At 29.3% G+C, this 55,908-nt stretch carries 74 protein-coding genes and 2 tRNA genes (2 of these 76 only partly in view); 47 read left to right on the top strand and 29 right to left on the bottom strand.

Annotation, left to right across the window (positions count from 1 at the left end; genetic code table 11):
• Positions 1-1,304, top strand: the 3' portion of a protein-coding gene (locus HA140_RS04895; protein WP_209040017.1) for a methionine--tRNA ligase. 241 nt of this gene lie to the left of the window's left edge; 1,304 of the gene's 1,545 nt are visible here — the last part of the coding sequence; its start codon lies off the left edge, out of view; it ends in the stop codon at positions 1,302-1,304.
• Positions 1,288-1,911: an LPS export ABC transporter periplasmic protein LptC gene (gene lptC / locus HA140_RS04900; protein WP_245156200.1), complete on the top strand. Its 624-nt coding sequence runs from the start codon at positions 1,288-1,290 to the stop codon at positions 1,909-1,911. Before HA140_RS04895 ends, lptC begins: the two co-directional genes overlap by 17 nt.
• On the opposite strand, the gene HA140_RS04905 is transcribed toward lptC, so the two are convergent.
• Complete coding sequence (locus tag HA140_RS04905; protein WP_209040018.1) at positions 1,908-2,534, bottom strand: cofactor assembly of complex C subunit B; 627 nt, start codon at positions 2,532-2,534, stop codon at positions 1,908-1,910. The genes lptC and HA140_RS04905 overlap by 4 nt on opposite strands.
• Positions 2,535-2,645: 111 nt before the next feature.
• Between HA140_RS04905 and HA140_RS04910 the strand changes: the two genes are divergently transcribed.
• The 6 genes from HA140_RS04910 to HA140_RS04935 all read left to right on the top strand — a co-directional run bounded on the left by HA140_RS04910 (position 2,646) and on the right by HA140_RS04935 (position 4,735).
• Positions 2,646-2,957, top strand: a complete 312-nt coding sequence (locus tag HA140_RS04910; RefSeq protein WP_209040019.1) for a fusion glycoprotein F0 — start codon at positions 2,646-2,648, stop codon at positions 2,955-2,957.
• 10 nt (positions 2,958-2,967) lie between these two features.
• Positions 2,968-3,528, top strand: a complete 561-nt coding sequence (locus HA140_RS04915) for a bifunctional adenosylcobinamide kinase/adenosylcobinamide-phosphate guanylyltransferase (RefSeq protein WP_209040020.1) — start codon at positions 2,968-2,970, stop codon at positions 3,526-3,528.
• A 2-nt stretch (positions 3,529-3,530) separates the two neighbouring features.
• The gene (locus HA140_RS04920) at positions 3,531-4,013 is read left to right on the top strand and encodes a tRNA (cytidine(34)-2'-O)-methyltransferase (protein WP_209040021.1); all 483 of its coding nucleotides are present in this window, start codon (positions 3,531-3,533) and stop codon (positions 4,011-4,013) included.
• A 29-nt stretch (positions 4,014-4,042) separates the two neighbouring features.
• Positions 4,043-4,116 (top strand) — tRNA-Met (locus HA140_RS04925).
• A gap of 68 nt (positions 4,117-4,184) precedes the next feature.
• A complete protein-coding gene (gene clpS / locus HA140_RS04930) occupies positions 4,185-4,472 on the top strand; it encodes an ATP-dependent Clp protease adapter ClpS (RefSeq protein ID WP_209040022.1) in 288 nt (95 codons plus the stop codon).
• Between the two features lie 11 nt (positions 4,473-4,483).
• A complete protein-coding gene (locus HA140_RS04935; protein WP_209040023.1) occupies positions 4,484-4,735 on the top strand; it encodes a DUF1651 domain-containing protein in 252 nt (83 codons plus the stop codon).
• Here HA140_RS04935 and HA140_RS09420 read toward each other — a convergent pair.
• Entirely contained in the window at positions 4,732-4,863 is a 132-nt protein-coding gene (locus HA140_RS09420) for a hypothetical protein (RefSeq protein ID WP_257008952.1), read from the bottom strand. The two genes, HA140_RS04935 and HA140_RS09420, sit on opposite strands and share 4 nt — an antisense overlap.
• Before the next feature lie 223 nt (positions 4,864-5,086).
• On the opposite strand from HA140_RS09420, the gene HA140_RS04940 reads away from it, so the two are divergent.
• On the top strand, positions 5,087-5,236 hold the full coding sequence (locus tag HA140_RS04940) for a hypothetical protein (RefSeq protein ID WP_209040024.1): 150 nt from the start codon (positions 5,087-5,089) through the stop codon (positions 5,234-5,236).
• A 23-nt stretch (positions 5,237-5,259) separates the two neighbouring features.
• Here the strand turns inward: HA140_RS04940 and HA140_RS04945 are convergent, their stop codons facing one another.
• From HA140_RS04945 to HA140_RS04955, 3 genes are all read right to left on the bottom strand, one after another.
• Positions 5,260-5,649 (bottom strand): hypothetical protein, encoded by a 390-nt coding sequence (locus HA140_RS04945; protein ID WP_209040025.1) that lies wholly within the window; start codon positions 5,647-5,649, stop codon positions 5,260-5,262.
• Positions 5,646-5,798: a hypothetical protein gene (locus tag HA140_RS04950; protein WP_209040026.1), complete on the bottom strand. Its 153-nt coding sequence runs from the start codon at positions 5,796-5,798 to the stop codon at positions 5,646-5,648. Before HA140_RS04950 ends, HA140_RS04945 begins: the two co-directional genes overlap by 4 nt.
• 268 nt (positions 5,799-6,066) lie before the next feature.
• The gene (locus tag HA140_RS04955; RefSeq protein WP_209040027.1) at positions 6,067-6,432 is read right to left on the bottom strand and encodes a hypothetical protein; all 366 of its coding nucleotides are present in this window, start codon (positions 6,430-6,432) and stop codon (positions 6,067-6,069) included.
• A 76-nt stretch (positions 6,433-6,508) separates the two neighbouring features.
• On the opposite strand from HA140_RS04955, the gene HA140_RS04960 reads away from it, so the two are divergent.
• Positions 6,509-6,661: a hypothetical protein gene (locus tag HA140_RS04960; RefSeq protein ID WP_209040028.1), complete on the top strand. Its 153-nt coding sequence runs from the start codon at positions 6,509-6,511 to the stop codon at positions 6,659-6,661.
• Here HA140_RS04960 and HA140_RS04965 read toward each other — a convergent pair.
• Together HA140_RS04965 and HA140_RS04970 are read right to left on the bottom strand one after the other, a co-directional pair.
• Positions 6,658-6,837, bottom strand: coding sequence for a hypothetical protein (locus tag HA140_RS04965; protein WP_209040029.1), 180 nt, complete (start codon positions 6,835-6,837; stop codon positions 6,658-6,660). The genes HA140_RS04960 and HA140_RS04965 overlap by 4 nt on opposite strands.
• 445 nt (positions 6,838-7,282) lie before the next feature.
• A complete protein-coding gene (locus HA140_RS04970) occupies positions 7,283-7,459 on the bottom strand; it encodes a hypothetical protein (RefSeq protein WP_209040030.1) in 177 nt (58 codons plus the stop codon).
• Positions 7,460-7,655: 196 nt separating this feature from the next.
• On the opposite strand from HA140_RS04970, the gene HA140_RS04975 reads away from it, so the two are divergent.
• Entirely contained in the window at positions 7,656-7,826 is a 171-nt protein-coding gene (locus tag HA140_RS04975) for a hypothetical protein (RefSeq protein WP_209040031.1), read from the top strand.
• 63 nt (positions 7,827-7,889) lie between these two features.
• On the top strand, positions 7,890-8,111 hold the full coding sequence (locus HA140_RS04980; protein WP_209040032.1) for a hypothetical protein: 222 nt from the start codon (positions 7,890-7,892) through the stop codon (positions 8,109-8,111).
• A gap of 1 nt (position 8,112) precedes the next feature.
• Here HA140_RS04980 and HA140_RS04985 read toward each other — a convergent pair whose 3' ends face one another.
• Positions 8,113-8,274, bottom strand: coding sequence for a hypothetical protein (locus tag HA140_RS04985; RefSeq protein ID WP_209040033.1), 162 nt, complete (start codon positions 8,272-8,274; stop codon positions 8,113-8,115).
• A 303-nt stretch (positions 8,275-8,577) separates the two neighbouring features.
• Here HA140_RS04985 and HA140_RS04990 point away from each other — a divergent pair, with 303 nt between their 5' ends.
• Positions 8,578-9,162 (top strand): peroxiredoxin, encoded by a 585-nt coding sequence (locus tag HA140_RS04990; RefSeq protein WP_025881525.1) that lies wholly within the window; start codon positions 8,578-8,580, stop codon positions 9,160-9,162.
• Positions 9,163-9,962: 800 nt separating this feature from the next.
• On the opposite strand, the gene ftsH is transcribed toward HA140_RS04990, so the two are convergent.
• Positions 9,963-11,717 carry an ATP-dependent zinc metalloprotease FtsH gene (gene ftsH, locus HA140_RS04995; protein ID WP_209040034.1) on the bottom strand — a complete coding sequence of 585 codons (1,755 nt, stop codon included), beginning with the start codon at positions 11,715-11,717 and terminating at the stop codon, positions 9,963-9,965.
• 131 nt (positions 11,718-11,848) lie between these two features.
• Here ftsH and rpmF point away from each other — a divergent pair, with 131 nt between their 5' ends.
• The gene (gene rpmF, locus HA140_RS05000) at positions 11,849-12,019 is read left to right on the top strand and encodes a 50S ribosomal protein L32 (protein ID WP_002805281.1); all 171 of its coding nucleotides are present in this window, start codon (positions 11,849-11,851) and stop codon (positions 12,017-12,019) included.
• A gap of 3 nt (positions 12,020-12,022) precedes the next feature.
• Here rpmF and HA140_RS05005 read toward each other — a convergent pair whose 3' ends face one another.
• Entirely contained in the window at positions 12,023-12,349 is a 327-nt protein-coding gene (locus HA140_RS05005; RefSeq protein ID WP_209040035.1) for a DUF565 domain-containing protein, read from the bottom strand.
• Positions 12,336-13,097, bottom strand: a complete 762-nt coding sequence (locus tag HA140_RS05010; RefSeq protein ID WP_209040036.1) for an HAD-IA family hydrolase — start codon at positions 13,095-13,097, stop codon at positions 12,336-12,338. Before HA140_RS05010 ends, HA140_RS05005 begins: the two co-directional genes overlap by 14 nt.
• 175 nt (positions 13,098-13,272) lie before the next feature.
• On the opposite strand from HA140_RS05010, the gene HA140_RS05020 reads away from it, so the two are divergent.
• From HA140_RS05020 to fmt, 10 genes are all read left to right on the top strand, one after another.
• Complete coding sequence (locus HA140_RS05020; protein ID WP_209040037.1) at positions 13,273-13,620, top strand: YkgJ family cysteine cluster protein; 348 nt, start codon at positions 13,273-13,275, stop codon at positions 13,618-13,620.
• Positions 13,617-13,943, top strand: coding sequence for a TMEM165/GDT1 family protein (locus tag HA140_RS05025; RefSeq protein ID WP_209040038.1), 327 nt, complete (start codon positions 13,617-13,619; stop codon positions 13,941-13,943). The genes HA140_RS05020 and HA140_RS05025 overlap by 4 nt, the downstream gene beginning before the upstream one ends.
• On the top strand, positions 13,944-14,255 hold the full coding sequence (locus HA140_RS05030; RefSeq protein WP_209040039.1) for a TMEM165/GDT1 family protein: 312 nt from the start codon (positions 13,944-13,946) through the stop codon (positions 14,253-14,255).
• A gap of 72 nt (positions 14,256-14,327) precedes the next feature.
• Positions 14,328-16,550 carry an RNB domain-containing ribonuclease gene (locus HA140_RS05035; RefSeq protein WP_209040040.1) on the top strand — a complete coding sequence of 741 codons (2,223 nt, stop codon included), beginning with the start codon at positions 14,328-14,330 and terminating at the stop codon, positions 16,548-16,550.
• 65 nt (positions 16,551-16,615) lie between these two features.
• A complete protein-coding gene (locus HA140_RS05040) occupies positions 16,616-17,059 on the top strand; it encodes a hypothetical protein (protein ID WP_209040041.1) in 444 nt (147 codons plus the stop codon).
• A 72-nt stretch (positions 17,060-17,131) separates the two neighbouring features.
• Positions 17,132-17,710 (top strand): DUF2996 domain-containing protein, encoded by a 579-nt coding sequence (locus tag HA140_RS05045; RefSeq protein WP_209040042.1) that lies wholly within the window; start codon positions 17,132-17,134, stop codon positions 17,708-17,710.
• Between the two features lie 80 nt (positions 17,711-17,790).
• Entirely contained in the window at positions 17,791-18,963 is a 1,173-nt protein-coding gene (acsF, locus tag HA140_RS05050) for a magnesium-protoporphyrin IX monomethyl ester (oxidative) cyclase (RefSeq protein ID WP_209040043.1), read from the top strand.
• A gap of 31 nt (positions 18,964-18,994) precedes the next feature.
• Positions 18,995-20,419 (top strand): TldD/PmbA family protein, encoded by a 1,425-nt coding sequence (locus HA140_RS05055; protein ID WP_209040044.1) that lies wholly within the window; start codon positions 18,995-18,997, stop codon positions 20,417-20,419.
• 3 nt (positions 20,420-20,422) lie between these two features.
• Entirely contained in the window at positions 20,423-21,775 is a 1,353-nt protein-coding gene (locus HA140_RS05060) for a TldD/PmbA family protein (protein WP_209040045.1), read from the top strand.
• The gene (fmt, locus tag HA140_RS05065) at positions 21,772-22,758 is read left to right on the top strand and encodes a methionyl-tRNA formyltransferase (protein ID WP_209040046.1); all 987 of its coding nucleotides are present in this window, start codon (positions 21,772-21,774) and stop codon (positions 22,756-22,758) included. Before HA140_RS05060 ends, fmt begins: the two co-directional genes overlap by 4 nt.
• Here the strand turns inward: fmt and HA140_RS05070 are convergent.
• Positions 22,755-23,465, bottom strand: coding sequence for a TerC family protein (locus HA140_RS05070; RefSeq protein ID WP_209040047.1), 711 nt, complete (start codon positions 23,463-23,465; stop codon positions 22,755-22,757). The two genes, fmt and HA140_RS05070, sit on opposite strands and share 4 nt — an antisense overlap.
• A gap of 74 nt (positions 23,466-23,539) precedes the next feature.
• Here HA140_RS05070 and mfd point away from each other — a divergent pair, with 74 nt between their 5' ends.
• Positions 23,540-27,046: a transcription-repair coupling factor gene (gene mfd, locus HA140_RS05075; RefSeq protein WP_209040048.1), complete on the top strand. Its 3,507-nt coding sequence runs from the start codon at positions 23,540-23,542 to the stop codon at positions 27,044-27,046.
• Between the two features lie 79 nt (positions 27,047-27,125).
• Positions 27,126-27,287: a hypothetical protein gene (locus HA140_RS05080; RefSeq protein ID WP_209040049.1), complete on the top strand. Its 162-nt coding sequence runs from the start codon at positions 27,126-27,128 to the stop codon at positions 27,285-27,287.
• A gap of 2 nt (positions 27,288-27,289) precedes the next feature.
• On the opposite strand, the gene HA140_RS05085 is transcribed toward HA140_RS05080, so the two are convergent.
• From HA140_RS05085 to dapB, 7 genes are all read right to left on the bottom strand, one after another.
• Entirely contained in the window at positions 27,290-27,658 is a 369-nt protein-coding gene (locus tag HA140_RS05085; protein WP_209040050.1) for a nucleoside-diphosphate kinase, read from the bottom strand.
• Between the two features lie 91 nt (positions 27,659-27,749).
• Positions 27,750-28,340, bottom strand: coding sequence for a DUF4335 domain-containing protein (locus HA140_RS05090; protein WP_209040051.1), 591 nt, complete (start codon positions 28,338-28,340; stop codon positions 27,750-27,752).
• Position 28,341: 1 nt separating this feature from the next.
• Positions 28,342-28,866 (bottom strand): DUF3038 domain-containing protein, encoded by a 525-nt coding sequence (locus HA140_RS05095; RefSeq protein ID WP_308788992.1) that lies wholly within the window; start codon positions 28,864-28,866, stop codon positions 28,342-28,344.
• A gap of 42 nt (positions 28,867-28,908) precedes the next feature.
• Positions 28,909-29,103, bottom strand: a complete 195-nt coding sequence (locus tag HA140_RS05100) for a DUF2949 domain-containing protein (protein WP_209040052.1) — start codon at positions 29,101-29,103, stop codon at positions 28,909-28,911.
• 5 nt (positions 29,104-29,108) lie between these two features.
• Positions 29,109-30,263, bottom strand: a complete 1,155-nt coding sequence (locus HA140_RS05105) for an FAD-dependent monooxygenase (RefSeq protein WP_209040053.1) — start codon at positions 30,261-30,263, stop codon at positions 29,109-29,111.
• Positions 30,264-30,281: 18 nt separating this feature from the next.
• On the bottom strand, positions 30,282-30,923 hold the full coding sequence (locus HA140_RS05110) for a hypothetical protein (protein WP_209040054.1): 642 nt from the start codon (positions 30,921-30,923) through the stop codon (positions 30,282-30,284).
• 1 nt (position 30,924) lies between these two features.
• The gene (dapB, locus tag HA140_RS05115; protein ID WP_209040055.1) at positions 30,925-31,773 is read right to left on the bottom strand and encodes a 4-hydroxy-tetrahydrodipicolinate reductase; all 849 of its coding nucleotides are present in this window, start codon (positions 31,771-31,773) and stop codon (positions 30,925-30,927) included.
• Positions 31,774-31,875: 102 nt separating this feature from the next.
• Between dapB and HA140_RS05120 the strand changes: the two genes are divergently transcribed.
• The gene (locus HA140_RS05120; protein WP_209040056.1) at positions 31,876-35,886 is read left to right on the top strand and encodes a magnesium chelatase subunit H; all 4,011 of its coding nucleotides are present in this window, start codon (positions 31,876-31,878) and stop codon (positions 35,884-35,886) included.
• An 8-nt stretch (positions 35,887-35,894) separates the two neighbouring features.
• Here HA140_RS05120 and folP read toward each other — a convergent pair whose 3' ends face one another.
• From folP to HA140_RS05135, 3 genes are read right to left on the bottom strand one after another with little or no spacing between them, the layout of a single operon-like run.
• On the bottom strand, positions 35,895-36,740 hold the full coding sequence (gene folP / locus HA140_RS05125; protein WP_209040057.1) for a dihydropteroate synthase: 846 nt from the start codon (positions 36,738-36,740) through the stop codon (positions 35,895-35,897).
• Positions 36,724-37,449 carry a triose-phosphate isomerase gene (gene tpiA, locus HA140_RS05130; RefSeq protein WP_209040058.1) on the bottom strand — a complete coding sequence of 242 codons (726 nt, stop codon included), beginning with the start codon at positions 37,447-37,449 and terminating at the stop codon, positions 36,724-36,726. Before tpiA ends, folP begins: the two co-directional genes overlap by 17 nt.
• Positions 37,450-37,501: 52 nt before the next feature.
• Positions 37,502-37,678 carry an RNA-binding S4 domain-containing protein gene (locus HA140_RS05135; protein WP_025952817.1) on the bottom strand — a complete coding sequence of 59 codons (177 nt, stop codon included), beginning with the start codon at positions 37,676-37,678 and terminating at the stop codon, positions 37,502-37,504.
• Between the two features lie 118 nt (positions 37,679-37,796).
• On the opposite strand from HA140_RS05135, the gene HA140_RS05140 reads away from it, so the two are divergent.
• Both HA140_RS05140 and HA140_RS05145 read left to right on the top strand, forming a co-directional pair.
• Positions 37,797-39,443 (top strand): ABC transporter ATP-binding protein, encoded by a 1,647-nt coding sequence (locus HA140_RS05140; protein WP_245156228.1) that lies wholly within the window; start codon positions 37,797-37,799, stop codon positions 39,441-39,443.
• Positions 39,444-39,473: 30 nt separating this feature from the next.
• Positions 39,474-39,692, top strand: a complete 219-nt coding sequence (locus tag HA140_RS05145; RefSeq protein WP_209040060.1) for a DUF6447 family protein — start codon at positions 39,474-39,476, stop codon at positions 39,690-39,692.
• A gap of 4 nt (positions 39,693-39,696) precedes the next feature.
• Here the strand turns inward: HA140_RS05145 and carB are convergent, their stop codons facing one another.
• Positions 39,697-42,993 (bottom strand): carbamoyl-phosphate synthase large subunit, encoded by a 3,297-nt coding sequence (gene carB / locus HA140_RS05150; protein WP_209040061.1) that lies wholly within the window; start codon positions 42,991-42,993, stop codon positions 39,697-39,699.
• Positions 42,994-43,102: 109 nt separating this feature from the next.
• Here carB and HA140_RS05155 point away from each other — a divergent pair, with 109 nt between their 5' ends.
• From HA140_RS05155 to HA140_RS05195, 9 genes are all read left to right on the top strand, one after another.
• The gene (locus tag HA140_RS05155) at positions 43,103-43,741 is read left to right on the top strand and encodes a DUF3318 domain-containing protein (RefSeq protein ID WP_209040062.1); all 639 of its coding nucleotides are present in this window, start codon (positions 43,103-43,105) and stop codon (positions 43,739-43,741) included.
• Positions 43,731-44,075, top strand: a complete 345-nt coding sequence (gene rsfS, locus HA140_RS05160) for a ribosome silencing factor (RefSeq protein ID WP_209040063.1) — start codon at positions 43,731-43,733, stop codon at positions 44,073-44,075. Before HA140_RS05155 ends, rsfS begins: the two co-directional genes overlap by 11 nt.
• Before the next feature lie 10 nt (positions 44,076-44,085).
• Positions 44,086-44,580: a CGLD27 family protein gene (locus tag HA140_RS05165; RefSeq protein ID WP_209040064.1), complete on the top strand. Its 495-nt coding sequence runs from the start codon at positions 44,086-44,088 to the stop codon at positions 44,578-44,580.
• On the top strand, positions 44,581-45,546 hold the full coding sequence (locus HA140_RS05170) for an asparaginase (RefSeq protein ID WP_209040065.1): 966 nt from the start codon (positions 44,581-44,583) through the stop codon (positions 45,544-45,546).
• Positions 45,547-45,591: 45 nt separating this feature from the next.
• A tRNA-Met gene (locus tag HA140_RS05175) sits at positions 45,592-45,668 on the top strand.
• 586 nt (positions 45,669-46,254) lie between these two features.
• Positions 46,255-46,644: a cytochrome b6-f complex subunit PetP gene (gene petP, locus HA140_RS05180; protein WP_209040066.1), complete on the top strand. Its 390-nt coding sequence runs from the start codon at positions 46,255-46,257 to the stop codon at positions 46,642-46,644.
• A 76-nt stretch (positions 46,645-46,720) separates the two neighbouring features.
• Positions 46,721-47,716, top strand: a complete 996-nt coding sequence (locus HA140_RS05185) for an ABC transporter ATP-binding protein (protein WP_209040067.1) — start codon at positions 46,721-46,723, stop codon at positions 47,714-47,716.
• Positions 47,706-48,500 (top strand): ABC transporter permease, encoded by a 795-nt coding sequence (locus HA140_RS05190; protein WP_209040068.1) that lies wholly within the window; start codon positions 47,706-47,708, stop codon positions 48,498-48,500. Before HA140_RS05185 ends, HA140_RS05190 begins: the two co-directional genes overlap by 11 nt.
• Positions 48,497-49,291 carry an ABC transporter permease gene (locus HA140_RS05195; protein WP_209040069.1) on the top strand — a complete coding sequence of 265 codons (795 nt, stop codon included), beginning with the start codon at positions 48,497-48,499 and terminating at the stop codon, positions 49,289-49,291. The genes HA140_RS05190 and HA140_RS05195 overlap by 4 nt, the downstream gene beginning before the upstream one ends.
• 3 nt (positions 49,292-49,294) lie before the next feature.
• Here HA140_RS05195 and HA140_RS05200 read toward each other — a convergent pair whose 3' ends face one another.
• Positions 49,295-49,561: a hypothetical protein gene (locus HA140_RS05200; protein WP_209040070.1), complete on the bottom strand. Its 267-nt coding sequence runs from the start codon at positions 49,559-49,561 to the stop codon at positions 49,295-49,297.
• On the bottom strand, positions 49,561-49,788 hold the full coding sequence (locus HA140_RS05205; protein WP_209040071.1) for a hypothetical protein: 228 nt from the start codon (positions 49,786-49,788) through the stop codon (positions 49,561-49,563). The genes HA140_RS05200 and HA140_RS05205 overlap by 1 nt, the downstream gene beginning before the upstream one ends.
• Positions 49,789-50,279: 491 nt before the next feature.
• Here HA140_RS05205 and HA140_RS05210 point away from each other — a divergent pair, with 491 nt between their 5' ends.
• Positions 50,280-50,621: an HNH endonuclease gene (locus HA140_RS05210; RefSeq protein WP_209040072.1), complete on the top strand. Its 342-nt coding sequence runs from the start codon at positions 50,280-50,282 to the stop codon at positions 50,619-50,621.
• A gap of 85 nt (positions 50,622-50,706) precedes the next feature.
• Here the strand turns inward: HA140_RS05210 and HA140_RS05215 are convergent, their stop codons facing one another.
• Positions 50,707-50,898 carry a hypothetical protein gene (locus HA140_RS05215; protein ID WP_209040073.1) on the bottom strand — a complete coding sequence of 64 codons (192 nt, stop codon included), beginning with the start codon at positions 50,896-50,898 and terminating at the stop codon, positions 50,707-50,709.
• Positions 50,899-50,908: 10 nt separating this feature from the next.
• A complete protein-coding gene (locus HA140_RS05220) occupies positions 50,909-51,310 on the bottom strand; it encodes a hypothetical protein (RefSeq protein WP_209040074.1) in 402 nt (133 codons plus the stop codon).
• Between the two features lie 164 nt (positions 51,311-51,474).
• On the opposite strand from HA140_RS05220, the gene HA140_RS05225 reads away from it, so the two are divergent.
• The 7 genes from HA140_RS05225 (at position 51,475) to rpsU (ending at position 54,057) form a co-directional block, all read left to right on the top strand.
• Positions 51,475-51,696 carry a hypothetical protein gene (locus HA140_RS05225; protein ID WP_209040075.1) on the top strand — a complete coding sequence of 74 codons (222 nt, stop codon included), beginning with the start codon at positions 51,475-51,477 and terminating at the stop codon, positions 51,694-51,696.
• A 36-nt stretch (positions 51,697-51,732) separates the two neighbouring features.
• Complete coding sequence (locus tag HA140_RS05230; protein ID WP_209040076.1) at positions 51,733-51,957, top strand: hypothetical protein; 225 nt, start codon at positions 51,733-51,735, stop codon at positions 51,955-51,957.
• Between the two features lie 221 nt (positions 51,958-52,178).
• Positions 52,179-52,682, top strand: a complete 504-nt coding sequence (locus HA140_RS05235) for a josephin (protein WP_209040077.1) — start codon at positions 52,179-52,181, stop codon at positions 52,680-52,682.
• 75 nt (positions 52,683-52,757) lie between these two features.
• Positions 52,758-52,943 (top strand): hypothetical protein, encoded by a 186-nt coding sequence (locus tag HA140_RS05240; protein WP_209040078.1) that lies wholly within the window; start codon positions 52,758-52,760, stop codon positions 52,941-52,943.
• Position 52,944: 1 nt separating this feature from the next.
• Positions 52,945-53,340 carry a phosphoribosyltransferase gene (locus tag HA140_RS05245; RefSeq protein WP_209040079.1) on the top strand — a complete coding sequence of 132 codons (396 nt, stop codon included), beginning with the start codon at positions 52,945-52,947 and terminating at the stop codon, positions 53,338-53,340.
• Positions 53,337-53,795, top strand: coding sequence for a nucleoside 2-deoxyribosyltransferase (locus tag HA140_RS05250; RefSeq protein ID WP_209040080.1), 459 nt, complete (start codon positions 53,337-53,339; stop codon positions 53,793-53,795). The genes HA140_RS05245 and HA140_RS05250 overlap by 4 nt, the downstream gene beginning before the upstream one ends.
• Before the next feature lie 85 nt (positions 53,796-53,880).
• Positions 53,881-54,057: a 30S ribosomal protein S21 gene (rpsU, locus tag HA140_RS05255; protein ID WP_002806486.1), complete on the top strand. Its 177-nt coding sequence runs from the start codon at positions 53,881-53,883 to the stop codon at positions 54,055-54,057.
• Positions 54,058-54,134: 77 nt separating this feature from the next.
• Here rpsU and HA140_RS05260 read toward each other — a convergent pair whose 3' ends face one another.
• Entirely contained in the window at positions 54,135-54,467 is a 333-nt protein-coding gene (locus HA140_RS05260; RefSeq protein WP_209040081.1) for a helix-hairpin-helix domain-containing protein, read from the bottom strand.
• A gap of 274 nt (positions 54,468-54,741) precedes the next feature.
• Between HA140_RS05260 and HA140_RS05265 the strand changes: the two genes are divergently transcribed.
• On the top strand, positions 54,742-55,338 hold the full coding sequence (locus tag HA140_RS05265; RefSeq protein ID WP_209040082.1) for a uridine kinase family protein: 597 nt from the start codon (positions 54,742-54,744) through the stop codon (positions 55,336-55,338).
• Here the strand turns inward: HA140_RS05265 and HA140_RS05270 are convergent.
• Positions 55,327-55,908, bottom strand: the final stretch of a protein-coding gene (locus tag HA140_RS05270; protein WP_209040083.1) for an NAD(P)-binding protein. It continues 585 nt past the right edge of the window; 582 of the gene's 1,167 nt are visible here — the last part of the coding sequence; its start codon lies beyond the right edge, outside the window — the gene reads right to left on this strand; its stop codon occupies positions 55,327-55,329. The two genes, HA140_RS05265 and HA140_RS05270, sit on opposite strands and share 12 nt — an antisense overlap.

The raw sequence follows: 55,908 nt of genomic DNA on the forward strand, positions 1-55,908 counted from the left end.
AAAATTGGAATATATCATTTGATAAATTTATAAGAACAAGCTCAAAAAATCATGAATTTGTTGTTAATGAATTTTATGAAAGAGTAAAAGCATCAGATGATATCTATATGGGAGTTCAAAAAGGTTGGTATTGTGTCGGTTGTGAAGAATTTAAAGATAATCCAGAAAACTCATCAACATACAAGTGTCCAATACATCAAAAAAATCTAGAATGGAAAAATGAAGAGAATCTCTTTTTTAGGCTTTCAAAATATCAAAAAGAAATTGAGAAAATAATCAACGAACCTTCTTTTATAGAGCCAATAGAAAGAAAGAATGAAATTATAAATTTTGTATCTAGAGGTCTAAAGGATTTTTCAATTTCAAGAACAAATGTCTCATGGGGTATTCCTGTCCCAGGTCACGATAAACATACCTTTTATGTATGGTTTGATGCATTGCTTGGATATGTAAGTGCCATTAATTCTGATGCAGCAGAATATTCTTTGGAAAAATCAATTAATGAAGGATGGCCAGCTGATGTTCATTTAATTGGTAAAGATATACTGAGATTCCATGCTGTATATTGGCCAGCAATGCTTATTTCTGCAAATATGAAAGTTCCTAAAAAAGTTTTTGGGCATGGGTTTCTGACAAGAGAAGGGCAAAAAATGGGTAAAAGCTTGGGAAATGTCCTCGACCCTGATTTATTACTTTCAAAATATGGAAATGATCCTGTAAGGTGGTACCTCATCAAAGACATATCTCTAGGAAATGATGGAGATTTTCAAGATAAAAGATTTGTTGATATCATCAATAATGACTTAGCTAATACAATTGGAAATTTATTAAATAGAACATCGTCTATGTCTAGAAAGTGGTTTGATAATAAAGTGCCTAATATTGAAAAAATTTTAAGTGAAAATAAATTAGAGAATTATGCCAAAATTGCTGTTGAAAATTATATTTATAACTTTGATATTTACAAATTAGATTTAGCAGCTAATGAAGTGCTTGGCCTAGCAATTAATACAAATTTGTATTTAAACGATAATCAGCCATGGCTACTAATAAAAGAGAAAGACAATTTACCTCTAGTTAAAGAAATTATTTATAACGTTTTAGAAAGTACTCGAATAATAGGTTTATTATTACTACCTTTATTGCCAGAATTATCTACAAAAATTAATGAACAACTTGGTTCTATATACAGAGAAGAAATTCCTTGGAAACAACAATTAAGTTGGGGATTATTAGTTAGTAACTCAAGTCTTCCTAAACCCACTCCTATTATAAATAAACTGGAGTATGAGCAACATTTATAGATTAATAATTTTCGTTCAATTATTTATGTTTGGTTGCGCCCCAAATGTAATTGATGAAAATAAAGTAATACAAAAAATAAACAGTTTAGATATGAATATTTTCTCTAAAAAAGGAGTTAAATTATATTCTATTGCCAGCCCAAATTCTAGTTATGACAAAATTGAATTAAAGTTAAAATTAAAAAAACCTACCATAAATATTTTTAATGGAGAAGTAACGAAATACATTATTAGTTCAGAAGAATCTATATTATCAGACAATAATAAAATCCTTAAATTGATTGGGAATGTTAAATTAAAGACTCTTAGAAAAGATGAAGATACCTTATATGCTGATAATTTTGTTTGGAATATAGATGAGACTAACTATCTATTAGAAGGTAATATAAAATTTGAAAATCAAAATATAATCTTAAATTCAGGAAAAGCGATATTGGGTTCAGACAACATAATTGAATTTTTTAATCCAGTAAAATATATAATTAAAGATGCAAATAACAATAATAAATATGAAATAAATTCAGAAAATGCTTTTTATAATCTTAATACTGATTCAGTAAGTTTTGAAGCAAAAGATAAAAGAGTTAAATCGATAATTTATTTTTAAATTTTATTTTTTGAAAAAATATTATTAATTTTTTTCGACCAGTTATTTATCCATTTTTCATCCGACTTAGTAAAACATTTAGCACTCCAGCCTCCAATTAATATAAAAGCCTTATTATTTATTGGTACAACTAAGATAGACGGAATTTCGGCACAAAAATTAAAAAATTCATCTCTTCCAGGATAAAATTTAGTGTTTGCTAATGATATTAATTTCATATCTTTTATAGATCTCAGACAAGTTTCTCCTGGTTTAAAATCATTACTTGAAGTGATCCCCCTTCTCAATATATTTACGCCATCATTATGGATTAATATTGCTGCTGCTGCTGTAGAAGTTAATATCGCTTCAGAACCCCATGCAAGTTCATCAATAACTTCATCCGGCATGTTTCTATCGAAGAGAAACTTATTTTCTCCTTTTAAAACAGCCTTCTCACCAGCTATGGGTTGAAATTGTTTAAATAAAAAACCTATCAAAATAATAATTAACGAAGCTATTGCGGCTAACACTTGTGCTCGTTCAAGCTCAGGAGTGATTGTTTCTATTGAAATGAAATTTGCTATCTGAAAAATAAAGAGTATTACACCGACTGATATTAATGATTTCCCATTGAATCCCATATTTTAAATATGTTATTTCTAATTAAATTATGCAAATATTATATTGTTTAGTACATTTAAAATAACTCAAACATATGGTTTTTAATATATAATTAACCAAAACCTTAGAAAATGAACCAAAACATCAATAAATATATACTTTCCCTTATCTTTACTGGCTTTATTTTTATTCTTCTCCCTTCGACTGCTTACGCAAATGAATTTAATAGCATAAATAAATATTTTGGCGTTACTCAACAGAAGACTGTTATAAATTACGAAAAAAGTCAACCCTCATCTATCGACAACCCTGTAGTAGACCCAAATTTTAATACTATGAGATCAAAAGATACTGAGAGTTCAACTGCTACTTATATAGTTATAGGTTTGTTAATTGCTGCAACAATTATCCCTTTAGCAACATGGTGGTATTTCTCTAAATAATAGAGAATTTATGAATCCCAAGGATTTAAGTATTAGTGAATATTCATCTTATATAGTTTTTATTACAGGGGGTACAAAGAGTGGCAAAAGTGAATTCGCGGAGCATCTTGCAAAGGAGGTAAAAAATTTATCATATGTTGCCTTATCTGAAAACAATTTGGATGATAAAGAATGGCAAGATAAAATTAATTTGCATCGAAAAAGAAGGCCAAAAGACTGGAAATTAATAGAAACGACAGATATATTAAATACATTAAGGAAAGAAGAAGGTCCATTATTAATAGATTCTATTGGCGGATTCGTTATGAAAAGTATTGGCAAGGAACAAAATGAATGGTCAACAAAAATGAATTCACTTATAAGTCTCTTAATGAAAAGAAAAAGCATTACAATTATTGTTGGAGAACAAGTAGGTTGGAGTTTGGTCTCTGAATATAAAATTGGTAATACATATATTGAAAGGATCGGCGAACTTCAAAAGAGAATAACCAAAATATCAAAAGATAATTGGCTGGCTATAAACGGCAGAGCAATCAAAATAGATGAAATAAGTATTGAAATACCTACTTAAAATTGGAAGTCGCTCTTTTTGAACCTAGAATCCCACAAAATACTGGTAATATTGCCAGATCATGTGCTGCATTTAATATACCTTTAAATCTTATAGAGCCCCTGGGTTTTAAGCTAGAAGATAAATATTTAAAAAGAGCAGGATTAGACTATTGGCCTCTAGTTACTGTTAATAAATATAAGAATTTTGAAAAATTTTTAACGTCAAAATCAACAAAAAGAATAATTTCTTTTAGTAAAAAAAATGGATTATATTTGAGGGATTTTAAATTTAAGCAAGATGATATTTTACTATTTGGGAGAGAAGATGCAGGATTACCGGATTCCATTATTGATAAAAGCGACTTTTTAATATCAATATTTATGCCAAATATACAGACTGGAAACAATGATCAAAAAGGTGTTAGAAGTCTAAACCTTTCTGTAGCATGCGGAATTGGTATATATGAGGCACACAAACAAATAAATTTTCAAAATGGTAATTAAGTACAACCAATGCCTTACAATATTCCCATGTCTCGGTAGCTCAGCTGGTTAGAGCGGCGGATTCATAGCCCGCAGGTCGCGTGTTCAAGTCACGCTCGAGACATTTTCAATACTTTTCAATTGAAGAACATAGATGAAATTTTAAATTAAATTAAAGTACTAATGACAGTTATGTTTAATTCACTCGGCACAGTCTTAGATCCAAAAAAATCTAATACAAAATATCCAGAAGCAAGAGTTATAGTTCTTGATGACAATTTCAATACTTTTCAGCATGTCGCAAATTGTCTTCTAACAATAATCCCAAGCATGAGTGAACAAAGGGCATGGGATCTAGCCATCAAAGTTGACAAGACAGGATCTGCAGAAGTATGGAGAGGTAATCTTGAACAGGCAGAGCTATATCATGAGCAACTATTCAGCAAAGGATTAACTATGGCTCCAGTTGAGAAAACATAAAATAAGTAAGATTGACAGAAAATTTTTGGCTTATAAATTCGAATCGTTCAAGGGTTAAAAAGTTTTCAAAGAATAATCAAAATAAAGATAAATTTTTTGAATATATGTTTATTGACTCTGGAAGAATTCTTGGTGTTTTAGGAAAAGAACCACCTCTTATGACAACAAGAGAAGAACTTAAAGTTGATAAAGCTAGAGATGAATGGAGAAAGTTAATCTCTCAAGGTTGGAGGAGAACAAAACCAGTTTGGGAAGACTATTAGTATCCAATATTGTTACTAGGATTAGTTATATAAATTATGAGATTTAGGACATAGTTAGCGGGTAAATTTAATGGCTTCAAAAGTAGCAAAGCCATTCCTTGAGTCACATTAAATTCTTTATTTTTCATAAAAAATAAAAGTCTCATTTTAATTATAAAAAGACTGTCAAATACGAACTAAAAATACTGAAAAAAGATATATAAGCATTTATAGATTAAGGATTTTCAAGATATCTAATATCTAAAACTTAATTTATAAAATTATTGATATAGGGTTACTTATTATTTTATTAAACAAAAAATCCACGTTATAATTAAATAATTCCCATTATTAATTACTTATAAATACCCAATGATGTATCTCATCACAAGCAAAAGATCAAGAGCTTTATTTGGTATTGGAATAATTGCTATAAGTATTGGATTAATATCAAAAAAAGTAATTAACTATCCAACTGGAGGTTGTATGAAAGGTACTCAAGAAATAACCTTTAATATCTAGCCATTAATTATCTTACATTTTCCTTAATTCCTAAATCCAGTCAACTTTGATAACTCTTTTAGTGAAAGTACACCTAAAATTAGTTCTCCATTTATTTCCCATGTGGGAAACCCTTTAATATTTTTATCAATGCATAATTGAGTTTGACTGTTTATGGCATCTCTTGCACATTCAACTACATTAAGTTCTCTATAAGCTTGCTTGCCAAATAATTCACTTTGATTAAGGCAATTAGGACACCAATATGCTGAATATTTAACTACACCATTATCTTTAAGATATTTTGCCAACTCGATTGATTCACTAGTGCTTTCTGAGGTGACTATAAGTTCTCTCTGATTATTTAAGTGGGAGCTATCTACAACACTTGGTAAAGTAAGCCAAACTAATAGTGGGATTAATAGACGTTTCATTTATTTACTACTTTTCCTCCATATTTTCTACTTATCTTATCAAGCAAAATTCGTATATCTTTATTTTTAAGTTTCTCTATTTGCTGAAGATTTTCAAGAAGATCACATATTTGATACTGTGTAACTTCATATAATTCACTTAGTGCCATTTGTATATTTAGAGTTTTATATTTCAATTTTAAATCGAAAGTAAATTTACACACTTATTGTATTTATATTTTTTTATTGCTATTTTTTTAGAGCGGGCTAAGGTTCATATCTCCACGAGGATTTAGTCCGCTGGATTTTTAAAGATTCAATTTATTTTGGATCCCTCTTTAAAAGTTGATTAGAAATATTCAAAAATATTTATCTTTGCTTAATTTCTAAATTCCATTGAAAAGAATTCTCATATAAACATTAATAGTGTGACACTATTTATTCAATAATGTTATTATTTCGCTTCATAACTTTCTTAAAATACTTAAACTCAATAAATTCATGCATCATTTTGATATCTTCAGATAATACTTCTTTATTTACTAAATATTCGTCCACATTAAGTGGAGATTTATTATTTTTAGAAAATGTTTCGTGATCAAAAGAATAGTTTATAATATCCCTTTTACCATCTTGATTTTGACTATAAGATTCATTTAATACACCTCGAGACCTTAACGCTTCCTCAACTAATAAACCTGTAACTTTTGACTGACTAAACTCATTAGCTGTACACAATTTTTCAATAATTTCATGAACTTCTTCACTTGGTAAAAAACCAATTCTTTTCCTCGGAGAGGGCATACTTAAAATAAATTAGTGTCACACTTGCACATTACAAGTGTTGCACTATATTTGATTTAAGTCAACTAATTTTGTTATGCATATTTTAATATTTCCTGCCGGATTTATTCTTTGGTATTTAGCTTACGAAGCTAAACCTATCATTAATGATGAAGTAAAACTTCATTGGGAAGAGAAAAATACAAATAAGAGAAATAAACTCTTAAATATAATCAACGAAAGCTTTTAAAATTTACTATCAATAGATTTTGACCATTCCTTGTGCTTATAATCTAGATCTGAGATTAACCGTTTTTGATAAGTAAGTTTGAGTTGATTTTCGTTAAGTGATTTTTTTGTGATAATCATCTCTTTAGAGAAAAAATCAGGAGTGTTAGAACTACTAATTTTTTTTTTGACTTCCATATAAATAATTTATCTATTTTTTTTATATGACTCAAAAGGTAATAGTCTTAATATTTTTATATTCTTTTTATATTTCCTTAATATATATTTTTAGCACGTTTGTTAAAAATATTAGTTTATCAAATAAAAAAGGCTATATTTAAACAAAATATATGTTTTATTATGAACCTTAAGGAGAGAGGGATTACTGTTGGAGACTTACTAATCATGCTAATAATAATAATCACTTCTACAATACTTATTAAAACAATTAACAAGGATAAGAAAACATCATTTAATTATAGTAATCAAGAGCAAGTTTCATATAAGAAAAACTATTTTCAAAAATTTATTTAAATAGCTTTTTTAAATTTTTATTAGAAAATTTTAATTAATTCATTAAAATATTATTTATCTTTTATGTGAAATTTAAAGAATTCAGAATAATAATGAGTTTATGGTTTTTTTAAATATTTTGATGAAATGATTTATAACTTTCCCATTTCATATTATCCTTTAAATCATTGAAATCATTTGATATTGAGACTAAATTTACCATTTGAAGAATTTGAGTTTTATTAAGCCTATTAATAGCAATAAGTTTATTAAGCATTGCTAAAACAGTTTTATCATTAATATTCATTGTTTGTATAAAAACTATAATTTGTCATTTCCTATAATTTATCTTATTATTTTAAAATTTACTTTTAAAAAATTAAAATTTATTTATTGATAAATATAAAAAACATTCAAAAAATCATCAAAAATAAAACTCTTACTGATAAGTAAAAATTTTTAGCTCACTTTCTTATAAATTCGTTTATTGTAAAAAGAAAAAAATGAAAAAAAACTTTAAGAAAGATTACCTTAATAGAGATGAAGTTAATGAAATGATTGAATCAGCTTTAAGGAGACACAATAGAAGATCTACAATAATATCAAGTGTACTTGGCTGGATTCTAATAGGAGGTTATTCCTTTGGACTTTTTCAAGCAGTACAAAATGTCTAATTAATCTTTTTTTTAGCTCAGAACTTGCTAGATGATAAATTAATATAAGACTAAGTATTCATCATGAGGGAATATATTAAGGCAAATCTTACAGTGATAAGAAAATTTATAAAAAAACGAAAAAAGTACACATCAAAATTAAATAATGCTTCGATAATGGAAGAATTCAAGGAATGGAGCAAAGATCCATTACCTGAGTCAGAATCAATTTGGACTTTACCTGACTTGACTAGAAATGAAAGACTAAAAAATTTTTGTCGCTCAATTAAAAAGGAAATAAGATAAGTTATTTACTACCTAGTTGTATATGATTTACTTTTAAGTAAAAATATCCTGCAAATCCCACTAAATTTAATATGACAACGAAAATCCAGGCTCCAATTGGCTGGTTGGAATCAAATTTTTTTATTTTAACTTTATCCTTTAGTCTTTCAATATATTTAGCCATAATTAAAATATTAAAAAGATTATTCTTAATTATAGGGATTTAAATTGTAAGGGAATCTTAAATAAAATAAAATTTCTTTTAATTAGAATTTTTATTGTCAAGTCTTTTTATGGGATATTTAATTAACTCCTTTTTGAGATTTTTTAAAAGTCTATTATGATTCAGAATTGTAAATTTTCTAGTAAAGGAATAATGCCATTTCATTGAATTAAAAAAAAACTTGCTAATTCATTATTAATAAAATTATAATATTTAATACGGTCATTCAGACCATACATAATTTAAATAAGGACAAATTTTTTCATGAGCTTAAGAGTTGGCCAAGAAGCACCAGACTTTAGTGCTACAGCAGTATATGATCAAGAGTTTAAGGAGATTACACTTTCAGGTCTAAGAGGTAAATGGGTTGTTCTATTTTTTTACCCACTAGATTTTACTTTTGTATGTCCTACTGAAATCACTGCATTTAGTGATAGATACCAAGATTTCTCAGCACTTAATACGGAAATACTTGGGGTATCAGTTGATAGCAAACACTGTCATTTAGCTTGGATACAAACCCCAAGAAATGAAGGTGGAATAGGTGATATTAACTATCCGTTAGTTTCTGACTTAAAAAGAGAAATCTGCCAAGCGTACAATGTCCTTAATGATGATGGAGAGGCCGATAGAGGTTTATTTCTTATCAATCCTGAAGGAGTAGTTATGCATACGACTGTTAACAAGGCTCCTGTAGGTAGAAATGTTGATGAAACACTAAGGATTCTTCAAGGTTATCAATACGTTGCAGCGAACCCAGATGAAGTATGTCCAGCAAACTGGACCCCCGGAGAGAAAACAATGTTAGAGGATCCCAAAGGTAGCAAGGAATATTTTTCTGCGCTATAGAAGGTTTAAAAATTTTAAGTAAGTATTGAGTAGTAAATAATTATAAAAAAATAAAAAATAAACATATTCAAAAAGGGGATGATATCCCTTTTTTGAGGTTTGGGTACGATCCAATCACTTAAATTAGTTTTATATGATATGAAGGACCACGTATAAAAAGAAATTTCTATGGAGACTAAGATAAAAAGATTAATTAAATTTAAGTCATTTAAACCAAAATATCTATAAATATGAAACTGATCATCAACACTAATATTATTTATTTGAAGATGCCAAAGATAGAGAGAAATCAAAATAAAATTTACCAATATTATTTTCTTTAACAGAAACCTAGATTTCTTAAAAATTAATAAAATAGAAATTAAAAATATGAAAAAACTTAACTGTGGAATATCCTGTTTTGGTATATTAATTCCATCAAGAAATAAATTAAATATAAGATCAAAATTTATATATATATAATCAGCTATAAAGTAAGAAAGAAATATTAAATTTATTGCTACTAAGAATAATAATCTTTTTCCTAAAATTATTTTTTCACTATGAATTTTATCCTTATTAAAATTATAGTATGTATAGTTTTTTAAAGAGTTTAAACACACTATAGATGGACATATTGCTCCACTCAAATAGTAAAGTATCGAATAAAAGGAAATATCATTAATATTGAATGAATACAAATTAAACCATTGTTTTTGTACAAATGGAAGAATAAGTAAAAATAAAAATGTAACTAATAACTTCGTTGTATTATTTTTAATTATCAAGAAAATATTTTTTTTTAATTTAAAACAAATAAATCAAACTTTCAACAATTTAGAAGTTGTTAATTTAAAAACTTTTTTATCTATAGTTTCTTGAATTAGAAGTATATCAACTAATTTATCTAATAAGACTCTATTTTTTTTCAATATTTTTATTGAATTATTTAATGAAATTTTTGAAATATTTATGATTTCATTATCTATTCTAGAACTAGTATTTTCTGCTATGAGAGGCTTTCTTCTAAATAATCCATCTCCTAAATACATTTCATTATTATCAGATTCCATTGAAATTGGACCAATAATTGAGAATCCATATTTTGTTACCATTTCCCTTACGATATTTGTCGCATAAGAGATATCATTTAATGAGCATTGTGTAATTTCACTTTCACCAAAAACTATCGTTTCTGCCGCTCTTCCAGCTAAAGCAATTTCAATTTTTGAAAATAAAAATTTTTTTGAAATCAAGCCACTAGAAATTACATCTTCGTCAGGGCATATTTTTGTATATCCCCCTAAAGATCCAGATCTAGGTAAGATCGTAATTTTATCAACTGATTCGATTCCATTTCTCACAGCAGATACAATAGCTCTACCTACCTCGTTATAAGCAATAATTTTTTTCATATTTGGAGAAGTTATTAATGAACTTCTCAGGCCGATGGTAATTTTATCAAGAGCATTTTCTATATGAAGATCACTGATCAATTTAGATTCATCTCTTGCACAGTGAATAGCACTCTCATTCATCAAATTTGCAAGATCTGCTCCCGAAAATCCAACTGTCCTAGAAGCCCAATATCCTAAGTCAACTTCGCCTGAAAGTGGTTTGGAAAGTGAGTGAACTGAAAGAATTTTTTTTCTTCCATCTAAATCTGGAAGCATTACTTCAATTTTTCTATCAAATCTACCTGGTCTTAATAATGCTGCATCTAAAATATCTGGTCTATTTGTTGCTGCCAAAACAATAATCCCAGAATTATCAGCAAAACCATCTAATTCAGTTAAAAGCTGATTAAGGGTTTGTTCTCTTTCATCATTTCCTCCTCCGATCCCAGAACCTCTTTGCCTTCCTATAGAATCAATTTCATCAATGAAAATTATACAGGGAGATTTTTCCTTAGCCTTAGAAAAAAGATCGCGAACTCGGCTTGCACCAACACCAACAAAAAGTTCAACAAACTCTGATGCCGATATTGAGAGAAAAGGCACTCCTGATTCACCAGCAATTGCTTTAGCCAATAAAGTTTTACCTGTTCCTGGTGGGCCAATTAAAAGAACTCCCTTAGGAACTTTTGCTCCAAGACTTTCAAATTTCTTTGGTTCTTTCAAAAATGTTATTACCTCTTTTAATTCCTCAGCGGCTTCAGGGACACCAGCTACATCATCGAATCGCGTTTCTACATCATCAATAGTTACAAATTTAGCTTGATTTTTGGTAAAACCAAAGGCTCTGGAAGCCAATTTTGATGTACTCCTCAATATTAAAACTACAGCTAATATAAAAATCAGGAAAAGGCTTATTGAAGCAAATGAATTTGCAGCTGAGGCTTCTTTTCTACTATTGTTAATAGTTAGATCCACCTTGTTTTCAGTAGCCTTTTCAAGGATTAATTGATCGTTGTAAAGGATAGGTATTTTAAATTTATCGCCATTTTTATATAGAACATCAATTTCTCTCTGCCTAGGATAGAAAAATATTGATTCTATTTTCCCCGTCTCTATATCTTTTAGAAGATCCGAATAACTTGATTTAGAATCTGAATATGAGAATTTTGATCTAAACACTAATCTTTACAAGTGATTAATAAAGCATATATGCTTATTTAAAAAATTGACGTATATAAACAAAATATACTCAAAAGTTTTGGAGATAACCAGTTAAAGGTTATATTATTATATGGAAATAAAAAAACAGAATGGCTGTACCAAAGAAGAAAAAATCAAAGAGCAAAAGGAACCAAAGGCACGCTGTTTGGAAAGGGAAAGCAGCAATAGCAGCTCAAAAAGCTATATCTTTAGGCAAATCAGTTTTAACTGGAAAAGCTCAAGGATTTGTTTATCCTATTGAAGAAGAAGAAGAAGAATAGCTTTTAAGATCCCAATTTAAATGCTTCAAGTATAACGGCATAAATTGCACCAATTCTTAATTTATCAACTACGGTCCATAGATAATAAAATTTTGAACTTGCGGAAGGTTTAATTCTTATAATGATTTCAATAAAAATGATAATTATTGGAACCATAATTAACTCATTTTTACCTTCAGATATAAATTTTGTTAGAAAATTGGCAAACAAAAAATAACCTATCAAAACAGAAATTAGACCAATAGATTTTTTCCTCCAAGTATCACTTAGAAACCCAAAAAATAAATTATTTAACTGATAGATGATTCTCGAAAAATTAGTTTTTTGCATTACTAAAAGACACTAAATAATCACTTAGAAAGCTAAAGTCAACATATGATTTTTTTAGTTTAGGACCTTTAATTACATTTGCCACATTATTCTCGTCACCAAGACTGTCTAGAATACAATCTAATTTAATATTTTTTTCAAGAACAACTGGGATATTTGAAGGAACAAAAATTGTGGGTAAGTTAGCTGCCAAGGAAGATTTTAATCCTGGGTTGGAGTCTTCGAAAACAATTGAGTTATTTTTGTTTATACCACTTAATTGAATTGCCTTTAAATAAGGAAATGGATTTGGTTTCTTTAATTCAACGTCTTCACTTGAAATAATGAACTCAAAAGGATTGAAGCCATGAAAAAGGTATTCAACAAGAAGATCAACTTGATTTCTTGAACTTGAAGTAACAATAAATTGTCTTACTTTTTTTCTATGTAATTCATTTATTAATCTAAAAACACCAGTTTTGAAACTAACACAATTTTTTTTTATAATTTCTAAATAATGAAACTGCTTTGTTTCATGAATCTTGAGAATTAAATCTTCTGAGAAATCATAATTATTCGATTTAGCGTAATAAGCAATCCTATTTTTACCCCCATTTATCTTCAAAAGTTTTATGTATTTATTTGTATCCCAATTCCAATTAATACCAAGATCATTGAAAGCATTATTAAAAGCAGGTAAATGTGCCTCTAATTCAGTATTTGCGATGGTACCATCTAAATCCCAATAAACCCCCTCAAGATAAGTCACCAAAAAGAATTACTTTTATTTACGGTAAAATACAAGAGCAATTATTGCTGGTCCTGCTAACGCAACTACAGCCAAAGGAATAAGTGTTGCCATGATAAATGAATATGTTTTGTGATACTATTTTTACAAATAAATGACGAAACTGTACTGATACGTTACAAGATTGAATTAAATTATGAAATCATGGACATGTATAGAAAATTGCGGAGCTTGTTGTAAATTCGAATTGAATGAAAGAAGTGATTTGACTGACAAACTGAACAAAGAAGATATAGCTTTGATAAATTCGATGACTGCTAAAGACGGTTGGTGTAAAAACCTAGACAGAGAAAATAAGAAATGCTTAATTTATGAAACCAGACCACATTTTTGCCGGGTAAGTGAATTTTCAACTGCATTTAAAGGATATTTGAAATCTGGTGATAAATTTTTAATAGATTGCTGCAAACAACATATTTCATCAAATTATGGATATCAAAGTAAAGAGATGAAAACTTATAAAATTGCTGTTTCAGAAAAATGAATAGTAAATTAGAAAAAAAAGAAAACAATATAGAAAAAAGTTTTTTTTCTATATTCATAACGACTTTTACAACAATTTTTATTGCTGAACTTGGCGATAAAACTCAGATAGCAACATTAATGCTTTCTGCTGAATCCGGCAGGCCAATAATTGTTTTTCTTGGAAGTTCTCTAGCATTAATAAGCTCTAGCATAGTTGGGGTTCTTATTGGTAAATGGGTATCAAAAAAAATATCTCCTAGCAAATTTGCTTTATCTACTGGTGCTTTAATGATATTGATAAGTATATTTTTAGCATATGAAACTTTCAAAAATTATTTTTAAATGGTTTTAAGTTTATTACTATCAACATTTCTAACAGTTTTCATAGCTGAATTAGGTGACAAAACTCAACTAGCTACTTTAACTATAAGCGGCACTTCAAATAAACCATTAGCAGTTTTTCTAGGATCATCTTCAGCACTTGTTTTTGCGAGTTTACTAGGAGCTTTAACAGGCGGTTCTATTTCAAGTTTTTTACCCGAAGTAGTTCTTAAGTCAATAGCCTCCATTACATTTTTCATCATAGGTATAAGGCTTTTCATCAACTCTTTCTCCATCGAAAAAGAAGAAAAAGAAGAGAAAAAAAATAATTAGTTTTAAGCTTGGATAATAAGGTGTAATAATGAAGTGTATACCACTAATTAATTAAATAATTTCATTTAGATCATGTTCACAACATCTTCAATAATTGATAATCTTAATCAGTCGGAAGGGTTAGAATATAAAAAATTATGCAGATTATTAAAAATAACAAAGAAATCTGATAAAGATAAATTAGATATTGCTTTAACAGCTTTAGAAAAACTTGAAATAATTAATAAGAATGAAGATGATGAGTATACCTGCATAAAAAATAGTGATCATCTTGTCGCCAAAATAAGATGTAGTAGCAAAGGTTATTGCTTTGCTGTAAGGGGAAAAGAAGAAGAAGATATTTATATTAAAGAAAATCTACTTAACTATGCATGGAATGGAGATAAAGTTTTAGTAAGGATAATAAAAGAGGGTTATAGAAGAAGATCACCTGAAGGAATTGTTGATTGTATTCTTGAAAGATCAAATCAAATACTTCTTTCTAAAGTTGAAATAATAAACAATGATGTATATGCAATCCCAATAGACGATAGGATCCTTTCTAAAATTAAACTTCCAAAAGAGAATAAAAAATACACTTTCAAAGCAGACAATAAGAATATAGTAAAAGTTGAGATTGATAGATTTCCCATAGGTCAAGAAGAAGGACTAGGTCATGTGATACAAGAACTAAAACTAAACAATAATGAGGAATATGATACAGACTTTGTTTTATCTAAAAGCAATATCGTTAAGTCATACAATTTAAATAATCTTGATTCAAAAAAAACAGAAAAAAGGGACAGGATAGACCTCACAGATAAAAACTCTTATTTATTCAAAAGTTGGAATTCTAATAATTCTCCAATGCTCCCAATGATTCAAATAGAGCAGGAAAAAAATAAAAGTACTAAATTATGGATACATACAAATAATCTTGCAGAAAGAATAGATCTAACTAGTAAAAAATCTCTAGAAATATTATTTAAAGGCTTTGAATCTTTACCCTTATTAAATGATTGGCAAAACTACCTTAGTGAAGCCATAAGAAATGATTCTGAATTTAAACTTGATGAAAAGAATGAAGCAATAAGCCTCTGTCTGCATTTAGATAGTGATAATGAAATAATTAATTGGTCATTTCATCTTACTTTAGTAAAATGTTCTCTTATTGTTAGAAGTGAACATACTGAGGCGCTTCTAACTAGAAAAAGTAAATCAAGAATAACCTCTCGCGTATTAAAACCTATAAAGGAATACATAGAAGATTTAGATAAAATACTTGAAATTTCATGTTCATTCAGACAAAGACATATTTTGGAGGGTAAGGTTGAAATTCCTTCGCCACTCAATAATATAGAAGCTCTAAAAGAATTTTTTATTCACAATCCAGCTGAATATTCAAAAGGATATTTTGAATCATTAAATAAGGGAGATTGCCAAACTTACCTTTCGTCAATACTGTATGAAGCTAATTTAATATGGTTTAAACATTCAAATCAATATGGCTTAAAAAGCGCAGGATACATCTCAAAGGGAATAGATTACGTTAATGCAAATGAAATTATTAAATATTCAGAATTTATTGATAATGATATAGAGCTCAATGAAGATGGTAATTGCACATTTAGTCAAGTAATTAAATTATGTGGCGATGATAATAAAAAAAGAATCTTACATAAACTTCTAATTAATGAATTTAATAACAATGAAATAAGGTTGATATCTAAAAATATTGATAATGATGAATCAGAAAAATTATTTATTTCTCCATGGACAATTCCTGGATTTGACTTCACCAATCTTATAAACCAGTACTGTATTTTTAATATGATAATAAATGGTAAGAAATCAAAGAAAAATAATATTAATCCAATCAATATATCGGAAAGTAATTCATTAGACTTAGTAAATTGGGATATATTTAATTCGTCAATTTCAAAAAATCTAGAAATATTATTTAACAAATTTGTAATAGATAAACTTAATGAATTCAAGTACAAAGTGAACCAATACAAATCTAATATGATAAATATAAAAAAAGTAAGAAAAGCAGAAAAATTACTAGGTAATATTTATAGTGGTTTTATATTATCAGTGCAAACATACGGTTTCTTCGTTGAGATATCAGAACTAAATGTAGAGGGTTTAGTACACGTCAGCACTCTTAATAATGATTGGTATGAATACAGATCAAGGCAAAATCTATTGATTGGAAGAAAATCTAAAAAATCATATAAAGTTGGAGATGCAATAGAAGTTAAAATCATAAAAGTAGATATTCTTAAATATCAAATTGATTTAGAATTAACATAAATAAATGTCACTATATTTATTTTTGAAATATTAACCAAAAAATTTAAGATAACTTTTTTTGAATTATGTTTAAAAAAAAATATTTATTATTAACTCTTCTTTTAATAATAATTTTTCAAATTTTATTATACACAAATAATAATCAGAAGACTTCATTTAGATACTTTAAATGGACTCTCCAAGAAGTAAGTATAGGTAAATTAATCAGTATTTCTTTTTTTTCTGGTTTATTTGTAAGCACTTTATTGAATACAACTATTACTAGTACTAGTTTCAGAAAAAAAACCTTCGAAAATGTTGAAGATGATTTTGTATCTCGCAATAACGATGAAAATATGGAACCAAACCTTGAGATGCCGCCACAAAGAGATATTAGAGAAACTCAACCAACAATTTCTGTTAATTACAGAGTTGTCAAAAATATGAATGATACTAATTTTAAAAAAGATATAAATTATTCAAATCCAGATAATGAAGATGACTGGGATAATACTGATAATGATTGGTAGAAAAATAAATTAATTAAAAAAAATTTTTTAACTTATTATTTTTAACTTATAATAAGAAAAATGGATTTTTTTATGGAAGAAAATTTAGATAAAAATAATGAAGTAAATAATGAAATATCTGACAACACTACTAAATCAAAATCTGAGGAAATAAAAGAACTTAAATCAGAAAAAGTTATCAATATGGAATTAAATAATGGCGATTCTGAAAGTAATACTGCTTCTAAAGTTGTTACAAAAAATGAAATTGATATTCCCACCAAATCTATCCCTAAACCCAAAAAAGAACTGCCAATAGAGAAAAAGCCTTTCCAAGAATTTATTAACGTACATTTAATTCCTGCACTAAAGGAAGAGATTAATCAAAGAGGATTAGAAATAAAAAATATTAATCTCACAAACACCAATAGACCTATTGCTGGAGACAAATGTTGGGTAATAAATTGTGAAATTAAAGATACATGTAACTTTTGGTTATCCTTTGAGAAAGATGAAATTAGTTCATTAAAAAGTATTTCTTTATCAAAACCTAATCAAAAACCCAGCATTATTGAATCTTTTCTTATCGACGAAAAAAGAATTACCCTGAAGTTAATTATTTCAAGAGTACTTCAGAGATTGAATGGACAAAAGTTAATTGGAGTTAATTAAAGAAACAATAACACCAAGTTAACTTTTCCCTCGAAAATACAAATAATAGTAAATAATAGTATTAATAAATTAAATAAAAAATGACTCAATCAACTATTGAATCAAAAAATAAGAAAGATGTTAATAATGGGAAGATACCAGCGAAAGAAACAATTTTGTCTCCAAGATTCTACACAACAGACTTTGAGGCGATGGAAAATATGGATTTATCAATAAACGAGGAGGAATTGGAAGCTATATGTGAAGAATTTAGGAAAGATTACAATAGGCATCATTTTGTAAGAAATAGTGAATTTGAAGGTGCTGCAGAAAAATTAGATCCTGAAACAAGAGAGCTTTTTGTTGATTTTCTTGAGGGAAGTTGTACTTCTGAATTTTCAGGTTTTTTACTTTACAAGGAACTTAGCAAAAGGATTAAAGATAAAAATCCCCTTCTTGCTGAATGCTTTGCACATATGGCCAGAGACGAAGCTAGACATGCAGGTTTTTTGAATAAGTCAATGAGTGACTTTGGCCTACAGTTAGATTTAGGCTTTTTAACAGCCAATAAAGATTACACTTATTTCCCACCAAGAAGTATTTTTTACGCCACTTATCTATCTGAAAAAATAGGTTATTGGAGATACATAGCAATTTATAGGCATCTTGAAAAGAACCCAGATAGCAAGATTTTTCCACTATTTAATTACTTTGAGAATTGGTGTCAAGATGAAAATAGACATGGTGATTTCTTTGATGCATTAATGAAAGCACAACCACGTACCGTTAAATCATTAAGCCAAAAAATTACCATTGGGGGCTCTACCTTTACACATCCACTATTTGATTATTTTCATAGATTTAGATACTTTTTGAACAATCTTCCATTAACATCTAAGTTGTGGTCTAGATTTTTCTTACTTGCTGTATTTGCAACTATGTATGCGAGGGATTTGGGAATCAAGAAAGATTTCTACGCTTCTCTAGGATTAAATGCTAAAGATTACGACCAGTATGTTATCAACAAAACAAATGAAACTGCAGCTAGAGTTTTCCCTGTGGTAATGGACGTTTATGATAAATCTTTTTATGGAAGATTAGACAAAATAGTAGAGAATAATAAGGTTCTTTCCGATATTGCAAACAGTGATGGAAATAAAGTATCTAAAACTTTTAAGAAATTACCTAAATATTTATCAAACGGTTACCAGTTATTAAGACTATACTTATTAAAACCTCTTGATAGCAAAGATTTCCAACCTTCGATTAGATAATCTTTAATATAAAGAAGATTTATAAAGTCATATGCTTTCGTCACAAATCAAATTTAATGAAATCACTTTTGGTTGTTGCAATAAAGATTTATTAGAAGAAATTATTTTCTATGGGATGGGACTTGGGGCTGATTTTGTAGAAATATTTATAGAGAATACAGACAACTCAAGCGTTCTAGCTGAAGATGATTTCATTACAAGTGTAAGTCCATCATTTGGAAGGGGTGCTGGTATTAGAATCTTCAAAGATAAAAAGGATGGATTTGTAAGTACAAATGATTTAACAAAGAATGGCTTGATGAGGTCGGTATCACAAGCTATTGAGATGTTAGACATAACAGATAATAAAAATAGAGAAGTATTTAATGGTCTAGATAAACATAGGGACTATAGTTTATCCAAGAAAAAATGGATTAATGAAGTCCCATCGATTCATGAGATAAGTGAAAAACTATTAGTCAGCACAAAGGCTCTTAAAAAAAATAATAAAATAATAACTAGAAAAGGAAGCTACTCAAGAAATCTCCAAGAGGTAATCATAGCCTCTAGCGATGGAACCTATGTCTCAGATATTAGGTTATATCAAACAGTTGGACTCAACGTGATTGCTAGTGATGCCCAATATAGATCTAGTGGAAGTAGAAGATTTGGGTCGTCAGGAATGCCTAATGAATTCAGATTATGGGATCACGAAAAAGCAGCTAATGATGTATTCGAAAGCTCAATGAACATGCTATACGCAGATTATGTTGATGCTGGACAAATGCCTGTTGTATTAGCTAATAAATTTGGTGGTGTTATATTCCACGAAGCCTGCGGTCATTTACTTGAAACTACTCAAATAGAGAGAGGAACAACACCTTTTGAGAATAAATTGAATGAAAAAATTGCACATGAATCCGTAACAGCAATAGATGAAGGAATTTCAGAGGGATCCTTTGGTTCATTATCAGTAGATGATGAAGGTATGGAACCCGAAAAATCAGTTCTTATAAAAGATGGAATTTTAAAAAAATTCATATCTGACAGGGCAGGTGAATTGAGAACTGGCCATAAAAGAACAGGAAGTGGAAGAAGACAAAATTATTCTTTTGCTGCAGCTTCACGAATGAGAAATACTTATATAGCTAAAGGTGAGCACTCTAAAGAGGATTTAATCAATAGTATTAGTGATGGTCTTTACTGCAAATCAATGGGTGGTGGCAGTGTAGGTGCTACAGGACAATTTAATTTTGCAGTAGAAGAAGGATATCTTATTAAAAATGGAAAATTAACTAATCCAGTAAAGGGAGCAACTTTGATTGGTGAGGCTAAAGAAGTTATGCCAAAAATATCAATGTGCGGAAATGACCTCGAATTAGCTCCTGGATTCTGTGGATCCATCAGTGGAAGTGTCAACGTAACTGTAGGCCAACCTCATATTAAGGTTGATTCAATAACTGTTGGCGGAAGATAGGTTATGAATTCAAAAGAAATAACAACTCAAATCTCTGAAGCTGCAGATTCTCTAAATCTTAAAAAATGGGATTATGGTGCAAGCTTTTCTAATGATTATTCTGTGCAAGTAGATAAAGGTGAGGCTAAACAACTTAAGGCATCACAAAAGCAAATTTTAACTATAAGAGTTTGGAACGAATCTAATTTAGTTGGTATCACATCAACTAGTGATATAAGTGAATCTGGTATTAAAAAAGCTCTAAATCAGGCAAATATTGCATCTGATTTTGGCAACAAGAATGAGAGAACAGAATTCTCACCACTAGCCAAGGATCCTATTGAAGTTAAAGACTCAAAAAAAAGAAATCCTGTTGGTATAAAAAAATTACTTACTATTTTAAGAGAAGCAGAAGTAAAACTATTAGAAAGCCATGAATCCATAAAATCTGTTCCGTATAATGGTCTATCTGAGAGTTTTTATGAGAGAGTTTATGCAAATAGTGATGGTGCCTTTCGTAGTTATACCAAGAGTCAAGCTGCACTTTATTTATATGCAAGAGCAGAAGAAAAAAATAAGAAACCTCGTAGCTCAGGTTCTGTAAAACTTGGATATGGAGTTGAAGATATAGATATAGAGTCGTGTATTAAAGACGCTTCTAATAAAACAATTTCTCATTTAAATTATTCATCTATTAAAACTCATAAATATTTAATATGTTTTTCTCCTGAGTCTTTTTTAACGATCATTAATGCCTTTAGTTCAATGTTTAATGCTAGAAGCATTTTAGATGGAGTTAGCTTATCTAATAAAAATTCTATTGGAGAGAAACTATCTACAGAAGCACTTAATATTTATGATGATGGTCTTCACGAAAAGAATATTTCTTCATCACCATTTGATGGAGAGGGAACTCCTACGAAAAGACTATGTTTAATTAACAAAGGGAGACTTGAAAATTTTATGCATTCCGAATCAACTGCAAGAATATTTAAAACAATGCCCACAGGCCACGCTGGACTAGGATCAAAAGTCTCAGTATCCCCTGATTGGATAGTAGTTGAGAAATCAGAGGAGAACTCAAATCTAAAAACATCATTAGATCACTCTACTTATGAGGGAGAATTTGTTTATATTGAAGAATTAAATGCAATTCATGCTGGTGTAAGAGCAAGTCAAGGTTCATTCTCTCTGCCATTTGATGGATGGCTCTATAAAAACGGTAAAAAAATCTCAATAGAATCTGCAACTGTAGCGGGGGATATCAAATATCTTTTGAAGAATATAGTAAATATTGAATCAAACCAAGAAGTTACAACAAGTGGAATTTCTCCACATATATGGGTAGATGAATTATCAATAACAGGTGACGCGTGAGAATTATATTCTGGGGAACACCTGAATATTCAATTGCGAGCCTTGATATTTTTATTAAATCTAAGCACGAGGTAATTGGAGTAGTTAGCCAACCCGATAAGAAAAGATCTAGGGGAAATAAATTAATATCCTCACCTGTTAAAAGCTTTGCCGAACAAGAATCTATAAAAATTTATACACCAAAAAAAATCAGGGGAAATATAGATTTTATAAATGAACTTAAATCACTATCTTGTGATCTATTTATCGTTATAGCTTACGGGAAAATATTACCCAAAGAGATATTGGAAATCCCAAAATTTGGATGTTGGAACGCGCATGCTTCATTACTTCCAAGATGGCGTGGTGCAGCCCCAATCCAATGGTCACTAATAAAAGGCGATGAATTTACTGGTGTAGGAATTATGAAAATGAATGAGGGACTAGATACTGGTGACTTATTATTGGAAGAAAAAATTAAAATTGGTGATGAAGATAATTTAAATACACTATCGGAAAAACTTAGTATTTTATCTGCAAAATTATTATTATATGCCACATCACTAATCGGAGAAAATATTTATAAAAATACTAATTCTCAATTAACAAAGCAAAATTCCCTTGGGAGAGAAATTACATACGCAAGAATGATTGAAAAATCAGACTTTAAAGTTGATTGGGATAATGAGGCAATTGAAATTTCTCAAAAAATAAAAGGATTATACCCTCGAGCAAATACAACTTTTAGAGGTAAGAACCTAAAAATACTTAAAATCAAAGTTTTGAGCAATGATGAAATTAAAAATAAAAAATACCTTTTCATGGGCAATTATTCAAGACCAGGTATTATTCTTGCTGTAATAGAAAATGAAGGGATAATAATATCAACTAAAAATGATCCGGTTATTTTGTTAGAAGCAAAACTTGAAGGCAAAAACATTTCTAGCAAAAAGCAATTGATACAACAGTTAAAGCCATCAGTAGGTGAATATCTCTCAGATTAAGTTTTAGATTCTTTTTTAGAGAATCCCCAAATGAAGGCAAAAAGAATCAAAAAATAAAAATAATAGTCTGGAAGAATGGATTCTTTAATTAACGTATTTAGTAAAAGTTTAATCCCCACTATTAAAATTGCTACGTAACCGGCTGTTTCTAATCTAGAAAATATATCCAGAAGTTTTAGAAAAATCCCCGATGTAAATCTTAAGGCTAATACTCCAATCACTGCTCCAAATATAATTAATATGTATTGATCACTGATAGCTACTGCAGTAGTGATACTATCTATTGAAAAAGCAAAATCAGTAATTGAAAGAAGCGCTACAACCCTTAAGAACCTAGAATTATTTTTATTATTATCTCTCCCATTTTCTGTGTTTTCTATATCTGAACTTAAAAAAACATTTGAGAAGAATAAGTATATTAAATAAAAACCAGCAAAAACTCTAATAAGAACAAACTTTAGAAGAACATTAGATAATATGATCAGAATAATCCTAAATAATAAAGATATTGTTATGCCAATATTTAAGGCTCTTGACCTTAATTCTGAACTGTCGAGAGATTTAGTAAGAGAAGCTAGTGCGACAGCATTATCCGCCGATAATAATAATTCTAGAGCAATTAATATTGGTAAAAGTGTAAAGATTTCGTACCAACTATCTACCTGATCTAGTGTGGGTATAAAAGAATTTATTGCAGCTGAATCCATCAAATATTATTCACAATCAGTATAAAATCTAATATAATATATCGGATATTTGTAATCAAGATTGATAACTATAAATGAGTTTAAATACTTTAGTTAATTACATTTCGAACTCACAAATTACTTCTGAATTAATAAAAAGAATTTCAAAAAATAATGAATTAAATATTGTTGGGTCAAGTAGATATGCAAAATCAATAATCTTAGATAGCATCGCAAAAAAAGAGGAAAAAAATATATTATTAATTTGTCCTAATGTAGAAATTGCCTACAAATGGATTGGTTATTTTGAAAGTATAAATGATAAAGCAGTTTTATATTATCCTCCAACAGAACATCTACCATACTCCTCAATTAATAAATCCAAAGAGATTGAATTTAGTCAGCTTACTGTTTTATCCAAATTAATAAAAAAAGAGAAAAATGAACTTAATATTGTTGTATCAACAGAAAGATCACTACAACCTCATCTAATAAATAAAAACTTATTAATTGAAAACAAGTTAGATTTGCAAAAAGGGGTTCAAATCGAGATTCAAGAATTAGCTAATAAACTTACTTTGCTTGGTTATACGAAGGATAATGTAACTTCAACAGAGGGATTCTGGAGTAGGAGAGGGGAAATAATAGATATTTATCCTGTCAATAATGAGTTTCCTATAAGATTAGAATTTTTTGATAATGTAATTGAGAAGATAAGAGAATATGACCCCCATACACAGAAAACATTAGAAAGTATCAATAATATTGAAATAATACAGGCTGGATTTGATTTGCTAATAAAAGATAAGTTAAATAATTTTTCTAAGAACGGTATCTTTAATTCAGATGATATAAATAAAAATAATCTTGATCGTTATTTAGGAATAATTGAAAAACAACCCTCAAATATAATAGATTTTATTGATAAAGAAACAATTCTTGTAATTGATGAATTAGAAGATTGTACGAAATTTGCAAATAATTGGTATCTAGATTCAGAAAGTAATTTTGATAATTGTGAGTATGAATTAAATGAGAACCTTAAAAATAATGATATTAATTTAGACGTTAAACCTAATTTACATTTAAAGTTTGACAAAATATTAAATTCACTAAGAAATTTTAATTTGATAAAATTTTATGAATTTGAATCTAAAGTAAATATTAATAATAAATTTTTATTAAATGATAAAAGAATAAATTCATACTCTAAAAATATAGGTAAATTATCCAATGATATAAATAAAAATATAAAAAATAATGAAAAAGTATGGATATTATCAGCACAGCCATTGAGAACTAGGACTTTACTTTTTGAGCACGAATGTAATACAAACTTCTTAAACAATCCTAATAATATTGATGAAGCATTTAAGTCAATTAATAATTCAACTCCTTTAATTTTAAAAAATAAGAACAATTACGAAATCGAAGGTTTTTATCTTCCGATATGGAAAGTTGTCCTGATAACAGATAAAGAATTATTTTCACAACAATCTCTTTTTAATAATGTATTCATAAGAAGAAAAAAAAGAAGTTTAAATTCAAATATAAATGTAAATAAAATTAGTCCCGGTGATTTTATAGTTCATAAAAATCATGGAATAGGAAAATTTTTAAAAATAGAAAAAATAAATATAACTGGAGATTCAAGAGATTATTTAGTCATTCAGTATCAGGATGGGAAGATAAGTGTTGCCGCTGATCAACTTGGTAGTGTAAACAGATATAGATCAAGTGGAAAAATAAAGCCAAAAATAAATAAATTAGGAGGGACCGAATGGGAAAGAATAAAAGATAAAAATAAGAAACAAATCAAAAAAGTTGCAGTCGATATTTTGAAACTTTATGCAAAGAGAGAAAAATTAAAGGGATACATTTACCCAAAAGATGGTCCTTGGCAAGATGAATTAGAGGAATCATTCCCTTATCAACCAACACCTGATCAAATTACTGCTGTAGAAGAAATAAAATCTGATATGGAAAGCGAAAAGCCAATGGATAGGCTAGTTTGTGGAGATGTAGGATTTGGCAAAACAGAAGTAGCTGTACGGGCTATTTTTAAGGCTATTACATCAGGTAAACAGGTAATATTACTAGCACCAACAACAATCCTAGCTCAGCAACATTGGAGAACAATAAACAATAGATTTTCACCTTACCCAATAAAAGTATCATTACTCAATAGATTCAAAACCGTTAATGAAAGAAAGGAAATCTATGCAGGCTTGAAAAATAACAAAATTGATTTAGTTGTAGCTACGCACCAAATTTTAGGAAAAGAATTAGAAATTAAAAACTTAGGACTACTTGTTATTGATGAAGAACAAAGATTTGGAGTAAGGCAAAAGGAGAAAATTAAAAAAATCAAAACCAACATAGACGTTTTAACTCTCTCGGCGACTCCAATTCCAAGGACTCTTTATATGAGCTTATCTGGGCTAAGACAAATGAGCTTACTTAATACTCCTCCTCCATCAAGAAGATCAATAAAAACATATTTATCTGAAATAGATATGGATGTTATAAGAACTGCCATTAATCAAGAACTTGATAGGGGAGGTCAAATTTTTTATGTTCTTCCAAGAATTTCTGATATTGATCAAGCTGTAAATAAATTAAAAAATATGTTTCCAAGCTTAAAATTTATTGTTGCTCATGGGCAAATGAACGAAACAGAGCTTGAAAATGCAATGATTGCCTTTAATAATGGAGAAGTAGATCTAATGATATGCACAACAATAATTGAAAGTGGATTAGACATTCCTAAAGTAAATACAATTATTATTGAAGATTCTCACAAATTTGGCCTTTCACAACTTTATCAACTTAGAGGAAGAGTTGGTAGAAGCGGTGTACAAGCGCATGCTTGGTTATTTTTTCCAAATATAAATAAAATTAATGACGCTGCAAAACAAAGATTGAAAGCTATAAAAGACTTTTCAGAACTTGGAAGTGGCTACCAACTTGCAATGAAAGATATGGAAATAAGGGGTGTTGGTAGTTTACTAGGAGAAGATCAAAGTGGAAAGGTAAATGCTATTGGATATGATTTATATATAGAAATGCTCCATGAGGCTATTTCAGAAATCAGTGGGCAAGAAATACCAGAAGTTAGTGACACACAAATTGATCTACCAATAAATGCATTTATACCTGCAACTTGGATATTAAACAGAGATGAGAAGCTTGAAGCTTACAAATCTGCTACAGAATGTTCTAATGATAATGAATTAACTGAATTAGCTACAGACTGGATTAATAGATATGGAACTTTGCCTAAGCCTGTCGAGTCATTAATAATGTTAATGAGACTAAAATTACTCGCTAAGAGATGTGGTTTTAACAAAATTAAACTAAAAAAACCAAATATCGTTATAGAAACAAAATTAAAAAAAGCTACCTTTAAAATACTTAAACGTACATTACCAAATAGTGTTCAAAATAAATTTAATTTTGATGAAGGGGAACAATGGTCCTTGATAACTATAAGAGGTTTAGGAGTTACTGAAATTCAAAATCAAATTGATCAATTATTATATTGGTTTGGCTTATTTATTGAAGAAATAAAAAATTTTAAGCAAGATCTATTATTTAAGTAAGAATAAATTATTAAAAAATTATTTAAAAACCGCGAAAAAGTTTAATTTCGGCTAGGTTTATAAAAATTTAATTTTCTACATGGGTGAATATATAGACGTCGGAGTTCAAAGTTCAATTTTACCTCTAACAATTGTATTGTCATCACTAGTTTTGGGAATTTATGCACTTTTAGGAGTCGAGACAGAAAACGATGATGATGATTCAGATTCTGGAAGTGGCGGTCTCATGCAACCAATTTGAGATTATTTATAATTTATAATTCTAGTTTTTCTACTAGCAATCCTGACTATCCTATTGAAAATTCCTATAAATAAAATCAAGGTTACAAGATAAGAAATAAAAATAAAAAGTACCAAAAATACATCAGATAAGTTTGAAAAGAGATCAATAATTAATAAAAATATTCTATTTAAAGCTGTTGGGACATTTTGTAGAAGCGAACTCTTATTAGGTATTAAATAATTTATATAAATTAAAAAAAGACCGGAAATAAACATTAAAACAGATTCGATAAATAGTCTCTTTTTAGGCTTTCTTCTTAAACTTAATTTTTTTTTAAAAATATATTTACCAGACTTCTTATTCAAATTAGGGATGTTTAAATCTGCCATACATCAAAACTCAAAGAATAAATTAATAATTTACTTTGAAAAGAAAATTATCCTATACTATCGTTTTTACAGTTATGATGCTATAAGGGGATTATTTTGGATTAACTAGTTCATTTTTTTCGTTATTTTCAAGTGGATTATAAAAATAAATAAGAGTCGAGGAAAGAAGAGCTAAAGAGCAAATTGAGATGAAAGGAGGTATAAAAAAATTTAGAAATTTAACTTTATTTTTAAATGAAAAATTTACCTTTTTAGGATCATTATTAAAAACAGAAGATTTTTTTATCTTAACTTCAGATGATTCATTTAACTGATCAAAACAATTAACAATATCAGACAATAATGAATTGCCAATCTTTATAATTAATGGTTTAACATCTGGCTTAGAGCTTTTGAGAACAATATTATGAAGGTGGAGATTCTCAGCTTTTATATCTATCAATTTGGACTCATATAATGGGATTTTATTAGTTATTAGAAGATTTGAATATATATAAAATGCATCCATAATTTGAACTAAATGGTCAATTTTGCCTTCAATAAGTGGTTTACCAATAATCTTTAAATTCCATTCTGAAATTATTGATATTTGAACATTATTTTCATTGTTTGAATAATCAGGTAATCCTATTATTTCAAGACTAACTGAAGATTGATGAAACGATAATTTATTCTGCAGCATATTAAAAATTAACTAGAAAATTCTTTAACTTTTTATTACCGTCATTAGAAATACAAAACGCTAACATTAACAAAGATTTTATGATTATTCCATCATTTTCAGTTTGATTTAAAAGCTTTTTAACTCTCATACTATTTATATTAAATCTTTCTTTAATTAACTCTATAAATCTTTTTTGAAAATCGTTCCAGACAACTGGATTCTTCTTAGAATCTTCTCTAGAGTTAAGTATCTCTCTAATATAAGGATATAAATATTTAGACATTTCAACAGTTATAAGTATTAAGGCATCAAATTCATCTGATTTAATATTGTTATTAATATAAGATTTTCTCAAGGGATTATTATTCCTTAGTTTCCAAATAGTAATTTTATTTGGCAAAAACTCATTTAAGTTGAGTCTATTTGATAAAGCATAAAAAGAGTCAATACCATTTAAATCTATGGTCTCGAGTATTAGTATTAATAAATCAAGCTTTTCTATAGATCGCCTTGATACCTTATTTACTTTAGTTAAAACAGTAATTGTTCTCTTTTAAAATATTATTAAATTATAACAGAATTATCATTAGATTTTTTGAAATAAAAATGAATATAACTTATCTAGTTCTTCAATAGTTAGCATTCCATAACTCCATAATAATATTGGTAATGGAGTGTTATTTTTTATAGATAATTTTATGCCAAGTTCAATAGTAGATTCATCTAAACCTAATACATTGAATAAATAAGTTATCATTTCTTTAGATAAATTATTATTCATGAATTCTATTTAATACTTGAGTAAATGAGAGATTTAGTCATTTGATTTAGAACTAATTTTCTAGTAAAAAGAAATTTATTTAAAAGTAAAAATGAAAATTTCCTAATTGGAAATAAAAAAACGTTTCTATTAGCAAAAATTGAAATCAATGAGTCAGTTATAAAAATAGTGAAGATAATATCTAAAATCCTGCTAGAAAAATATTTAAATTTAAATAATATCAATTGCATTTTAGTAGTAGCATTATTTTTATTAAAAAGATCATAGATAGTATTAACATCTCTCCAACAAGTATTTAGACCCTGACCACCAACAGGATGAAATGTATGAAATGCATCTCCTACAAAAACTAATTTTTTAAAATTTAAAAATGGTAGATTTAAAGATAATGAAACAGGAAAAATATTAAATTCACCAATTATTTGGTCCAACTTAAATCCATTTGGCAAGATTGTTGATAAATTGTCCATTAAAAAATTCTTGTCAGAATTTAACCTTTCAATTGCCTTAAATGTACTGGAAGTCCAAATTACTTGATATAAGTTTTTTTCTAAAGGTAATAATGCAAGAGGGCCTTCTTTTCTAAAAATTTCATAAGCTCGCTTTTCACAATGACCTCTAAGAGAAACTTTAAAAGTTAAACAAGACTGACTATAAGATTTTTTTATATCTACAAAATCTATGGATTTTTTATCAAGTGAGTTTGCCCCTGTTGAAAAGAATTGATAATCAAATAATATTTTTTTACGTAACAATCTCTGTGGTGTCATAAAAAAAATATTTTCATAGTTATCAATCTCTTGAAAAAATACGTTCATAAGATCCGAATGTCTAACTACCCAGCCAATATTTTCAGCAGAACTTATATCATCATCTAAGTCAGAAGTACATAAGTTGGTAAAAGAAGAAGTTACGCTATCTGAAATTGAAAGGGTATCGAAGCCAAATAAAAATGGTTCTAATTTTTCCCAAAGTCTGAATTTAGATAAGATTTTTCTTGTTGAGTGAGTTATTGCATAAGTTTTATCTTTATCAATTAATCTATCTTTTGTTAATAAATCAGTTAAAAAAATATTGCAATCAAATTTTGAAAGTACAATTGAAAGTAATAAACCTGTGGGACCTGATCCAACAATTTTAAAATTGAGTTTGTTTTTCATCAAATTATATTTCATCAACTATCTATTCAAATAAATATAGCAAATTTCCTCAAATGCTGGTCTTAATAAATAGGGGTACTCACCAACCCATAAGTTAGTTTCAGGAAGCCATGCATCGGTCAAATAAAAATCTCTGTCAAAATTACGGTTATTAGATGTTATTAAACATCTAATACTCGAACCCACCCTAATTTGACTATGCTTATTTTCCATAGGAAAACTTAATTTTTCCAAATAACCATCTTCATCTTCTAATTCAAGTACTAACCAAGTTCTTTTGTTTTCGATAACTTCTAATCGACCTTGCCTATTAGATTGTTCTCTTGAACTTTCAATCTTTTCTGTTTTATAGATATCTGATACGTAGCCATCAAATATAGAAAAAAATTTATATTTTCTTAACTGCAAATTTTTTCTACTTGATTCAAGAATTGGGCCCCAGATGATATACAAAAAGAAACCTACACATAAGAATAACCAGAAATTATTAGTTTGATCTCCAGTCGAACTAATAATTAATGAGATAAATCCACCAATTGAAGAAATTATTACTCTTTGAAGAATTTTTCTCGGATTCCCCAACGCGTACTTAAATTGACTTCCTGTACCAACTGCAGGAATTAGTTTTGAAATTTGACTTGAATTAATTGGAATTATCATTTTAAAAAATCAATTTTTCAAGTCCGTAAACTAAAATTTCATAATTACCAATTTTTTTAATAGCCTGTAAAACTCCTGGCATATATGCCTTTCTATCAATAGTGTCATGCTTAATTGTGTAGGTTTCACCAGGAGATCCCATAATTACTAACTGATGAGCGAGTAATCCTGGTAATCGTACAGAATGTATATTAATTCCTGAATCTCTGAGCCCACCCCGTACACCTTTCAATGACTCAGACTCGTTTACTAAATTCTGATTAAATTTCTTTGGATATTCTTCAATCATTTCTGCAGTTTTTATACAAGTCCCACTAGGAGAATCAGCTTTTTGATTATGGTGCATTTCTATTAATTCAATATTGTCATAAAACCTTGCAGCTACAGATGCCGCCTGCTGAAGAAGAACCATACCTACTGAAAAATTAGGAATTATTGCACAACCAACCGATGCTTTCTCAGCAAAAACAGACAAATCTTGTATTTGCGAAGGGCTGAGACCTGTAGTTCCTACTACTGGTGATACACCATATGCAATAGCTGATCTGGTATTTTCATATACAGAATCAGGATGAGTAAAATCAACCAGCACAGGTTTGATTTTTTCATTTCTATAATTTTGACTGACAGAACACAAAGTTCCTTCAAAATCATTTGAAACAAAAACATCACAATTTTTCACCTTCAATAATTCAGAAATATTTGAGCCATTGTTCTTTTCGTTTATGTCGATTGCTGCAACAAGTTCACAATCATTAGAATTTAAAACAGTATTAACAACTTCGCTACCCATTCTGCCTAAAGCTCCGGATACTAGTACTGGTATGGGTTTTTTAGAATTTTCAATCATTTTTTTAAAAAATTTTTTTTTAAAGGTTGTTACACGCTATTTATATTGCACACAATAACGTCTTTTCATTCGTAGGCTGGTAGAAATACTTAAAGAAAATCAATGTTTACGCAGGTCCGCTCAGCAAACCGCAGAGTATCTCCTGTTGAGGATAACAAACACAAAGTTGTAATAAAAGCAGTTTATGTTGTCCTTGAGCCACAATACCAAAATTCCTTAACGGAAGCTGCAAAGTCAATAAATAAAATGAATGGTCCAATAGGTATAGACCTTAGCGGCTATCTTATTGAAGAACTTAGGAATGATAGTAATTTTGAAGATTTTAAAGAAGATATAGCTAATGCGGATATATTCGTTGCTTCTCTAATTTTCATTGAAGACCTTGCTCAAAAAGTGGTTGATGCAGTATCTCCATTTAAAGACAAACTTAAAGCATCAATTATTTTCCCCTCCATGCCAGAGGTAATGAGATTAAATAAGCTAGGTTCATTTAGTATGGCCCAACTTGGTCAATCTAAAAGTATTATTGGAGATTTAATAAAAAAGAAAAAAGAATCTGATGGAGCAAGTTTCCAAGATTCAATGTTGAAGTTATTAAATACACTACCTTCAATACTTAAATATTTACCAGTAGAAAAAGCTCAAGATGCTAGAACATTTATTCTTAGTTTTCAGTATTGGTTAGGTGGTACCACTGAGAATTTAAAAAACTTCTTGTTAATGATTTCTGAAAAGTACGCTGTTTCAGAGATCATAAAAGATCAAATAGAAGAATTCAAAATTCAAGACCCTGAAACATTCCCAGATTTAGGAATTTGGCATCCTCTTGCTCCTTGCATGTTTGAAAGCCTTAAAGAATATCAAAATTGGGAAAATAATAGGAAAGATATAAATCCTAAAAATGACAAAACTCCAACAATAGGCTTAGTTCTTCAAAGGAGTCATATCGTTACGGGAGATGATGCTCATTACGTTGCTGTTATTCAAGAATTGGAATACAGAGGTGCGAGAGTACTACCTATCTTCTGTGGAGGTTTAGATTTTTCTAAACCAGTTAATGAATTTTACTATGATTCCATAAATAAGGATCAACCTATAGTAGATGGAGTTGTATCTCTAACAGGATTTGCACTAGTTGGTGGGCCAGCAAGACAAGATCATCCTAAAGCTATTGAAGCCCTAAAAAGGTTAAATAGACCATATATGGTTGCACTTCCATTAGTCTTCCAAACAACACAAGAATGGGAAGATAGTGATCTAGGTTTACACCCTGTTCAGGTAGCACTTCAGATTGCAATTCCAGAGCTTGACGGTGCTATTGAACCTATTATTCTCTCAGGTCGTGATGATGCTACAGGTAAAGCGCATACGCTCCAAGATCGAGTTGATGTCATAGCTGAAAGAGCAATAAAATGGTCAACTTTAAGGGTTAAACAAAGAAAGGATAAAAAATTAGCCATCACAGTATTTAGTTTTCCACCAGACAAAGGAAATGTTGGTACGGCAGCATACTTAAATGTTTTTGGTTCGATTTATAGAGTACTTCTTGAAATGAAATCGAAAGGATATCAAATAGATGAACTTCCAAGTAATTCAAAAGAATTAATGGAAAAAGTAATTAACAATCCCGAAGCAATGGATGGCTCTCCTGAGTTAAATATTGCTCATAAGATGTCAGTTAAAGAATACGAAGAGTACACACCATATTCACAAAGACTTGAAGAAAATTGGGGTAAACCTCCTGGGAACCTTAATAGTGATGGACAAAACCTTCTTATCTATGGAAAACATTTTGGAAATGTTTTTATAGGAGTTCAACCTACATTCGGTTATGAAGGAGATCCTATGAGATTGCTCTATTCAAGAAGTGCTAGTCCTCATCATGGTTTTGCTGCTTATTACACCTATGTAGAAAAAATCTGGGGGGCTGATGCTGTTCTTCATTTTGGAACTCACGGCTCACTTGAATTTATGCCTGGGAAACAGATGGGCATGAGTGAAACTTGCTATCCAGATTCTCTCATTGGATCATTGCCTAATTTGTATTACTATGCTGCGAATAATCCATCTGAAGCAACAATTGCGAAGAGAAGAGGATATGCTTCAACTATTAGTTATCTGACTCCTCCAGCGGAAAATGCAGGACTCTACAAAGGACTCAAAGAACTAAGTGAACTTGTTGGTTCTTATCAACAATTAAGAGAAAATAGCAGGGGTATTCAAATTGTTAATGCAATAGTTGAGACTTCTAAACAATGTAACCTTGATAAAGATGTAGAGCTTCCTTCAAAAGACATAGAAGAACTTTCAATAGATGAAAGAGATTTATTTGTTGGGAATGTCTATAAACAGTTGATGGAAATTGAAAGTAGATTGTTACCTTGCGGTCTTCATACTATTGGAGAAGCTCCAACAGCTGAAGAAGCTGTTGCAACACTTGTAAATATTGCATCTTTAGAGAGAGAACAAGAAGGATTAAGATCTCTTCCTGGATTACTCGCGGAATCCATCGGTCTAACTATTGAACAAATTTATGATGGTAATAATAGAGGTGAACTTAAATTTGTAGAGTTAAATGAAAAAATCATAAAAACATCAAGAGAGTCGATTTTTGCGATGGTCAACTCTTTAAAAATTGTTAATGGCAGAGTTTATTTAGAAAAATCACTTCTTTCCAAACTTTTCGATTTACTTAAAGTTTTTGGTTTAAATCTACCCACCCCTTGGCTAAGAGTATGCAGATTAAACGGATTTAATGAAGTTAACCAGAAGGAATTAAATAAATTATTTGATTACTTACTTTTCTGTCTGGAACAGGTCTGCGCTGACAAAGAAATGGATAGCCTCATTAAAGCACTAGATGGAAATTATGTTTTACCTGGTCCAGGTGGAGATCCTATAAGAAATCCAGGCGTTTTACCAAGTGGTAAAAATATCCATGCGCTTGATCCTCAGTCAATCCCAACTACAGCAGCAGTAGCTGCAGCAAAGTCTGTTGTTGACAAATTAATTGAAAAACAAAAAGAAGAGCAAGGAACTTGGCCTGAAACAATAGCTTGTGTTTTATGGGGTACTGATAACATCAAAACTTACGGAGAATCACTGGCACAAATCTTATGGTTTGTTGGGGTAAAACCAAAACCAGATTCTGTTGGAAGAATTAACAAACTAGAATTAATCCCTTTAGAAGAATTAGGTAGGCCAAGAATAGATGTAGTAGTTAACTGTTCAGGAGTATTTAGAGATCTATTTATTAATCAAATGGCATTAATAGATCAGGCAGTCAAATTAGCAGCTGAAGCTGATGAACCATTGGAATCTAATTTTGTAAGGAAACATTCACTAGAACAAGCAGAAAAAGAAGGTACTTCTATCAGAGAAGCTTCAGCGAGAGTATTCTCTAATGCAAGTGGAAGTTACAGTTCAAATGTTAATTTAGCCGTAGAAAATTCAACATGGGAGGAAGAAAATGAATTACAAGAAATGTATTTATCTCGCAAAACATATGCCTTTAACGCCGATAATCCAGGTGAGATGAATCAAAAAAGAGAGGTATTTGAGTCAGTCATGAAAACAGCAGATGTTACATTTCAAAACCTTGATTCTTCAGAGATTTCATTAACAGATGTAAGTCATTATTTTGATTCTGATCCAACAAAATTGATCAAGACATTAAGAGATGACGGAAAAGAACCAAGTAGCTACATAGCTGATACAACAACTTCTAATGCTCAAGTTAGAACACTTGGAGAAACTATCAGATTAGACTCAAGAACAAAACTTTTAAATCCTAAGTGGTATGAAGGTATGCTCAAATCTGGCTACGAAGGAGTTAGAGAACTTTCTAACAGACTTAATTACACCCTTGGTTGGAGTGCGACAAGTGGTCAAGTAGATAATTTTGTATATGAAGAAACTAATGAAACATTTATAAATGACGAAGAGATGAGGAAAAGATTAATGGATCTTAATCCTAATAGTTTCAGAAGAATTGTTGGAACGTTGCTAGAAGTCAATGGTAGGGGATATTGGGAAACTTCAGATGAGAATATAGAACAGTTGAAAGAACTATACCAAGAGGTAGAGGATAAAATCGAAGGAGTTAAAGAATAATTAATTTATTATTTTCTGTAAATTTTATCTGCTACTTTCAGGATTTGATAATTTAGTTTGACGTTGTGAACTCTCACAATGTCAATATTAAATTGAGAACAAAGACAACTTATTGCAAGTGTTCCTATGTCCCTTCCTTTTGGATTTTTCTCATTCAAAATTTCTCCTATAAATCTCTTCCTAGATGCACCTATCAAAATTGGCAAATTCCATTTTTTAAATTCATCTAAGTTTCTCAAGATTTCCAAATTATGATTGATATCCTTTGAAAAACCTATTCCAGGATCCACTATTATATTTCTTTCAGATATATTTTTTTCTAAAGCATTCTTTATTAAATTATCAAGCGAGCACTTAACATCATTCAATACATTCTGGTAATTAGAGAGTTGATTCATGTTTTGACTATTACCACGACTATGAGTTATTACGAATGGACAGTTGAATTTTGATACAACATCCAAAATTTTTATATCTCTTCTTCCTCCCGTGACATCATTTATCCAATCAGCACCATTTAAAAGAGCTTCGTAAGCCACTTCAGAATTAAAAGTATCAATAGAAATTAAAACATCTGGAAATTCAGATTTTATTAATTTTAGATATGGGATCAATCTTTTAATTTCTATACTAGATCCAACTTCTTCAGCCCCAGGTCTCGTACTTTGAGCACCAAGATCAACAACATCAACACCATTACTCAAGAAATGATTTACTTGACCCAAAACTTTTTTTGAAGTATTTAATTCCCCACCATCACTAAATGAATCAGGAGTTAAATTAATAACTCCCATAATCGAAGTTTTTTGGCCCCAGTCTTTTGGCCATGGATTTTTCTTATTGATAATTTGCAATTCTTGCGAAACTATTCGGATCTAATGAAGCCCCTCCAACTAACACCCCATCTATATCACTCATAGACATGATTTCGTCAATATTATTAGGTTTGACAGATCCTCCATATTGAATAATTACATCATCAAAACCTATTAATTTCCTAATCAAAGAACATATCTTATTAGCGTCTTCTGCCTCACATGTTTTACCAGTGCCGATAGCCCATATTGGTTCATAGGCAACAATTAAATTAGATGGGTCTGTATTTTCTAATCCTTGTTCAACCTGTCTAGTAATAACTCTATCAGCTTCTCCTCTCTCTCTTTGTTCTAATGTTTCTCCTACACAAACTATTGGAGTAAGTCCACTAGCTTGAGCAAAAACTGCTCTTTTATTAATTTGTTCATCACTTTCACTAAAATATTTCCTTGGTTCACTATGTCCAACAATTGCATATGAGACACCATGTTCAATAAGCATTTTTGGAGATATTTCTGCAGTAAATGCTCCTTGATCTTCCCAATGAATATTTTGGCTAGAAATTTCTAAATAATCAAAATCAGAATGATCAGAAAAGGTTGAAATAGCTGTAAAAGGTGGAGCAATAACAACTTTACGATCGTCTTTAATATTTTTTATTAAAGGAATAAACTCTTCTAAATAGGATTTAGCTTCAGCACAAGTCATGTGCATTTTCCAATTACCAGCAATTACAGAATTTCTCAAAATACTATCTCCAAGAAAAATATACTAATACAAAGTGAGTTGAATACGCTAACTATTCAAAAATTAATTCATTTTTTAGAAATATTACTTTATCTCCCTTGTTTAATTTCCTTCCTCTCCTAGTCTCAATTGCACCATTAACCTTAACAGAACCGGATTTAATAAAAATTTTTGCTTCGCCACCAGAAGATACCAAATTTTTCCATTTTAAGAATTGATCCAATTTCATTGTTTTTTATACCCAAAGATATTGATAAAGTAGGATAAACATTTAAATATATAATATCTTGAGGCTAATACCACCAGTCAGACCATATTCAAATAGGTTTATCAAGGGTTTTATATGCATGCTTATTTACGTAGCTTGTTGGCCTTTATTAGCTTATTTAGCTGGAAATTTAATACCAGCAATTGGGTCAGGTGATCTTTCAAAAGTTTCTAGCATAATAATTAAGTCTTTATTTGTATTTTTAGTTCAGAAAACTGCTCAATTTGGACAGGATGTATTCATAGCAAAACCATCCTTAGAAATTAGTGAAGTTATGAGAGGAAATTTATTTAGCAGAATTCAAAAAATAAAGATGAATTCTGTTGAAAATATTTCAGCCGGGGACATCACATATAGACTTACAGAAGATGCAGACAGGGTAAGCGAAGTTATTTATAAAACTGCTCAAGATACTATTCCATGCACTTTACAGTTGTTAGCGGTAATAATCTACATGTTTTATTTAGACTGGTCACTAACAGTATCAACATTCGTTTTAGCACCATTGATTATTCTTTCAGTTAACAGTTTTGGAAGAAGAGTTTTAATAGCATCTGAAAAAAGTCAAGAATCAACAAGTAATTTAGCTGGTTTAATAGGTGAATCTATAAATGGAATGTCTACGATAAGAGCTTTTGCTGCAGAAAATTGGATTGAGAAAAGATTTTATAAAAGATTAAGTACAAATAAAAAAGCAAAATATAAAACATTGAAACTACTTGCATTTCAACATCCAGTTGTAGGATTTGTTGAAGCATTTGGAATATTAGCAATATTAGGTTTAGGAGCCGCAAGAATCAATCTAGGCCTTCTAACAAGCGAAGAATTTAGTAGTTTTTTTGCTGCAATATTAATGCTTATTGATCCAATAAGCCATGTGAGTACAAATTTTAATGACTATAAGCAGGCAGAAGCCTCAATAAAAAGGTTAAAAAACATAAATCAAGAACCTGTCGAAGATGATAAAGAAAATTTACGAAGGCTATCCAATTTTGAAGGCAAAATAAGTTTCAAGAAAGTATATTTCGCTTACAAAAAAGATAATCAAGTACTTAAAAATATCAATTTAGAAATCAAAAGAGGTGAAGTCACAGCCTTTGTTGGAGCTTCTGGGGCTGGCAAAAGTACAATGTTGGCTTTGATATTAAAGTTTTTATCTCCAAATAATGGGGACATTTTTATAGATGATAAAAATCTCAAAATATTAAATACAAAAGATATTAGAAAAAATATTGCATTAGTACAACAACAGCCTTTTTTATTTTCAGGAACAATTATTGATGTAATAAGAATGGGCAGAAATTTCACCAAAGAAGAAGTTATAGAATCAGCAAGAATAGCAAACGCTCACAACTTCATTCAAAAGCTTCCTGAGAAATATGAAACTAAGATAACTGAAAGAGGATCAAATTTCTCGGGGGGGCAGATCCAGAGGATAGCAATTGCAAGAGCAATACTTGGAAACCCATCAGTTCTTCTTTTAGACGAGGCCACAAGTGCGTTAGATGCAGAATCAGAATCTGAAGTCCAAGAAGGACTTAATAGAGCGATGAAAGATAGAACAGTTATCGTAATTGCTCATAGATTAGCTACTACTCAAGAGGCAAATAAAATAGTTGTTTTCGATAAAGGTGAAATTATTGAAGTTGGGAAACACATAGATTTGATCAATAAATCAGGAATTTATAAAGAATTATGTGAAAAACAATTGATTAAAAAATTATAAAGTTATTTTATTTATTAAAAGCCTAATACCATGAGTGAAAACAAAAAAGATTCTGCTAATCCAGTTTTAACATTTGAAGGAAAGAAGTATTTGATAAATGAACTTTCAAATGACATAAAAGAATCTATAAAGGGATTACAAATAGCAGAAACGCAACTTAAAATGCATGAAGATACTCAGAAATTACTTTCAATTAGTAGAAACTATTTAGCGAATCAATTAAGAGAAAAACTAAAAAACTTAGAGTAAAATTCTAATAATTATGAATTTCTTGTAAAGAGTAAGTATCAATATTATTAATTTGCAAAGCTTTTATTGCTTTAATTGCTGCCTTTGCCCCAGGAATGGTTGTAAAAGTAGGAATATTATATTCTAAAGCAGCACGTCTTAGATAAGTGTCGTCATGAAGAGCCTGAGAACCTATTGGAGTATTAATTATTAATTGAACTAATCCAGAACGAATTAGGTCCTCTATATTTGGTCTCCCTTCATGTACTTTTAGTACTTCTTCAACTTTAATCCCTAAATCTAACAAGTATGCAGCTGTTCCTTTTGTTGCAATTAATTTAAATCCTAAAATCAAAAGTTCCCTAGCAATTTCTTCAAGATTTTTTTTATCTAAGTCATTAGTAGACAAAAAAGCTACTCCTTCTGAAGGAACACCATTTCCTGCTGCTAATTCCGACTTAGCATAAGCAATTCCGAAATCCTTAGCTAAACCCATTACTTCTCCAGTAGATTTCATTTCAGGACCTAGGAGTGTATCAGATCCAGGAAATCTTTTAAAAGGTAAAACAGCTTCTTTTACTGCTTGATATTTTGGAGAAAATTCTTTGGTGAAATTAATATCTTCTAATGTTAAACCTTGCATTAATTGAGTAGCTAATTTTGCAACTGGTTTACCAATAGCCTTTGAAACAAATGGTACTGTTCTTGAGGCTCTTGGATTTGCCTCAAGAATAAATAGTTTGGTTTCTTTATTGTTTAAATTTATCACTGCAAATTGCAAATTTATCAAGCCAATAACATTCAGTCTTTTTGCAATTAATTTAGTCCAAAGTTTTACATTATCTATAGTTGAAGCCGATAGAGAAATTGCTGGTAAGCAACAAGCCGAATCACCAGAATGAATTCCTGCAGGTTCCACATGTTCCATTAGACCAGCAATGACAACTGATCCTTCTGAATCACATAAAGCATCAACGTCTATCTCAATAGCATTATTCAAATATTGATCAAGAAGAATTGGATGGTCAGGTGATACCTTAACTGCTTCAGAAATGTATCTTGATAATTCACTTTCATCTTTAACAATTTCCATTGCCCTACCGCCTAAAACATAAGAGGGTCTTACAACTAAAGGGAATCCAATATTCTTTGCTACCACTTGTGCTTCGTTTTGATTGCGAGCAATACCGTTTAAAGGTTGTCTAATACTTAATTCTTCGAGTATTTTTGTAAATTCCTCTCTGTCTTCTGCTATATCAATGGAGATTGGAGAAGTTCCGAGAATTTTTGAACCAGTTTTGAACCCATCATCAGTTTTAAGCCATTCAAATAAAGGTAATGATAATTTGAGAGGAGTTTGTCCTCCAAATTGAACGATCAATCCATAAGGATTTTCAGCTTCTATTATATTGAGCACATCTTCCAAAGTAACAGGCTCAAAATATAAAATATCACTGGTATCGTAATCGGTTGATACAGTTTCTGGGTTGCTATTAACCATTATTGTTTTGTAACCATTTGTTGAAGCTTGATATGAAGCATGACAACAGCAGTAATCAAATTCTATTCCCTGACCAATTCTGTTTGGACCTCCTCCAAGAATCATAATTTTTTTGGAATTATTATTTTCTGAAATCTCGCAATCAAGAATTTCGGTATTCAAGTTAATAAAACTTTCTTCGTAAGTTGAATAATGATAAGGAGTCGAAGATGAGAACTCTGCTGAACAAGTATCAACTGTTTTATAAATTGGCATTATATTTAAACTTTTTCTATATTTTCTAACTTCATAAAAATTAGTATTAGTTAAATTTGCTATCTGTTGATCAGAAAAGCCTAATTGTTTAGCATGTAGCATCAAATCCCTATCAAGATCATAAAGCTTTTTTGCTTTCAAAAATTCAAGTTCAAAATTATAGATATTACGTAGTTTCTCTATAAACCATAAATCTATATTAGTAACTTCATGAATATAAGAATTAGTTTTGCCAAACTGCATAGCTTTTTTAACTATAAGAATTCTTTCAGAAGTTGGGTTCCTTAAACTATTCCTCATGTGATTCTCGTCATTAAATTCTTCTAACGAATCACATTCCCATCCAAAAATGCCTATTTCTAAGGACCTTAATGCTTTCTGAAATGATTCTTCAAAGGAACGCCCGATTGCCATTGACTCACCTACGGATTTCATAGCAGTACTTAGGGTATTTGAGGAGCCTTTAAACTTTTCAAAGGCAAATCTAGGAATTTTGGTAACGACATAATCAATTGAAGGTTCAAAACATGCAGGTGTTTTTTTTGTAATATCATTAGTTATCTCATCGAGTGTATAACCAACTGATAATAAAGCTGCAATCTTAGCTATTGGGAATCCAGTTGCTTTACTTGCCAAAGCAGATGATCTACTCACACGAGGATTCATTTCAATAACAATAACTTCTCCATTAGATGGATTTATTGCAAATTGAATGTTACTTCCTCCAGTTTCAACGCCTACCTCTCTAATGATTTTCAATGACAAGTCCCTCAGTCTCTGATATTCCTTGTCTGTGAGAGTTTGGGCGGGAGCTACAGTAATAGAATCTCCAGTATGAACACCCATGGGGTCTAAATTTTCAATACTGCAAACTATTACGACATTATCTGCAGTATCTCTCATTACTTCTAATTCAAATTCCTTCCATCCGATGAGTGATTTCTCAATCAATATTTGATTACTTGGACTTTCCTCTAAACCTGTTTTACACAATTCAACAAATTCTTCAAGGTTAAAAGCGATTCCACCTCCTACCCCACCAAGAGTAAATGCAGGCCTAATTATTAGAGGATAAGAATTAATTTTTTTTGATACGTCTTTTGCTTCACTTAGGTTTGATGCAATTCCTGATGGGCATACATTTACATTTATTTTTTCCATTGATTCCTTAAACAATTTCCTATCTTCAGCTTTATTAATAGCTTTTAAATCAGCGCCAATTAATTCAACTTTATTTTTTTTTAAAAAATCTGATTCTGATAATTTAACCGCAAGGTTCAAAGCAGTTTGACCTCCCATAGTGGGTAAGATTGCATCAGGTTTTTCTCTTAAAATGATCTGAGAAACAATTTCAGGAGTTAATGGTTCAATATATGTTTTACTTGCAATCTCAGGATCAGTCATTATCGATGCAGGATTTGAATTTATTAAAATAATTTCGTAACCAGCTTTTCTTAAAGCTTTGCAAGCTTGGGTGCCAGAATAATCAAATTCGCATGCTTGTCCTATAACAATTGGTCCTGAACCTAGAATAAGTATTTTTTTAAGATCACCTCTTTGAGGCATAATTAAAAACCTTTATTTATTTTATGCTACTTATAAATTATCAGATGTTAATCAAGTTACTTGAAAAGCAACATTTGTTTCTATAGTATTGAAAGAAAATTAATTTTTTATGAGCGAACTTCAGCGACTTAAAAGTTTGTTGCCTCCAGAAAATGAAAGTTGGGTATTTGTTGAAGCTGCTGCTGCTATCGATCCACCTTTAATAACACTTGAGGAAATTGGTCGCGACGAAGTTGAAATACAAATAGATCTAGACGAATGGGATAACTTTGCAATTGACCATAGAAATTTATTATTTTGGCACGAGGTAGGGAAAATTCAAAATGACACAATTCCTAGAGATGGATGGGAAATGGCTGCTCTTGCTATAGGACTTGGAGGAGCAATAGGGGAATTGTGGGTACAAGATGGGCTTTTATTATTACTTGCTCTTGGTTTATCGAGTTTTGCAGGATATAGATTATATTTAAAAAATAATTCCGAAAAAAAACTTCAAGATGCTATTTTTGCGGACGAAAGAGCTATAGATCTTGCTTGTAGATTTGGGTATAGTATCCCAAATGCTTATAAAAGTCTTGGAGGAGCACTAAAGGAATTAATCGAGAAAACTAGAAAAAAGAAACGAAGAAGTTTTTTTGAGGACAGATTAGATGCCCTAAGAAAAAGTGCTGAAAAAGCTAGATCAGAATTATCTCAGCAAGAAGGTTCAGAGAAATCAGTCTCGAGCGAAAATGTATATGGACAATAAACGTTTGGTTTTAATGGCAGCTAAAGCTTGTGATGAAAAAAAGGCAAAAGATATAAAACTTATAAAAATTGACAAGGTATCTTTCATAAGTGAATGGATATTAATTGCAGAAGGATTATCTGATGTACAAGTTAGATCTATAACTAACTCAGTTGAGGGAGAGCTGAGAGAGAAGGCTAAAATTGAACCGATACGAAAAGAAGGTGTTAACGAGGCGAAATGGGCTTTACTTGATTATGGAGATTTAATTGTAAATATTTTTCAACCAGAAATAAGAAAATTTTATGACCTTGAATCATTCTGGAGTAATGGGGTTAATCTTACATTTCCATAATTTTCATTATATGAACGAATCTAAATGTCCAGTTCCTAGAGAGCAACAGCCTACAAATGAATTTATTGAATTATCAAAATCTATAATTTTTTCTTGGCCAAAAACAAAAAAAACATTAATCATCATATTGCTTAAATTTTGGGTTGTTGCTTTTGTTCTATTTCTAGTTATTTCTTCAGGAAGTATCTATTTCAAAACGTCCCTCTTAAAATATATTCTATTAAGTGTTTTTAGTAGCTTATCAATACCTCTCATAATTACTATCAGGTTATATCTTGGTTGGAGACATGTTTTTAAGAGATTGACATCTGAAAGAGTTGAGTATGAAGAATCCGGTTGGCATGACGGTCAGGTATGGCTAAAACCGTTAGTTTTAAAAGAAAAAGAATCACTTATTGCCTCAGTAGAGGTGAAGCCTATTTTAAAAAATTTAATTCAAACTATTTCAATTATTTCAATCTTAATTTTATCTGGCACTTTACTCTTTCAATATAACAATTTCTAGATGAGTTTAAACTTCAAAAACCTATATACATCAAACAATCCTCCCTTACAAGCCACCTTAATGAGAGGTTCAAATATTGAATCTATCCATAAAATTCATGCTGTCATTAGTGATAAAAAAGGGAGGGTTTTAATGTGTGCAGGCAATCCAGAATATAAAAGTTTCATAAGGTCAGCATTAAAGCCTTTTCAGGCAATACCATTTGTTAGCAGTGGAGCAGCAGCAAAAATCAATAATGATTCAAAATCAATTGCATTAGCATGTGGTTCACATAGTGGATCAAAACTTCATTCAAGAGAAGCCTTCAAAATTTTATGGGAATATGACATCGACATTAATAATCTAAAATGTCCAAAAACAAAGACAAGTCCTTTAGAACATAATTGCTCAGGTAAACACGCTGCTTTTCTAGCTACGTGTAAAAAAATGAATTGGCCACTAGATAGTTACTTAAAGGGAGATCATCCACTTCAAATTGAAATATTCAGAATTGTTTCTGAATTACTTGAAATTCCTAGATCTGAAATAAACGCAGAACGTGATGATTGTGGTGCTCCAACTCTTTACTTAAAACTAATAGAAATGTCCAAGTTATATTCTCTTCTTAGTAGTTCTGAAAATGCTGAATTAGAGCAAATTAGTAGAGCTATGACTACTAATCCAATAATGATAAGTGACAACAATAAATTTGATACTGAAATAATCAAGGGTTCTCATGGACAAGTCATAGGTAAAGGTGGTGCTGAGGGAATACAGTGCTTATGTAAGGTAAATGAAGGGATAGGACTTGCCTTGAAAGTAGAAGACGGTTCAAAAAGAGCTAAGCAAGCTGTGAGTCTTCACTTATTAAAACAGTTAGAGTGGATTTCTGATTTAAGAATTCAAGACATTGAAGAAAAGGTGTTTAATTTTTCTGAAGGAGTTCGAATTGAAGTTGAAGGTCAATTAAAATTCCAAGAATCCTAAATAATTAGAAAAAATAACACTTTCAGATGTATGCTATGTATATGACGCGGGGTAGAGCAGTCTGGTAGCTCGTCGGGCTCATAACCCGAAGGTCGGAAGTTCAAATCTCCCCCCCGCCACCATTTATAAGCAGCTTTAAGGCTGCTTTTTTAGTTTTTGCAGTAAATTTGCAGCAATCAATACAGAATTTATAAACTGAAAATTTTTATATCATATTGAAAGAAGCTTATTGGTAAATATTAGAGATCCTTTTGCATGGAGAATTTCAAATCAACTCTCACAAATAAACCAATTATGATAAAGAATATTCCAATGTAAGAATTTAAAGTCAGTTCCAAATTATTTAATACAGTTTCTTTTGAAATTTTAACTCATAAATCATTTCTAATAAATAGTTCAAAAAAAAGAATTTAAAAAAATCATATTATTCCTTTTTTTATTAACTAAGTATCTTATTTAAAGTATATTGACATTTATAAATTAAGAAATACATGCAGAACTTACTACAGCGTGATCTAGGTTCAATCTTGCTCTCGATAGCTGTTATTTTAGGGTGGCTAGGGTTGTTCTTTGTCTTCTTAAGAATATTAACAGTTACAATAAAGAGAATCCTTGAAGCGATTTTCAAAGAATCTTAATAATTTAGATTAATCAATAGTACGTAAAGAGCCACATAATTCGTCTATCAATAAGTATAATGACCTAAAAATGTCAATTTTAGATAAAACTAAAATAGGAAATTCTGTTCAAGTCAATTTAGAGCTATCAAAGGATAGGCTTACCAAAGATATTATTGAAGCTATAAGTGTTTCTTCAGTGGGAAAGATAAGTGATTTTAGAATAACTGATGGTAAAGGTATAGGAGTCGTTTTGCAATTATCTAATGGAAAAGAACAATGGTTTTTTGAAGATGAAATTGATCTTCTCGACGAAAATGGTGATGTAATAAAAAAAATTAATGAAAAAATAGAAAACAATAATTTTATATTCAATATTTTAAAAGACTTAAATTATGAAAATAAAAATAAGGTTAATGAATTATTAAATCCATTAAACTTTTTTCTATGGTTAGTTGTATCGTTTAAAGATATTTTTTAAATCATAAATTTTTTATTCTAAGATGGTGAGGATTTAAAAATTCAAATAAAAACAAAAAAATATTTTCAAAATTGAAATGGATAAAAATATTATCGATGTAAAAAATTTGTCCAAGTCATTTAATATCTCTTCTAAAGAACCAGGAATCAAAGGTACAATTAAACATTTTTTCAATAGACGAACACAAAGTTTAAAAGTTATAAAAGATATAAGTTTTGAAATTAAAGAGGGAGAAATAGTAGGTTTTCTAGGTGCTAATGGAGCTGGGAAAACAACAATTTTAAAAATGCTCTGTGGCTTAATTTATCCAAGTCAAGGTTCAATTTTAGTTTCAGGATACTTACCCTTCAGAAGAAAAGAAAATTTCCTAAAAAATATAACCTTAATAATGGGTCAAAAACAACAACTTATTTGGGATCTTCCACCAATAGAGTCATTTTATTTGAATGCATCAATATATGACTTAGATAAGTTCGAAGCAAAAAAAAGAATAAAAAAATTATCAGACATGCTTGAAATTGGTGAAGAGCTTTTCATTCCTGTTAGAAAATTATCACTGGGTCAGCGTATGAAGTCAGAATTACTAGCAGCATTGATACATGAACCAAATATTCTATTTTTAGACGAGCCAACACTTGGTTTAGATATCAATGCACAAAGGAATTTAAGAAAATTCCTTCAAAAATATAATGAGGAAACTAATGCAACGATTTGTTTAACGAGTCATTACATGAAAGACATTACATCTTTATGCAAGAGGGTTATATGTGTTCATAATGGATCCATCTCTTATGATGGAAAACTTGATCTATTATTAAAAAAATTATCTCCTGTCAAAGAAATATTAATAGTTTGCAGCTCAGAAGAAGATGCAAATAAATTAGAAAATTCAGGATTTAATGTTAAAAATAAAGCAAAGAATGAAATCACAATAATAATTGACAATAACTCAATTACATCTTCATTGAAAACAATCCTAAATAATTTTGATATTGAAGACCTTTATATAAATGAACCCCCCATAGATGAAATTATTGGGAAAATATTAATTAAAAAAAATTATGATATCTAGCTTGATTAACAGAAAAATTTTCACTTTATTAAAAGTGCAATATTCAAACATGCTGGAATACAGGGTAGAGATCGCATTATGGGCGATTTCAGGGATTATTCCCTTTTTTATGTTAAATATATGGACAAATAATAACCTTAATGAATCCATAAACATAAGTAATATTATGCTTTCGAGGTATTTTTTGTGTGCATTTTTTGTAAGGCAGTTTTCAGTAGTTTGGGTAGTATTTAGCTTTGAAGAAGATACTCTTATGGGGAAAGTATCTCCTTATTTAATTCAACCTTTAAATCCATTTTTTAGGTATTTTGCACAACATCTAGCGGAACAAATAACAAGATTTCCTTTCGCTTTGATAATATCATTTTTCTTTTTTATATTTAATCGAGAAAGCATATGGATCCCAAGTTTAAGTATTTTTTTATTATCTATAATATCGACTTTCTTATCTTTCTTGATTCAATTTTTAATTCAATCAATAATTGCATGTCTATGTTTCTGGACGGAAAAAGCATCATCAATTGAAAGATTGTTATTTATCCCTACATTATTTCTCTCAGGTCTTTTAGCACCAGTTGCTTCCTTTCCAGAATATGTGAAATCCTGGATTTATTTAACCCCTTTTCCTTATCTAATTGACTTCCCTGCAAACTTACTATCAGGAAATGCGACAAATATTATTGGAGGATTTAGTATGCAAATATTATGGATTCTTTTTCTTTTACCATTATTTAGAAAAATATGGTCGTCAGGAACCAAAAAATATACCGCCATGGGATCATGAAAACAAGAAAATATTTAAAAGTTTACAGAAAATTTTTACATACTTCTCTAGCTTCTGAATTGGAGTATAAAACGAATATATTAATTGATTTAGTTACTGCAATTTTAAGTTTAATAGGGAGTATTTTTTTATTATCAATTTTCTTTCAAAACAATAACAGTATTGGAGGCTGGGAATTTGAACAGGCACTAATAATTCAAGGTATTTATACAATATTAAATGGGATAACCAATACATGGTTCAACCCTAATCTTACAGAAATAGTTAAACACATAAGAGAAGGAACCTTAGATTTTGTACTTTTAAAACCTATTGATAGTCAATTTTTTATTTCCTTAAAAAAATTAACTCCTTCTGGCTTTTTAGAAATAATGCTTGGATTTTTCTTATTGTTATACTGCATCAAAATAAATCAAATAAATTTCAATTTAAGTTTTCTGATTTTATCTTTGATTACCATAATATGTTCAATTTGTATTTTATATAGCTTATGGTTTTTTATTTCTACAACAACTATTTGGTTTGTGAAGACGTGGAACGCAACAGAAGTATTAAGATCATTCCTTTATATTGGAAGATTTCCTTTGAATTCATTTTCATTTACTCTTAGAATTTTTTTTAGTGTATTTGTTCCTATTGCATTTATAACCACAATACCTTCTGAGGTTTTCCTAGGTATTTCTGAAATATGGAAAATATTGCTCGAAGTTTTTGTTGCTATGGTATTTCTTTTTACTTCTAGAAAGTTTTGGTTATTTGCATTAAGATTCTATTCTTCAGCCTCTAGCTAAATTTTATTTAACGAACTCCTTACAAAATTCCCAAATTCTTTGTTTACTTTTCAGATTAGAAAGCCTTGCAAGTTTCTTGAAATTAGATTTTGTTTTTTCAACAGATAAAAGTTTACAGTTGTAGTCAATTAGATAATGTCTTGAAATTATTCTTAATTTAAATGAAGCATCACATAAGATAATAATTAAAACAAGTGCTGAAATAGTCCTCAAAGCAAGTGAAAATTTCTCTAAATAATTTTTATTTTCCGTTTTTAATTCAAACTTCATTATTTAACTATATGCTGAGGGCACTTAATTGCAGCAATTGCCACAGCTGTAACTTTAAAATTTTCTGATTTCTCAATGACCTTTTTAACTTCTAATGGTCCATATTTATTACTTGCATCACTGTATGAAAGAAGTAAAGATTTATAATTATCATGACCTACATCTCTATATTTACAGAAATTATCTCCAACATAGTTTAGAAGGGTTAGTAATGTTAATTCAATCATTTATGCTTTTTAATCAACAAAGTTCTTACGAATAATACAATGCATGTCCTCTATAACAAGTTTAATTACTAAAAAATACTTTAAATCATGAAATATGATAATTATTAGCAAATTTTAAATTTAAAAAATCATTTCAATATCACAAGAGACACATAGGTGAAAATTATTAAAACACTATCTGTAGTGTAACTCGATCAATCATAAAGCACTATAGATAGGGGGTTGCAATTTTTGAGAAATTGGTTTAAAAATAAGGTTCCCCATCACCCGGCCTTACATTTGTAAGGCCTTTTTTTTTTCTTTTATAAATAAGGATAAAAATTAAAGTATTTATATGCAATAATTATTTTTTAAAGCTAGGATTTTCAAAATAACATAATTAGATATATTTTTTTTTAAGAAACGTACGAAGATGTACATAGAATAGTTCCTTACTTTTTAATCATAGTTTGATAAAAAACTGTTATTATTAACTAAATGTCAAGAATATTATGCATAGACAAGATGCAATTTACCTTGATCAACTATGTCCCAAGATAAGCAATAAAACTTGGAGAGAATCACTTAATAAACTTACAAAATATAAATGCATTTACTGCGGCAAACCCTCAGAATCACTTGATCATCTTCAACCAATGTCAAAAGGTGGTACAAATAGTACAAGTAATTGCGTACCATGTTGTTTGTCTTGCAATGGTAATAAGTCAGATTCAGAAGTTCTTAATTGGTATAGAAAACAAAATTTTTATGATCCTAGGAGGGCTATGGCAATTCGCGCATGGTTTAATGATGATTTAAGATTAGCTTCCGTTCTATTAAAAAACTTAAATTGAATAAAGGAATTGTAAATTTGTTTAGATTCAGAAAATTTCTTTATCAGGGTTAAATATAGTTTCCTAAATGAACAGATTATCTTATTTAAATTATTTTTTCTTCGAAAGACATTTTACTGTTCTTGAAAATTGCAATATTAGAGTAGTCTTCTCTCCACAATATTGGCGAATCTATAACCTTTCTCTCGGGTGATTTTACTGAAAAAATCAAGCCAAATACAAAAAGAACTGTAATCAAGATTATAGTTACTACTAATTTGTCTGAGATATTATTCATATACCTTAATCTATCTAGAGAAATTTATGTCAGGAGTTGTTTTTTCATAAATTTCAAGAAAATAAGATTTAAAATAATTAACTCCCTCCTTTCCAATTAGTCCAAATGACCATCCACAATCATTTACTACCTGTAATGAAATTTGATTTGCCAGATCATCTTTCTCAATCCATTTTTTTTGGGGATTGTAAGAAAAAGATATAATATTTTCAGTTTTAACTATTGCCGATTTCATTGCTTCATCTTTAGAAAACCCATTTTGAATAGATTTACAATATTTTCTCGAAAAATTATTAGAGATCCTATTTTGGAGCAAACTCACACTAGGATCTGAAGTATCAAACGCTAAACCTATTGACGGAAAAAATAAATGATTTATAAAGATAAATAAACCCAAAAGGAACTTTAACAATACTTATTAAGATAATATTTATAAATATCATAATAGTTTTTTTTTAGTATTTTCAATTAAATCGTGTAGTTTTTAGAAACAAAATTAAATTTCAATTTATTAAATTATAAAAGTAATGAGATAAGTTCAGCAATAATAGTTTGAGGTTTATTCGACTACTAAATATGTACGAACCATTAATGACATTGCTATTCTTTCCTGACTGGACAAATGGATTACCTTCAGACTTTTTAATACTTCATTTTTTTGTAGGAGCTGTGATTTTTCCATTCAACATGATTCATGCTAAAGCAAGAAAAATTGACAGTCAGAATCCTCAGGAAGCAGCTAATGGATATAAGAATTCAGACAATACCACTTTCTTTGGTTACGAAGAAATCAATTAAATTTGACTGAAAGTTTTTCAAGGAAGTTCTGAATTGATGATAATTTCCCTTAATACAGCTTTAGATCTCAAAATTTTCAGTCCTAGTGAACCCATAGGTATATTGATACTTTTTTTAGGATTAATATTTACTGGTATGATTTTCTACATTATTTATGCTGTAAGCACTAATAAAGAATCTCTAGAAGATAAAAAAATAAGAACAAAAAAAGAATCTTTGCAAAAAGAGAAAATCGGAAAATTGTTTCCTAAGAAAAAATAAATTTAATTGTTTTATTACTACTAAGAAATCTATTTATATTATTTATTATCAAATCTGTAGGATCCAAAAACATTAGTTTTAGCTCGTCTAAATTAAACATCTTCATAAAGCCTAATCTTAACATCTCAATTATTTATAAGAGTATTTAATTATTTTTTATGAAGCAAAAATATTTTCATATCTAGAAATAAATGTTAAAAATGAAGAAATGATTTTATATTTTGGAGAATTTAGCTCAATATCTATACCTTGCTAGTGGTTTAAATAATGGAGAAGGGTTTTGGATTGTGGGAATAAAAAATTGCGATGAAATGATTCTTGAGGATAAAAATCTTTTAGATTGCCATAGAAAAGAATTAATTGGAAATGAATCAGCTAAAGATATTCTTTTAGCAATTAACTTAAACATAAATAATTTATTAAATGAACTAAAGGACAAAAATTTTTTAATTAAAAAACCTAAAATGGGAATCTCATTTGATATACCTTTAGAAATATTGGAAAATATTTTTGATTTTTGGTTAGATATTTATAAAAATCAAGAGGCATGGGAAGCTTGTCTAGGTCTTCTTAAAGTTAGAAAAAGGATTTCCCTCACAAGCCTAATTGAAAGCCAGAGTTTGAAGGGTAACTCTAAAAAATGGGCTATAAAAATTGAAACTTTACATAGTTATGTACCTTCTTCACTTGGGATTGAGAAATTAAATGAGCCCATGTGGGAATGATTTTATCTTTAAATACTCAAAATATTTACTTAGTAGAATATTTAAGTAAAAATAATATTACCTAATAATTTAAAAATGAACAAGCCATATTCCTTTAGTATTGATCAAATGAACGGGATTGTCGAGGATACATATTCCAAGATAATAAATGAATGTGAAAATTTAAAGAAAAATACTAATTGTCCAAATGAACAGGTTGTAGCACTTTTAAGTGTAATTGCATCAAATTATGCAACTACAACAGAAAAAAAAGGAAATTAAGATGACAATTTATTTTACGTGGAGCGAATTTGATAAAAGTGTAGAACAAATAGCTAATGAATGTAGGTTTAAAGAGTTTTCAGGAATATATGGAGTTCCTCGTGGTGGATTATGTCTTGCAGTAGCACTAAGCCATAAATTAAAAATTGAATTAATATTAAAACCAAAAAAAAATTCACTAATAGTAGATGATGTTTATGAAACCGGTAATACATTAAAGTCCTTCAAGAATATTGAAGGAGCAATGTTTTTTGTACTATTTAGTAAAATCAAACCTATATGGTGGAATACAGTTCATATTTCAAAAAAAAGCCAATGGATTGTTTTTCCCTGGGAAAATACTTTAAATTCAAAAAGTGACCGCGAAGAGTACATCAAAAAAAGAGGTTTAATTTGAAAAAGAAATTATATTTGGCTAATCCATATGGATTTTCAAAACAAACTAAAACCCTCTTAAATGAATTTATTGAAATCTTTAATGATTTAAATGTAGAAGTATTTGAACCTTTTGAGAGAGCAAAACCATTAATAAAACATGAAAGTGACTGGGCATATCAGGTTGCAAGAAGTAATTTTCAAGATTTAAAAGAATGTGATTGTATTTTTGCGATTGTTAATGGAAATCCACCAGATGAAGGGGTAATGATTGAATTAGGTATCGCAATTGCTTTAAAAAAGGAAATCTTTTTATTCAGGGATGATTTTAGAAATTGTGCTGATAGCAATCAATACCCATTAAACCTAATGTTATTTCTTGGACTGCCTAAAGATAATTGGGAAAAATATTATTTTGAATCATTACAAGATATAAAAAGTAATAAAAAAAGATTTGTGGACTGGGCTGAAAATTAGCAAAGTAAACAATCACTCCACAAGTAGAAATTTTAATTTTAAATATATCTGTTAAAGTGCTAGAATAAAATTTATTTAGAAAATTTTGACACAAGTTACAGTAGGTGAGAACGAGGGAATTGAATCTGCCCTTAGAAGATTTAAGAGACAAGTATCTAAATCTGGAATCTTTGCAGATTTAAAAAGACTTAGGCATCATGAAACCCCTATTGAAAAATACAAAAGGAAGTTGCAACAGAGAAGAAAAGCAAGAAGAAGATAATCTGCTACAACTTTTAAATTTTTTATAAATCTTTAATATTATTAGTTTTTAGAGACGTTTATAAATAAAAAATTTAACTATTTTAGTTTTTTTAGCTTCTTAACAAGATTTATTCCTACTCCTGACACAGCGAGAAGTTCTTTCTCATCAGCAGCGATAACAGCCTTAGTAGTTTTAAATCCAGCCTCATACAAAGCTTTTGCGGATTTTGCTCCAACACCTGGAAGTGTGGTTAAAGTTTCAATATTTTTCTTAGAATTAACCGTCTTGGTTTTTGTCTTGGTTTTGGTTTTGGTTTTTGAAGATTTTGCAGACTTAGCTGCTTTTTTTTCTTTCTTTAAAGGAGTTTCAGTTGTTACTGCACTTTTAAATAGAATTGATTTTAGTTTGCTTAGAAATTTAGAAATCATTGCAATATATAAGTAATAAAATTAGCTCTTCAATTTAATATATTTAATATATTATCAAATTCTAGGGGATTTAATAATAAAACAATAGCTAATTAAATAGAGGTAATTTATTTACAATTATATAAAGACACAGATTTAATATTTATGCAAGCTTACAAGCAATTGCAGGGTGTTATAAATTTGTCTAATTAAGTATAAAAAAAATGTACATACAAAAATTAAAAGTATTTATTATTAGTAAAGTTAAAATCTTAATAAAGAGCAGATCATAAAAATGAAGCTTATCTTCATAAGTGGACCTTCTGGAAGCGGTAAAACAACTTTATCTAATCAAATAATAAAAAATAATAAAAATGGTATTGTTTTAAGTACCGACAACTACTACAAAACTGGGTTTATAAGTAAATTACTATCAAAATTTGTGGAAAGTTATTTTGATAGGAGTATTAGTTTTAATAAAAAACTATTCAAAAAAGATTTTGATTTTATTTATAAGAATGGAGTTTCAATTCGGGATCGTTATTATAATTTCGAAAAGAAAACCATTCAAATTATTTCAAACGAAACAAATAATATTAGTTTTTTAATTATTGAAGGTATTTTTGCCAAAGAATTATCAAGCATTTTAAATATTAAAGATTATTATTTTTTAGAAATAAAAACTAAAAAAAATGAGTGCATGAAGAGAGTTGTCCAAAGGGATATAAAAGAAAGGGGGAAAAATAAAAAACAAGCTGAAAATGATTTCTTAAAATCCTGGGACATTTACTACGAAAAATGGGAACCCAATAGCACAAAAAATAATACAAATAGATTCATTATTGAAAAAAACTCTGATGTAGATAACATTATGAAAAAATTATTTAATTAAATCATTAATTTTTTTTTCTAATATTAAAGCACTTAATATTGAGCCTTCAATCCTGCCAAATCCATCTCCTTCAAACCAGTCTCCGCAAAATCCAATTCTATATTTTCTACTAACTTGTAAAGATAATGGAACGGCAATGCCGGAAGGTTGAGAAGCTCTCCATTTCATAATAGAAATTTTTTCATCAAAAGTTAATTTATTTACTTCAGAATTATCTTCAAAGAGTTTATTGAAATTTGCAATTATTTTTTGTTTAAAAATTTCTTCATCTTTTGCATTTAAATAAGAATCAATGAACTCCTTATTTTTTGAATGTATTACGATACCTAATTTATTATTATCTTGTTGCTGAAAAATAATTCTTTCAAATCTAAATCTTTTTTCTAAATTTTTTTTTAAATAAAAATACCTTTGTTTCTTAGAATAAAAATCTTTATAACTATAATTTTCATTTGTATAAATTAAAAAAGTTAACCTAGGAATAAATGTTTGTTCTTCTAAGAAATTTAATAGTAAATCTATTTTTTTATCATAATTTAAAGGAATAGCTTTTCTTAATGGAATTTGATT

The organism is Prochlorococcus marinus CUG1417, from assembly GCF_017695975.1.
Lineage (GTDB): Bacteria > Cyanobacteriota > Cyanobacteriia > PCC-6307 > Cyanobiaceae > Prochlorococcus_A > Prochlorococcus_A marinus_AG.

Coding starts and splice junctions, on each gene's coding strand:
- rpmF (WP_002805281.1), top strand. CDS start 11,849: ATGGCTGTACCAAAGAAGAAAAAATCAAAGAGCAAAAGGAACCAAAGG.
- HA140_RS04970 (WP_209040030.1), bottom strand. CDS start 7,459: ATGAATATTAATGATAAAACTGTTTTAGCAATGCTTAATAAACTTATT.
- dapB (WP_209040055.1), bottom strand. CDS start 31,773: ATGATTGAAAATTCTAAAAAACCCATACCAGTACTAGTATCCGGAGCT.
- HA140_RS04990 (WP_025881525.1), top strand. CDS start 8,578: ATGAGCTTAAGAGTTGGCCAAGAAGCACCAGACTTTAGTGCTACAGCA.
- HA140_RS04940 (WP_209040024.1), top strand. CDS start 5,087: ATGATGTATCTCATCACAAGCAAAAGATCAAGAGCTTTATTTGGTATT.
- HA140_RS05225 (WP_209040075.1), top strand. CDS start 51,475: ATGTACGAACCATTAATGACATTGCTATTCTTTCCTGACTGGACAAAT.
- HA140_RS05205 (WP_209040071.1), bottom strand. CDS start 49,788: ATGATTGAATTAACATTACTAACCCTTCTAAACTATGTTGGAGATAAT.
- HA140_RS05020 (WP_209040037.1), top strand. CDS start 13,273: ATGAAATCATGGACATGTATAGAAAATTGCGGAGCTTGTTGTAAATTC.
- HA140_RS05100 (WP_209040052.1), bottom strand. CDS start 29,103: ATGAATAATAATTTATCTAAAGAAATGATAACTTATTTATTCAATGTA.
- HA140_RS04985 (WP_209040033.1), bottom strand. CDS start 8,274: ATGGCTAAATATATTGAAAGACTAAAGGATAAAGTTAAAATAAAAAAA.
- HA140_RS05185 (WP_209040067.1), top strand. CDS start 46,721: ATGGATAAAAATATTATCGATGTAAAAAATTTGTCCAAGTCATTTAAT.
- HA140_RS05140 (WP_245156228.1), top strand. CDS start 37,797: ATGCTTATTTACGTAGCTTGTTGGCCTTTATTAGCTTATTTAGCTGGA.
- HA140_RS04905 (WP_209040018.1), bottom strand. CDS start 2,534: ATGGGATTCAATGGGAAATCATTAATATCAGTCGGTGTAATACTCTTT.
- HA140_RS05080 (WP_209040049.1), top strand. CDS start 27,126: ATGGGTGAATATATAGACGTCGGAGTTCAAAGTTCAATTTTACCTCTA.
- HA140_RS05245 (WP_209040079.1), top strand. CDS start 52,945: ATGACAATTTATTTTACGTGGAGCGAATTTGATAAAAGTGTAGAACAA.
- petP (WP_209040066.1), top strand. CDS start 46,255: ATGTCAATTTTAGATAAAACTAAAATAGGAAATTCTGTTCAAGTCAAT.
- HA140_RS05200 (WP_209040070.1), bottom strand. CDS start 49,561: ATGAAGTTTGAATTAAAAACGGAAAATAAAAATTATTTAGAGAAATTT.
- HA140_RS05110 (WP_209040054.1), bottom strand. CDS start 30,923: ATGATAATTCCAATTAATTCAAGTCAAATTTCAAAACTAATTCCTGCA.
- HA140_RS05195 (WP_209040069.1), top strand. CDS start 48,497: ATGAAAACAAGAAAATATTTAAAAGTTTACAGAAAATTTTTACATACT.
- HA140_RS04945 (WP_209040025.1), bottom strand. CDS start 5,649: ATGAAACGTCTATTAATCCCACTATTAGTTTGGCTTACTTTACCAAGT.
- HA140_RS05030 (WP_209040039.1), top strand. CDS start 13,944: ATGGTTTTAAGTTTATTACTATCAACATTTCTAACAGTTTTCATAGCT.
- HA140_RS05040 (WP_209040041.1), top strand. CDS start 16,616: ATGTTTAAAAAAAAATATTTATTATTAACTCTTCTTTTAATAATAATT.
- HA140_RS05155 (WP_209040062.1), top strand. CDS start 43,103: ATGAGCGAACTTCAGCGACTTAAAAGTTTGTTGCCTCCAGAAAATGAA.
- HA140_RS05045 (WP_209040042.1), top strand. CDS start 17,132: ATGGAAGAAAATTTAGATAAAAATAATGAAGTAAATAATGAAATATCT.
- HA140_RS05090 (WP_209040051.1), bottom strand. CDS start 28,340: ATGCTGCAGAATAAATTATCGTTTCATCAATCTTCAGTTAGTCTTGAA.
- HA140_RS05105 (WP_209040053.1), bottom strand. CDS start 30,263: ATGAAAAACAAACTCAATTTTAAAATTGTTGGATCAGGTCCCACAGGT.
- HA140_RS04910 (WP_209040019.1), top strand. CDS start 2,646: ATGAACCAAAACATCAATAAATATATACTTTCCCTTATCTTTACTGGC.
- HA140_RS05025 (WP_209040038.1), top strand. CDS start 13,617: ATGAATAGTAAATTAGAAAAAAAAGAAAACAATATAGAAAAAAGTTTT.
- HA140_RS05055 (WP_209040044.1), top strand. CDS start 18,995: ATGCTTTCGTCACAAATCAAATTTAATGAAATCACTTTTGGTTGTTGC.
- HA140_RS05120 (WP_209040056.1), top strand. CDS start 31,876: ATGTTTACGCAGGTCCGCTCAGCAAACCGCAGAGTATCTCCTGTTGAG.
- HA140_RS04950 (WP_209040026.1), bottom strand. CDS start 5,798: ATGGCACTAAGTGAATTATATGAAGTTACACAGTATCAAATATGTGAT.
- HA140_RS04915 (WP_209040020.1), top strand. CDS start 2,968: ATGAATCCCAAGGATTTAAGTATTAGTGAATATTCATCTTATATAGTT.
- HA140_RS04965 (WP_209040029.1), bottom strand. CDS start 6,837: ATGGAAGTCAAAAAAAAAATTAGTAGTTCTAACACTCCTGATTTTTTC.
- HA140_RS04980 (WP_209040032.1), top strand. CDS start 7,890: ATGAGGGAATATATTAAGGCAAATCTTACAGTGATAAGAAAATTTATA.
- HA140_RS05230 (WP_209040076.1), top strand. CDS start 51,733: ATGATAATTTCCCTTAATACAGCTTTAGATCTCAAAATTTTCAGTCCT.
- HA140_RS05240 (WP_209040078.1), top strand. CDS start 52,758: ATGAACAAGCCATATTCCTTTAGTATTGATCAAATGAACGGGATTGTC.
- rsfS (WP_209040063.1), top strand. CDS start 43,731: ATGGACAATAAACGTTTGGTTTTAATGGCAGCTAAAGCTTGTGATGAA.
- acsF (WP_209040043.1), top strand. CDS start 17,791: ATGACTCAATCAACTATTGAATCAAAAAATAAGAAAGATGTTAATAAT.
- clpS (WP_209040022.1), top strand. CDS start 4,185: ATGTTTAATTCACTCGGCACAGTCTTAGATCCAAAAAAATCTAATACA.
- HA140_RS05085 (WP_209040050.1), bottom strand. CDS start 27,658: ATGGCAGATTTAAACATCCCTAATTTGAATAAGAAGTCTGGTAAATAT.
- HA140_RS04960 (WP_209040028.1), top strand. CDS start 6,509: ATGCATATTTTAATATTTCCTGCCGGATTTATTCTTTGGTATTTAGCT.
- HA140_RS05005 (WP_209040035.1), bottom strand. CDS start 12,349: ATGCAAAAAACTAATTTTTCGAGAATCATCTATCAGTTAAATAATTTA.
- HA140_RS05190 (WP_209040068.1), top strand. CDS start 47,706: ATGATATCTAGCTTGATTAACAGAAAAATTTTCACTTTATTAAAAGTG.
- HA140_RS05260 (WP_209040081.1), bottom strand. CDS start 54,467: ATGATTTCTAAATTTCTAAGCAAACTAAAATCAATTCTATTTAAAAGT.
- HA140_RS04955 (WP_209040027.1), bottom strand. CDS start 6,432: ATGCCCTCTCCGAGGAAAAGAATTGGTTTTTTACCAAGTGAAGAAGTT.
- HA140_RS05210 (WP_209040072.1), top strand. CDS start 50,280: ATGCATAGACAAGATGCAATTTACCTTGATCAACTATGTCCCAAGATA.
- HA140_RS05060 (WP_209040045.1), top strand. CDS start 20,423: ATGAATTCAAAAGAAATAACAACTCAAATCTCTGAAGCTGCAGATTCT.
- HA140_RS05265 (WP_209040082.1), top strand. CDS start 54,742: ATGAAGCTTATCTTCATAAGTGGACCTTCTGGAAGCGGTAAAACAACT.
- HA140_RS04975 (WP_209040031.1), top strand. CDS start 7,656: ATGAAAAAAAACTTTAAGAAAGATTACCTTAATAGAGATGAAGTTAAT.
- HA140_RS05215 (WP_209040073.1), bottom strand. CDS start 50,898: ATGAATAATATCTCAGACAAATTAGTAGTAACTATAATCTTGATTACA.
- HA140_RS05035 (WP_209040040.1), top strand. CDS start 14,328: ATGTTCACAACATCTTCAATAATTGATAATCTTAATCAGTCGGAAGGG.
- carB (WP_209040061.1), bottom strand. CDS start 42,993: ATGCCTCAAAGAGGTGATCTTAAAAAAATACTTATTCTAGGTTCAGGA.
- HA140_RS09420 (WP_257008952.1), bottom strand. CDS start 4,863: ATGAAAAATAAAGAATTTAATGTGACTCAAGGAATGGCTTTGCTACTT.
- mfd (WP_209040048.1), top strand. CDS start 23,540: ATGAGTTTAAATACTTTAGTTAATTACATTTCGAACTCACAAATTACT.
- HA140_RS05145 (WP_209040060.1), top strand. CDS start 39,474: ATGAGTGAAAACAAAAAAGATTCTGCTAATCCAGTTTTAACATTTGAA.
- HA140_RS05165 (WP_209040064.1), top strand. CDS start 44,086: ATGAACGAATCTAAATGTCCAGTTCCTAGAGAGCAACAGCCTACAAAT.
- HA140_RS05070 (WP_209040047.1), bottom strand. CDS start 23,465: ATGGATTCAGCTGCAATAAATTCTTTTATACCCACACTAGATCAGGTA.
- HA140_RS05170 (WP_209040065.1), top strand. CDS start 44,581: ATGAGTTTAAACTTCAAAAACCTATATACATCAAACAATCCTCCCTTA.
- HA140_RS05135 (WP_025952817.1), bottom strand. CDS start 37,678: ATGAAATTGGATCAATTCTTAAAATGGAAAAATTTGGTATCTTCTGGT.
- lptC (WP_245156200.1), top strand. CDS start 1,288: ATGAGCAACATTTATAGATTAATAATTTTCGTTCAATTATTTATGTTT.